The following is a 57,671-nucleotide window of genomic DNA, read 5'->3' on the forward strand; positions in this document are numbered from 1 at the left end:
TCGCCTTTTTTTGTTTCATGCACCTCTCACTGTGGCGAGGGAGCTTGCTCCCGCTCCAGTGCGCAGCGCTCCCATTTTTTTGGGGCCGCTACGCGCCCCAGTGGGAGCAAGCTCCCTCGCCACAACAGCCATGCGCCTCATGCTATGGTGCTCGCCCCTAATTGCACTGTTCATCCTCGAATGATCGCGATTCCCCGGCCTTTGCGTTTGACCTTCTACTCCCTGCTGATCATCGCCGGTGCGATGCTGGCTGCCGCCCTGGCCACCCGCCACGCCGAACGCCTGGCCCTGGTGGATGACGCCGCCCGCGCCAATCAGCAGCTCATGCTTTATGGCAACTCCCTGCACACCCTGATCGAACGCTACCGCGCCCTGCCCGCCGTGCTGGCCCTGGACTCGGAAATGATCAGCGCCCTGAAGGGCCCGCTGGACACCGCCACCCAGGATTTGCTCAACCGCAAGCTGGAGCGCATCAACGGCGCCGCCCAGTCCTCGACCCTGGAACTGATGGACCGCAACGGCCTCGCCGTGGCCGCCAGCAACTGGAACCTGCCCAGCAGTTATGTGGGGCACAACTACGCGTTTCGTCCCTACTTCAGCCAAACCTTGAGCCAGGGCACCGGGCGTTTTTATGCAGTGGGCGTGACCACCGGGATTCCGGGGTATTTCCTCTCCAGCGCGGTGGTCGGCGAGAACGAGCAGTTCCTCGGTGCCATGGTGGTCAAGCTGGAGTTCCCGGAACTGGAGCGCGAGTGGGCCCAGGGCAATGACTTGCTGCTGGTCAGCGATGCCCGGGGCATTGTGTTTATCGCCAATCAGCCGGGCTGGCGCTACCGCGCGCTGCGTCCGTTGTCGGACAGCGACCACGCCGAACTCAAGGCCACCCGCCAATACGACAAGAAACAATTGCTGCCGCTGGACACCGAAGCGTTGCAGCGCTTTGACGAAAACAGCCACCTGATGCGCGTCGACGGCCCCGATGGCAAGGCCAATTACATTTGGGAGTCCCTGCCGCTGAAGGCCGAAGGCTGGACCTTGCACCTGTTGCGCAAGCCACAGTTTGCCTTTGAAGACCAACGCAACGCCGGCCTCGCCGCCGCCGGTTCATGGCTGGCGCTGGTGTTCCTGGTGCTGTTCCTGACCCAGCGCTGGCGCCTCGCCCGCCTGCGCCAGCGCAGCCGCGAAGAACTTGAACAACTGGTGGAAGAACGCACCCGCGCCCTGCGCACCGCCCAGGATGGCCTGGTGCAATCCGCCAAACTGGCAGCGCTGGGGCAGATGTCTGCCGCCCTCGCTCACGAAATCAACCAGCCATTGACCGCCCAGCGCATGCAGTTGGCGACTCTGCGGTTGCTGCTGGACCATGGCCGGGTGGACGACGCCTACCAGGCCCTGACCCCGCTGGACGACATGCTCACACGCATGGCCGCGCTCACCGGCCACCTCAAGACCTTCGCCCGCAAGAGCCCCAGCGGCCTGCGCGAACGCCTCGACCTGGCGACGGTGGTGGACCAATCCCTGCACTTGCTCGATGCGCGCCTGCGGGACGAAGCCATCGGCACCGTACTGGACCTGACCCGCCCCGCCTGGGTACGCGGCGACGCGATCCGCCTCGAACAGGTGCTGATCAACCTGCTGCGCAACGCCCTCGACGCCATGGCCGACAAGCCACGCAAGCGCCTGGAGATCCGTCTGCACGCCGATCAGCAGCTATGGCACCTGACCGTCAGCGACAGCGGCGGCGGGATCGCCGAGGAAAACCTCAACAGCGTGTTCGACCCGTTCTTCACCACCAAGCCGGTAGGCGACGGGCTCGGCTTGGGACTCGCCGTGTCGTACGCTATCGTCCACGAACTTGGCGGGCGCCTGAGCGCCGGCAATCAAGGTGACGGGGCGATCTTTACCCTGACCTTGCCCATCGCACTGGAGACGCCAGACCTATGTTGAATGCGGTGATTGTGGTCGACGACGAAGCCAGCATTCGCACGGCCGTCGAGCAATGGCTGAGCCTGTCCGGCTTTGAGGTGCAGTTGTTCGGCCGCGCCGAAGAATGCCTGGCGCAATTGCCCAGGGACTTTCCCGGGGTGATCCTGAGCGACGTGCGCATGCCCGGCCTCAGCGGCCTGGAGTTGCTGGCCGAAGTGCAGCGGCGTGACGCCGACCTGCCGGTGATTCTGCTCACCGGCCACGGCGATGTGCCGATGGCCGTCGAAGCCATGCGCGACGGCGCCTACGACTTCCTCGAAAAACCCTTCAGCCCCGAAGCCCTGCTCAGCAGCCTGCGCCGGGCGCTGGACAAGCGCGGGCTGGTGCTGGAAAACCGCCGCTTGCATCAGCAGGCCGATCACCGTGCCCAACTGGAATCGAGCCTGCTGGGGGTGTCCCGGGGTTTGCAGAACCTGCGCCGGCAAGTCCTGGACCTGGCCGGCTTGCCGGTCAATGTGTTGATTCGCGGCGAAACCGGCAGCGGCAAGGAACTGGTCGCCCGTTGCCTGCATGATTTCGGCCCCCGGGCGAAGAAGCCGTTTGTGGCGCTGAACTGCGCGGCGATTCCCGAGCAGCTGTTTGAAGCCGAGCTGTTCGGCCATGAAAGTGGCGCGTTCACCGGCGCCCAGGGCAAGCGCATCGGCAAGCTGGAATACGCCAATGGCGGCACGCTGTTTCTCGATGAGATCGAAAGCATGCCGCTGGCCCAGCAGGTGAAATTGCTGCGGGTGTTGCAGGAGCAAAAACTCGAACGGCTCGGTTCCAATCAAAGCATCAAGGTGGACTTGCGGATCATCGCCGCCACCAAACCCGACCTGCTGGACGAAGCTCGCGCCGGGCGTTTTCGCGAGGACTTGGCCTATCGCCTGACCGTCGCACAACTGCGCCTGCCACCGCTGCGGGAACGCCGGGAAGACATTCCCCTGCTGTTCGAGCACTTTGCACAAAGCGCCGCCGAGCGCCTGGGCCGCAACTTCGCGCCGCTGAGCGGACCCGCGCTGGGGCGCCTGCTCAGCCATGACTGGCCGGGGAATGTGCGGGAGCTGGCCAATGCCGCCGAACGCCAGGTGCTGGGGCTGGGTGAACCGGAGCCGGAAGGCATCGAAGCCGGGCAATCGTTGGCGGCTCAGCAGGAAGCATTTGAAGCCCATTGCCTGAAAGCCGCGCTGACCCGGCACAAAGGCGATATCAAGGCGGTGCTGGCCGAGCTGCAACTGCCACGGCGCACCTTCAATGAGAAAATGCAGCGCCATGGCCTGGCGCGGGATACGTTCCTCTAACCCGATCGTTCCCACGCTCCGCGTGGGGATGCAGCTCTGGACGCTCCGCGTCCGCCCTTAAAATCGTGACGCGGAGCGTCATAGGATGCGCTCCCACGCAGAGCGTGGGAGCGATCTTCGTCGGCGGTTTTCCGCTCATCCCCCTTGATTCATCAGCAATTTTCCGCTCAAAAATTTCCGCAAACCCTTCTAGACCGGGCCTTCATCGGCTTGGCACAGCTCCTGCTATAGCCCAGCCAGGCTGCGCTACCGCGCGCTCCACAAAAACAATTAGATGAAGGATCCTTAAATGGATAACTCCAACTCCCTGCCTCTGGGGTCGGCGGCTGCGCCGGCAAAAGAACGCACCACCTCCAGCCGTATCAGGTCGATCTTCAGCGGATCGGTCGGCAACATGGTCGAGTGGTACGACTGGTACGTCTACGCGGCTTTCTCCCTGTATTTCGCCAAGACCTTTTTCCCGAAAGGCGACACCACCGCCCAACTCCTGAACACCGCCGCGATCTTCGCCGTGGGCTTCCTGATGCGCCCGATCGGTGGCTGGCTGATGGGCCTGTACGCCGACAAAGTCGGGCGTAAAAAGGCCTTGATGGCCTCGGTGTACCTGATGTGCTTCGGCTCTTTGCTGATTGCCCTGAGCCCGGGCTATGAAGCCATTGGTATCGGTGCGCCGATCCTGCTGGTATTCGCCCGTTTGCTGCAGGGCCTGTCGGTCGGCGGTGAATACGGCACCTCCGCCACCTACCTCAGCGAAATGGCGACCAAGGAACGTCGGGGCTTCTACTCCAGCTTCCAGTACGTGACCCTGATCTCCGGCCAGCTCATCGCCCTGGCGGTATTGATCGTGCTGCAACAATTGCTGACCACCGAACAACTGTACGACTGGGGCTGGCGTATCCCGTTCGCCATCGGCGCGCTGTGCGCGGTAGTGGCGCTGTACCTGCGTCGTGGCATGGAAGAAACCGAGTCGTTCACCAAGAAAGAAAAGGCCAAGGAAAGCGCAATGCGCACCTTGATGCGCCACCCCAAAGAACTGATGACCGTAGTCGGCCTGACCATGGGCGGCACCCTGGCGTTCTACACCTACACCACCTACATGCAGAAATACCTGGTGAACACCGTCGGCATGAGCATCTCCGACTCCACCACCATTTCGGCGGCCACGCTGTTCCTGTTCATGTGCCTGCAACCCATCATCGGCGGGCTGTCGGACAAGGTTGGCCGCCGGCCGATCCTGATCGCCTTCGGCGTCCTCGGCACCCTGTTCACCGTGCCGATCCTCACCACCCTGCACACCATCCAGACCTGGTGGGGCGCGTTCTTCCTGATCATGGCGGCGCTGATCATCGTCAGCGGCTACACCTCGATCAACGCCGTGGTGAAGGCCGAATTGTTCCCCACCGAAATCCGCGCCCTGGGCGTTGGCTTGCCCTATGCACTGACCGTGTCGATCTTCGGCGGCACCGCTGAATACATCGCGCTGTGGTTCAAGAGCATTGGTATGGAAACCGGTTACTACTGGTACGTCACCGCGTGTATTGCGGTGTCGCTGTTGGTGTATGTGACCATGAAGGACACCCGCAAGCATTCGCGGATTACTACGGACTAAGGGTTCGGCAGGCGTAAAAAAAGGGCCATGTCAGTCAATGACACGGCCCTTTTTCATTGCCCTCAAGACAGCTCGGCAGCCGCCTGGCGTCCATACCGACGCTGGGCATACGCCGCCCCGGCAATCATCACCACCAGCACCGCCGCCAACACGGCCGACGAGCCGATGGTGCCAAAGTCCAGCCCGCCCTTTTCATGGGGTTTGGTCAGGAAGTCACCCAGGGTTGCGCCGAACGGCCGGGTCAACACAAACGCCACCCAGAACAGCAGCACCGACGAAATCCGCGTGAAGTATTTAAGCAACACCACCACCGCGATACTCGCCCCGATCAGCAACGCGCCACCAGCGAACCCCAGCCCGGAATCATCCGCGAGGAAATCACCCAGCGCCGTGCCCAGGGTGTTGGAGAACAGAATCGCCATCCAGTAGAACAGCTCACCGCGAAAGGTCTGCACCTTGTTCACGTTCAGCGAGTCGCCGCTCATACGCCACAGGGCAAAGATCGCCACCAGGATCGACACCAGAATCATCGAGCCCGTGGCATAACCCAGCCCCAGCGTGCGGTCCATAAAGTCCGACATGGTGGTGCCGGCGGTGCTGGTGGACAGGATCACGATCCAGTACAGCACCGGGTTGTAGGTTTTCGACCAGAGTTGCGTCACCAGAGTGACCAGGAACACGCTGATCAGGATCATCGAGCTGATGGCGTAACCGACATTCAAGGTCATCGACAGCAAGTCCCCGGCGGTTTCGCCCAGGGTCGTGGCGCAGATTTTCATGACCCAGAACGCCAGGGTGATCTGAGGAAGTTTGTTCATTGTGCAGAAGGCTCCAAAGGCTCAGTCGTTCAATCGGTCGACTTACAGGGGGTGTCGACCTGGCGCGCAGACTGACCCGGGAGCTGTGAAAAATAGGTGGGGGCTGTATGAAAATTCCATATGGATGATAGAAATCCGCCGCGCCGGATTGCACTATGGTGCCCTCCCCAGAACCGCGCAGCAGGAACCCCGGCCATGTCCGACGATATTCATTTCTACGAACCCGCCAACGGCCACGGCCTGCCCCATGACCCGTTCAATGCGATTGTCGGCCCGCGCCCGATTGGCTGGATTTCGTCACACGACAGCCAGGGCCGCCTGAACCTGGCGCCCTACAGTTTCTTTAACGCGTTCAACTACATTCCGCCGATCATTGGGTTTTCCAGTGTCGGGCGCAAAGACAGCCTGAACAACATCGAACAGACCGGTGAGTTCGTGTGGAACCTGGCCACCCGCCCGCTGGCCGAGCAGATGAACCAGAGTTGCGCGCCGGTATCACCCGAGGTCAACGAGTTTGAATTGTCGGGCCTGACGCCGGTGGCTTCAAAGGTGATCGCCGTGCCTCGCGTGGGCGAAAGCCCGGTGTCGTTCGAGTGCAAGGTGACGCAGATCATTCAGCTGCAGCGCGCCGACAAGGAGCTGGTGCCAAGCTGGTTGGTGCTCGGCGAGGTGGTCGCGGTGCATATTGCCAAGTGGCTATTGAAAGACGGGGTGTACGACACAGCTGCCGCCCAGCCGATCCTGCGTGGAGGTGGCCCGGCGGATTATTTTCAGTTGGGGCCGGAAGCGCTGTTCAAAATGTACCGCCCAGGCGCCGCGAAACGCTGATTGGAACGAGATAAAAATGTGGGAGCGGGCTTGCTCGCGAAGGGGGCGTATCAGTCAATGCATATGCCAACTGATCCACCGCATTCGCGAGCAAGCCCGCTCCCACACAAGCCCGCTCCCAGATTTGGATCAGCGGTGTTTTTAGTTGGCGGAAGTTGCCCAAGAGAGCTGACCGTCTTCATCTACATCGACCAAGCGCTCCAGTTGCAGAGCTGCGGCATCGTCGGCGTCGGAGGCAGTCTTGAACGTCTGTCCATCGAGGATCTTGTGAAAGCGCGGTGCGCCCATGCCATCCAGCGCCTTGACGGCGATGGCGGCGCTATAGCCACCCTCTTCTTCACGCACCAAGGCGGAAACGGCTTCGTGGTGGGCAAACTCTTTACGTGCCATGTTGCAGGTCCTGGCCAATGGGAAAGGCGGCCATTCTAAAGCACTAGCCCGCCAGTTGCAGGTACTCGCCATAGGCATTGGCCGCCGAGGCGTCGGTAAAGGTCTGGAAGTCCATGCTGCGAACCACCATGTCATTCAACAACTCGGTGAAGACCATCAGCGCCGGCGAGCTGAAGTAGGCGCTCATCGCCTGCTCGCTGCTCCAGAAGCCCGACACCAACCACACATCCGGGTCGGCCAGGGAGTGCTGCAACGAGAATTGCAGGCAACCCTGAGCCTGGCGGCCCGGTTCGATCAAACTGCTCAAGCGTGCACCCAGTTCGGTGCTGTACCCGGTACGGGCACGGATAAAGGCCATATGGCTCGCGGGAATGGGGGTGGACATGTTCGACTCTCCCGTTGAGAAGTGATGCTCGGCAAGCACTGTGAGGGCGTGTTGCCACAGGATCAAAGATACGGGCGCGGGGGTGGATGCGGTTAGTCAATTCCTGCTGGCTTATTGCACAATCCTGCGAGATACGTAGATATAGCAATCGGCCTGCGAAGTTTATTCCCGGCATGACTGCCGTATTTCAGGGGCATGACAGGCCCCGGCTTGCCTGATTCACGATTTTTCGCAGGATCAGGCAAGGATTGTGCAGAATCGAAATACCGCTTTTTGCAAAGCCGCCCTTAAGCTGTGCCCATCGTCAAAGCACCAGAGGATGTCCCATGTCGTCGCCCGAACTTCGCTCCAAACCCCTCGACGCCGATATGGAAAAGCAGCGCGCAGAACTCGCCGGCATCGTTCGCCGGCATACCTGGGAGGATGGTTCCTACGGCACAGCGATCACGTCGCTGTATCTCAACCGCCATAACTCCCCGCGTGAATTCACGCCGGTGCTGGTTGAGCCCGCGCTGTGCATCCTCGCCCAGGGCAGCAAGGAAGTGCGCCTGGCGGATGAAGTCTTCGCCTACGACCCGCTCAATTACCTGGTGTTTTCGGTAGCGATGCCGGTGGCCGGGCGCATCCTTGATGCCACGCCGGAAGACCCCAACCTGTCGATTCGGGTGAATATCGACCCGGCACAGATCACCGCACTGATTGCCGAAGCCGGGCCGATGGGCGTGCCCCCGCGCCCGACCTCCCGAGGGATGTATGTCGACCGCCTGGACAGCCAGCTACTGGACGCCGTGCTGCGCCTGACCCGATTGCTCGACGCACCGAAAGACATCGCAATGCTCGCGCCGCTGATCAATCGGGAAATTCTCTATCGCCTGTTGCGCGGTCCACAGGGTTATCGGCTGTATGAAATTGCCGTCGCCAACAGTCAGAGCCATCGGGTGAGCCAGGCGATCACCTGGTTGAACGGCAACTACGAACAGCCCCTGCGCATTGATGACCTGGCCAAGGAAGTGAACCTCAGCGTCTCGACCTTGCACCACCGCTTCAAGGCGATGACCGCCATGAGCCCGTTGCAGTACCAGAAGCAACTGCGTTTGCAGGAGGCTCGGCGGTTGATGATCGCCGAGGGCCTGGAAGCCTCGGCGGCGGGGTATCGGGTGGGCTATGAGAGCCCATCGCAGTTCAGCCGCGAATACAGCCGGCTGTTTGGTGCGCCGCCGTTGCGGGATCTGGCCAGGTTGCGCCAGAGCGTCTAACCACGGTTATAACGCCGGATACTAATAATGTGGCGAGGGAGCTTGCTCCCGTTGGAGCGCGAAGCGGCCCCAAAAGAGGGGACTGCTGCGCAGTCCAACGGGAGCAAGCTCCCTCGCCACAAGTACTCAATCAGCTGCGGTATTGGTGGCGTTCAATCCAGGCCACGAGGCAGTTGCAAGGTCACCCGCAAACCGCCCTCCCGCAGATTCTGCAAACTCACTTCACCGCCATGGCTGTGGGCAATGTTGCGGGCGATACCCAGGCCCAGGCCGTAACCCTGTTGCTGCCCGGCCAGGCGGAAGTGCGGTTCGAAGACCTGCTCCAGGCGCTGTTCCGGCACGCCCGGGCCTTCGTCGTCGACGTGAAGGATGAATTCCGCGCCATCGTCTTCAATATGCAAATGGGCGTTCTGCCCGTACTTCAGGGCGTTGTCGATCAGGTTGCCGATACAGCGCTTGAGCGCCAGCGGCTTGCCCGGGTACGTCGTAAGTGCCCGACCATGTTGGGTCACGCGCCCATTGCCGTTGGGCGCCAGGTACGGCTCCACCAGGCAGTCGAGTACGTGGTTGAGGTCCACCGGTTCGATGTTTTCGTGAATGTCGGTGTCTTTCACACACTGCAGCGCGCCTTTGACCAGCAACTCAAGTTCATCCAGGTCGCGGCCGAACTTGGTTTGCAGGTTCTCGTCTTCCAGCAATTCCACCCGCAACCGCAGGCGTGTGATGGGTGTGCGCAGGTCGTGGGAAATGGCGCTGAACAGCTGGCTGCGTTCGGTCAGGTAACGGCTGATGCGTTCGCGCATGGCATTGAACGCGCGGCCTACTTCCACCACTTCGCTGCCGCCGCCTTCGGCCACCGGCTCCACGTCGGCGCCCAGGGACATGTCCCGCGCCGCCCTCGCCAGGCGCTTGAGTGGACGGCTTTGCCAGTGCACCAGCAGGCCGATAAACAGCAGCAGGAAGCCGCTGGTGAGCACGATAAACCACACCTGCTGGTATGGCAGGCCTTGTTCTTCGAGGCTGGTATAGGGTTCGGGCAGCAAGGAGGCAATGTAGAGCCATTCGCCCTGGGCCAGCTGGATCTGGGTGACCAACACCGGCGGATTCACCGGTTCCAGGGTCAACGCGTAATGCGCCCAGGAGCGCGGCAATTCATCGAGTTTCAAGCCGGCGTTGAAGATGCGCAGGTCTTCGGCGCTGACGAACTCCACCGAAACATGCACGTCGCTGCCCAGGGTCTGGCGCAACACTTCTTCGACAGCACCGAGCACTGCATGCTTGCGCGGGGTTTCCGGCAATACCGCCATGTCCAGGGGCTTGTCGTTGAGCGTCACCACAAACCGGGTACCGCCCATGCTGCGCAACTGGTCCAGTACCAACGGCCGGAAGGCCACCGGCAACGAGCGGAAATAACTGACGCTGGCGGTCATCGAATGCGCCAGGCTGCGGGCGGCGGTTACCAGGCCTTCAAGCTGGGTAGCGCGCAATTGCGAGACCCAGATCACGCTGGACAACGCCTGGGCAAACAGCACCGCCAACAGGGTCAGCAGTAACATCCGCCCCAGCAGCGAACGCGGTACCGGGATGCGCCGGCGCAGTTCACGCAGGCGCTCAGTGGGCATTGCCGGCAACCACGCTGGCTGCCAATTGATAGCCACTGCCGCGCACGGTGCGGATCAGCCGGGGTGGTTTTTCGGTGTCGCGCAGGCGTTGGCGCAGACGGCTGACGGCCATGTCGACAATCCGGTCCAGGGGCATCAGGTCGCGGCCACGGGTGGCGTTGCCGATGGTGTCGCGGTCGAGGATTTGCTGGGGGTGGTCGAGGAACAGTTTGAGCAGGGCAAAATCGGCGCCGGAAAGAATCACTTCCTCGCCGTCGACGTGGAACAGCCGGTGGCTGACCATGTCCAGGCGCCACTCGCCAAACACCAGCACCTCGCCGCCGCTGCGCTCCTGGCCAAACTGGCAGCGCCGCAACAAGGCCTTGATACGGGCCTGCAACTCACGGGGGCTGAAGGGTTTGCCGATGTAATCGTCGGCACCCAGCTCCAGGCCGATGACGCGGTCGGCTTCGTCGGAACTGGCGGTGAGCATGATGATCGGCACCTGGGCCTGGCGCGGGTGCTGGCGGATCCAGCGGCAGAGGCTGAAACCGTCTTCGTCCGGCAGCATCACATCAAGGATCACCAGGTCGCACGGCGCTTCGTTCATCGCCTGGCGGAACCCCGCGCCATCCGGCACGCCGCGCACCTGGAAACCGGCGCGGCTGAGGTAGGTTTGCAGCAACTCGCGGATTTCCTGGTCGTCGTCGACCAGGAGAATGGATTTACTGATTACGCTCACGGGGTCCTCCTTGTTGTCATGGCCAAGCTTAAGTCATTTGTTGCCCTTGAGGCCGCCTTCGCGAGCAAGCCCGCTCCCACATTCGACCTCATTCATCCAGTTGGAATGGGATTGAATGTGGGAGCGGGCTTGCTCGCGAAGAGGCCATCACTGCCTACGCAAATGCCTGCTCAAGCGCCACACCAGCACCTGTCAACCCTGAATACGGTGCCGTCACCAGCCACACCGGAATGCCTTTGAAGTAGTCGCTCATGCAGCCCTTGTCGCCAAAACTCCTGGCAAAACCACTCTTGATAAAGAAATCGGCAAAGCGCGGGATCACCCCACCCACGATGTACACGCCACCACGACCGCCGGTGGTCAGCACGTTGTTACCGGCAACGCGGCCCAGCCAGATACTGAACTGGTCCAGCACTTCCAAGGCAATCGGGTCGCCCGCCAGGCCAGCGGCAGTGATGGCCTCGGGAGTTTCCAGAACCGCCTCGTGACCGTCCACCGCGCAGATCGCCCGGTACAACCTGGGCAAACCGCCACCGCTCAAGGCAGTTTCAGCGCTGACATGGCCGATCTCATTGTAGATGTACTGCCACAGCTGGGCTTCACGCGGGCTGCTCACGGGCAGGTCGACATGGCCGCCCTCCCCCGGCAATGCCGCCCAACGGCCATGGCCGAGGTCGAGCAAGGTGCCGACGCCCAGGCCGGTGCCCGGGCCGATCACCACCGCAGGGCGCAACGGCTCCGGCGTGCCTTCGCACACCACGCGGAATTCGTCGGGCTTCAGGCGGGTCATGCCCAGGGCCATGGCCGAGAAATCATTCACCAGCAGCAGCTCGTCCACCTGCAAGGTCTTGCAGAACGCAGTCTTGCTCAGGCGCCAGTGATTGTTGGTGAATTTAAATTCATCTCCACTCACCGGCCCCGCGACCGACAGGCACACCGCGCCAATCGAGCCGATGGCCAGGCCTTCTTCCTTCAGATAGACCTGGATCGCCTCTTCCGGGCTGGCATGATCCGCCGTCGCATGGACGCGGATCGAATGCAGCTCCTGATCCCGCCACAACGCAAAACGGGCGTTGGTACCACCGATATCACCGACCAGCGCTAGCTTCACTTAAGTGTCTCCAAGGCAGAGGTAAAGGCGCTGGCGCCCTGCTCTGCGGAGCTTGCAGCCAAACGCATAAACGCAAACAACTCGCGACCGGCCCCCACGTTATTGCCCAGAAGGCCCGTGGCAGGCGCGCGCGCGGCAAATTCTTCGGCGTCCACCTTAAGCTCCAAGGTGCCTTTGACGCCATCCACGCGAATGATATCGCCATCGCGCACACGTGCCAGTGGCCCGCCGCTCTGGGCTTCGGGGTTGACGTGAATCGCGGCGGGAATCTTACCCGAGGCGCCGGACATGCGCCCGTCTGTTACCAACGCCACTTTGAAGCCACGATCCTGCAACACGCCGAGGAACGGGGTCATCTTGTGCAATTCCGGCATGCCGTTGGAGCGCGGGCCCTGGAAACGCATCACTGCAACAAAGTCTTTTTCCAACTCACCGGCCTTGAACGCGTCGGCCAGGTCTTGCTGGTCCTGGAACACCACGGCCGGGGCTTCGACGATTTGATGTTCGAGGGCCACGGCGGAGACCTTCATCACACCCCGGCCGAGGTTGCCTTCCATTACCCGCAGGCCGCCTTCCGGAGAAAACGCACGGGCCACGGGACGCAGGATGGTTTCGTCGAGGCTTTCGATCGGGCCTTCACGCCATACAAGCTCGCCGTCCACCAGGAACGGTTCCTGGGTGTAGCGGCTCAGGCCATGACCGGCCACGGTGTTGACGTCGTTGTGCAGCAGGCCGGCTTCCAGCAGTTCGCGGATCAGGAACGACATGCCTCCCGCCGCCTGGAAGTGGTTGATGTCGGCCTTGCCGTTTGGATACACGTGGGACAGGGTCGGCACCACCTCGGAGAGGTCGGCCATGTCATCCCAGGTCAGGATGATGCCCGCCGACATGGCGATGGCCGGCATGTGCAGGGTGTGGTTGGTGGACCCGCCAGTGGCGTTGAGGGCGATGATGGAGTTGACGATGGATTTCTCGTCGACGATCTCGCCGATCGGCGTGAAGCTGCCGTTGGCCTTGGTCAGGCGCGTGACCTGGTGCGCGGCTTCGCGGGTCAGGGCGTCACGCAGCGGCGTGTACGGGTTGACGAACGAGGCGCCCGGCAGGTGCAGGCCCATGACTTCCATCAGCAACTGGTTGGTGTTGGCGGTGCCGTAGAAGGTGCAGGTGCCCGGGCTGTGGTAGGACTTCATCTCCGATTCCAGCAGCTCTTCGCGGGTGGCCTTGCCTTCGGCGTAGCGCTGGCGCACGTCGGCTTTCTGTTTGTTGGAGATCCCCGACGGCATCGGCCCGCCCGGTACGAAGATCATCGGCAGGTGGCCGTAGCGCAGGGCGCCCATCATCAGGCCGGGGACGATCTTGTCGCAGATACCCAGCATCAGCGCGGCGTCGAACATGTTGTGGGACAGCGCTACCGCCGTGGACATGGCAATCACTTCGCGGCTCAGCAGGCTGAGCTCCATGCCTGGCTCGCCCTGGGTCACGCCGTCGCACATGGCGGGGGTACCGCCGGCGAACTGGCCAACAGAACCGACTTCACGCAGGGCCTTTTTGATTTGCTCGGGGAAATGTTCGTATGGCTGGTGGGCCGACAGCATGTCGTTATATGACGAAACAATTGCCACGTTGGCGGCGTTCATCATGCGCAGGCTGTTTTTGTCTTCGGTGCCACACCCGGCCACGCCGTGGGCAAAGTTGGCGCATTGCAGCTTGCCGCGCATCGGGCCGTCGCTGGCAGCGCCGCGAATGAGCGCAAGGTATGCCTCACGGGTTGCACGGCTGCGGGCGATAAGCCGTTCGGTGACCTCAAGTACGCGGGGATGCATGTATAGAACTCCAGGCTAACGGATGTGGCGACCTGAGTGTCTATGCTGGTCAAAAGCCCGCCGCGAAGAGGTTGGCAGGGTGTTGCTTGACCAATCGGACCAGTTGATTCAGGTCACTCGTTGTAGATTGAACAAAATATTGCCACTAAAAAGGCTTGTTTTCTATTTTTATGCGAATAATCTTGTAATTCTTACAACAAATCGACGACAGGCACCTTCCAATGACTCTACGTATCGCTATCAATGGTTTTGGCCGTATTGGCCGTAATGTCCTGCGCGCACTTTATACCCAAGGCTACCGTCAGGATTTGCAGATCGTCGCCATCAACGATCTCGGCGACAGCTCGATCAATGCCCACCTGCTTAAATACGACACCGTCCACGGTACTTTCGACGCAGAGGTCGCTCATGATCAGGAAAGCCTGACCGTGAACGGTGACCGGATTGCCGTGAGTGCCATTCGCAACCCGGCAGACCTGCCGTGGGCTGCGCACAAGGTGGACGTGGTGTTCGAATGCACCGGTCTGTTCACCGACCGTGACAAGGCCGCCGCCCATATTACCGCCGGCGCGCGCAAGGTGATCATCTCGGCCCCGGCCAAGGGCGCCGATGCCACCGTGGTGTACGGGGTAAACCATGACATTTTGCGTCAATCCCACCAGATCATCTCCAACGCTTCCTGCACCACCAACTGCCTGGCGCCCGTGGCCCAGGTGCTGCACCGCGAGCTGGGCATCGAAAGCGGCCTGATGACCACCATCCACGCCTACACCAACGACCAGAACCTGACCGACGTCTACCACACCGACCCGTACCGCGCGCGCTCGGCCACCCAGAACATGATCCCGAGCAAGACCGGCGCTGCCGAAGCCGTGGGCCTGGTGCTGCCGGAACTGGCAGGCAAGCTGACCGGCATGGCCGTGCGTGTACCGGTGATCAACGTGTCGCTGGTGGACCTCACCGTGCAACTGAAAAAAGAAGCCAGTGCCGAGCAGGTCAACGCGCTGCTGAAAGAAGCCAGCCAGCACTCGAAAATCCTCGGCTACAACACCCTGCCGCTGGTTTCCAGTGACTTCAACCATAACCCGCTGTCGTCGATCTTCGACGCCAATCACACCAAAGTCAGCGGCAAACTGCTGAAAGTGCTGGCCTGGTACGACAACGAGTGGGGCTTCTCGAACCGCATGCTGGATAACTGCCTGGCGCTGTGCAACGCCGAGTAATGCTCGGCCTGTAGGAGCGAGCTTGCTCGCGAAAAACGCAAAACCACCGCGTTTATTCAGGATGCCAGCGATATCGTTGACGCCCTTCGCGAGCAAGCTCGCTCCTACAGTAATCCAAAGTGCCACTTGCCATTTACGTTGATGATAAGCATTATCATTCGCTGCAAATCGGTCTGGTATCACTGTGAGCCAATCTCGTTTCAACCAAGTCTTCCTCACCCAGCGGGTGATTTTGCTGCGCACCTTGCAGCGGATGGTGAATAACCACAGCACCGCCGAGGACCTGTTGCAGGAAACCTACCTGCGCGTTACCCGGGCCCTGAGCGAACGGCCGATCGACCACCTCGAACCCTTTGTCTACCAGACGGCGCGCAACCTGGCGCTGGACCACCTGCGCGCCCGCAGGATTCAGGCCCGCACCCTGCAGGAAGATGTCCCGCTGGACGTCCTGCAAAGCGTCGCCTCCCCCGTCAGCACCCCCGAAGACGCGACACAGGCCGAGCAATTGCTCGAGCACCTGAGTGTCAGCCTCGGCCAGTTGACCGCCCGCCAGCAGCAGATATTCATCCTCAGCCGCCTGCACGGTTGCAGCTATCAGGAGATCGCCGACAAGCTCGACGTGTCCCTGAGCACCGTGCAGAAGGAACTGAAACTGATCATGGCCATCTGCATAGGTGTGGCCGAAAGACTGGATCGCCCTTAAGCTTTGTCGGCACAGTCTGTAGGACTATTGATTAAAACGTGGCGAAGACCCGAGGAACACCGTGACGGAACCGAATAAACGGCACCCCCATGAGCTGGCTCATGAGGTGTTGCAAGACGCGGCCATGGACCAAGCCCTCGACTGGCTGATCGCCTTGCAGTGCCCGCAACCCGGGCAGCAAGCGGAATTTGAAGCCTGGCTCGCCAACGACCCGTTAAACGCCGAAGCCTTCAACAAGGCCCAGACTGCCTGGAGCGGAGCGCCCGTTCACAGCGCTGCCGTCGCCCTGAATGCGCCACGCAAACCCAGCGCCTGGCGCCGTATCAAACCGCACTGGAAGCCCCTGGCCACTGCCGCCGTGTTGCTGCTGGGCCTGTTCAGCTTCAGCAACCTGCCTATGCGCCTGCAGGCCGACCATCTGACCGTGGTGGGCGAGCGCCAGCGCCTGCAACTGGACGATGGCTCGAAAGTGTTGCTCAACACCAATTCAGCCTTCTCCAGCAGCATCAAGGACCACCAGCGCATCGCCCGCCTGTATCAGGGCGAGGCGTTTTTCGAAGTGCTGCCCAGCCGTGGCCTGCCCCTGGAAATCGACGCCGGCCCGGTGCGCGCCAGCGTGAGGGACACCTCTTTCGCGGTGCGCTACTTGAACGGTGAAGCCCAGGTTCAGGTACAGCGCGGTGATGTCGACCTGAGCAACACGTTTGACGACGCGCGGGTGCGCCTGAGCGCCGGTGAAAGTATCCGCATCGGGCCCAAGGGCTTCGGCCAACCGGCCAAGCTCGACACCACCAAGGACCTGGCCTGGGTCGACGGCCGGTTGATCTTCGAAAACTGCCCGATGAGCGAAGTACTGGCCGAATTGCGTCGCTACTACCCCGGCTGGATCGTCAACAACAACGACAGGCTCGCCAGCGTGGCCGTCACCGGCAATTACCGGCTCGACCAGCCGCTCGACGTGGTGCGCTCCCTGGCCCACATCACCTCGGCCAAGCTCTCGGAATACCCGGCGCTGGTGATCCTGAACTAAATGAGAATTATTTTTACTCGATAGCCAGCGACGATACGTCTCGTTATAGCCAATGCAACTGATTCCTATTTGATTCAGTGCGCAACTATAAGATTCGTACCTTCCGGAGCGCTCTCGATGTCGTCTCGTTTCAACCGCCGGTCCTCTTCGCCCGTTCGCCGCCAGGGCTTGTCGCTGCTGACGGCCGCAATCCTGTTGGCCGGTGCGCCCGTCATGGCTGCCACCGCCGCCGAGCCTGCCAGCCGCAGCCAGGGCAATTACAGCTTCAGCATCGAGCAGCAATCCCTGGTCTCGGCGCTGAACGCCTTCACCGCGGTGACCGGCTGGCAAGTCGGCCTGCCGGCAGAACTGGGCCAGGGTGTGTCGTCCCCTGGCGTGCGCGGCTCATTGCCGGCGGATAAAGCCCTGGACCGGCTGTTGGTGGGGACCAACCTGGGCTATCGCAAACTGGGCAACAACAACATCGTGCTGGAAAAACGCGTCGCCGTCGGCGCCATCACCCTGCAACAGATGACCATCAGTGCCACCCGCCAGGAACAGGCCGTGGACAGCGTGCCCAGCACCGTGACCGTGCACGACCGCGAAGAACTGGACCGCCAGAACGTCAACACCATCCGTGAACTGGTGCGTTATGAGCCAGGTGTTTCGGTGGGCGGTGCCGGCACCCGCTCCGGCAATGCCGGCTACAACATTCGCGGGATCGACGGCGACCGCATCCTGACCCAGGTGGACGGCGTCGAAGTCCCCGACAACTTCTTCAACGGCCCCTACGCCAAGACCCGCCGCAACTACGTCGACCCGGAAATCGTCAAGCGCGTGGAAATCCTGCGCGGCCCGGCCTCGGCCTTGTACGGCAGCAGCGCCATCGGCGGCGCGGTGAGCTATTTCACCCTCGACCCCAACGACATCATCAAGCCCGGCCAGGACTACGGCGCGCGCCTGAAGACCGGCTACAGCTCCGCCGACGAGAGCTGGCTGACCTCCGGCACCGTCGCCGGTCGCGTGCAGGACTTCGACGGCTTGCTGCACCTGAGCCAGCGCAACGGTCACGAGATGGAATCCTACGACGGCAATAACGCCACCGGCCTGGCGCGCACCGGCGCCAACCCGGAAGATGCGCGCACCACCAACGTGCTGGCCAAACTGGGCTGGAACTACGGCGAAGAGAACCGCCTGGGCCTGACCTACGAAAAGTTCAAGGACGATCGCGACACCAACCTGAAAAACGCAGTGGGTGGCCCGTTTGTCGGTGGCCAGGGCTTCAACTTCTACCGCGGCCGCACGGGCAACGACACCATCACCCGAGAACGCTTCGGCATCGAAAACAAGTTCGCCCTCGACTCGCCGATTGCCGATCACATCAAGACCAGCCTCAACTACCAGATCGCCAAGACCGACCAGACCACCGCAGAAATCTACCAGCCATCGCGCAAGGTATTGCGCACCCGCGAAACCCTGTACGAAGAGAAACAGTGGGTATTCGACGCGCAGTTGGACAAGGCTTTCAGCATCGGCGAAACCGACCATGTCGTGACCTACGGCACCACCCTCAAACAGCAGAAAGTCACCGGTTCCCGTGAAGGCGCCGCGACCTGCCTGGCGGTCGGCGCAGGCTGCACCGCCATCGGTGCACCAAGCCCGTCGGCCGCCGACAGCGTGAAAAAAGCCAGCGACTTCCCCGACCCTACCATCAACTCCTACGCGCTGTTTGCCCAGGACCAGATTGCCTGGGACAAGTGGACCTTCCTGCCCAGCGTGCGGTACGACTACATCCAGCTCAAACCCAAGCTGACCCAGGAATTCCTCAATACCGTTGACCCGACACGCATCTACGACCATAGCGATTCGGAAAAGAACTGGCACCGTGTAACGCCAAAATTCGGCGTGACTTACGCCCTGACCGAGCAATACACCTGGTTCGGCCAATACGCCGAAGGCTATCGCACCCCGTCGGCCAAGGCCTTGTATGGCCGCTTTGAAAACCTGCAGCAGGGCTACACCGTCGAACCCAACCCGGACCTCAAGCCGGAAAGCAGCCGGGGTGTAGAAACCGGGATTCGCGGCAACTTCGACTCGGGCTCGTTTGATGTGGCGGTGTACTACAACAAGTACCGTGATTTCATCGACGAAGATGCCTCGGTTGCCGGTGGCACCGTCCAGCAGTTCGAAGCCAACAACATCAAGCACGCCACCATCAAGGGCGTGGAGGCCAAGGGCCGCTTGAGCCTCGACGCATTCGGCGCACCGCAGGGCCTGTATACCCAAGGCTCGATTGCCTACACCTACGGGCGCAATGACGACAACGGCGAACCGTTGAACAGCGTCAACCCGCTCAAGGGCGTGTTCGGCCTGGGCTATGACCAGCAGAACTACGGTGCCCTGGTCAGCTGGACCCTGGTCAAGAAACAGGACCGCGTCGACAGCACCACCTTCTTCGCCCCTGACGGCAACAGCGCCAACGGCCCGTTCAAGACCCCGGGTTTCGGCATCGTCGACCTGACCGGCTTCTACAAGGTCACCAACGACGTGACCATCAACGGCGGCCTGTACAACCTGACGGACAAGAAATACTGGAACTGGGATGACGTGCGCAGCTACGACAGCGTCGGCGAAGCCGGTGTGACCGGCCCGGCCAACCTCGACCGCCTGACCCAGCCGGGCCGCAACTTTGCGATCAATCTGATCTGGGACATCTGATCCATGGAGCCTCACCCCGGCGCGATTTAATCTGCGCCGGGGTGAGGATTTTTTACTGTGACGCGTCTTCTGGTTCGTCTAGTTCATAACAGCCTGGCAACCAGACGCTTTCTCTTCTCAAGGACTCCCCGATGACCGCCTCCCCTACCGCAGAACGTGCAGCCCTGCGCTCCCAGCGCCTGAACCAGATCACCAACGAACCGCACACCAAGCTCGATGCGTTGGTGAAGGCCCATGCACCGTTTGAAACCCAGGCCAACTTCGCCCGCTTCGTGGTCGCGCAGTACCTGTTCCAGTCGGAGCTGGTGGCGCTGTACAACGATGCAGAGTTGATCAAGATCGTCCCTGACCTCGCCGAACGCTGCCGTGCCGAAGCGGCCAAGCTGGACCTGGGCGACCTGGACACCGAAGTACCGGCACCGGTGGCCGGCGCGGTGAAAAACCCGAGCAAGGCCGAAGCCCTGGGCTGGCTGTTCGTGTCCGAAGGCTCCAAGCTGGGCGCCGCGTTCCTGATCAAGCGTGCCGTGGGCCTGGGTTTGAGCGAAACCTTCGGTGCCCGTCACCTGGGCGAGCCGGCGGGGGGTCGCGCTGAAGGCTGGAAGCGCTTCACCCGCACCCTCGACGCACTGGAATTCACCGCTGAAGAAGAAGCCGAAGTGGAGAAAGGCGCGATTGATGCGTTCGTGCGCTTCACCGTGTTGCTGGAACAGGCGTACGCTAGCGCCCCTGAGCTGGCCTGATTCCCTGATTGGAATGCAATCAAATGTGGGAGCGGGCTTGCTCGCGAATGCGGTGGATCAGTCAATATATCTGGTGACTGAACCACCGCATTCGCGAGCAAGCCCGCTCCCACATTTTGATCCGGTTTCACTTTGAATCCTTCGTAAATCCATCCATGCAAACCGCACCCATGACCGGCAAAACCCAATCCTCATCCAAAATCGCCCGCGTCCTGTTCGGCCTGCTGGCCTACGTCAGCCTGGGCATCGGCTTGATTGCGATTGTGGTACCGGGCTTGCCCACCACCGAGTTCATCCTGCTGGCCGCCTGGGCCGCCACCAAAAGCTCGCCGCGCCTGAGTGCCTGGCTGGAAAACCACCGGCTGTTCGGGCCGATCCTGTTCAATTGGCGCAATGGCAAGATCATCGCCCGCCGGGCCAAAGTCAGCGCCACCGTGAGCATGCTGCTGTGCGCCGGCCTGATGCTGGTGATGCTCGACCACGGCTGGCCGATCTACCTGGCCATCGCCGGAATGAGCATGGGCAACCTGTGGATCTGGTCGCGACCGGAACGTCTCCCGCAACCCACCTGACACCCTGACTACCGCTCATCGGCTCCCGCTCATGAACTGCCGGCCCAAGCCGATGTTCCGGGCATAGCGCCGAATGGACTCGCGTGAGCTTGCATACTAATAAGTCCATTCGCGGGTACTTCTATGTTCGACACCCTCTCCATTCGCTTGAAAATCGTGCTGTTGTCCGGTCTGTGCCTGCTGGGGGTGATTGCCCTTGTTGTGGGCATGAACCTTTACCAGACCAGCCAGAACGATCAACTGATCAGCGATTCAAGCTCGCGAATGCTCACCGACAGTGTGCAGAACCTGCTGCAGGCCAAGGCCGCCGAGCAAGCGGTGCAACTGCAAAAAACCTTCGGTGAAAGCCTGTTGGTGGTGACGGCCCTGGCCGACCAGATCAAGGACCTGCGCACTCTGGCCGGCAAGCGCTCGTTGGATGCCGGGGCCCTGCGTGAAGAACTCAACCACAGCCTGAAAACCGCCTTCGACCGCAACACCAAGGTGCTCGGCATCTGGCTGTCGTTCGAGCCCAACGCCCTCGATGGCAAAGACAGTGAATTCGTCAATGATGCCGCCCGTGTGTCCAACGAAAAAGGCCGCTTTTCCAGCTACTGGAGCCGCGCTGGCGGTGAAGGCCTGAACACCGTGATGGTCGAGGATGACCTGACCAAGACCACCCTCAACCTCAGCGGCACGCCCTACAACATCTGGTACACCTGCCCACGAGACACAAAAAACACCTGCCTGCTGGACCCGTATGAAGACACCGTAGCCGGCAAGCCGGTGTTGATGACCACCATTTCCCTGCCGCTGCTGGTCGACGGCAAAGTGATCGGCGTGGTCGGTGTGGACCTCGCCCTCAACGCCCTGCAAGCGGCGACCGATGCGGTGCAGAAAGAGCTGTTCGACGGCGCCGGGCACCTGGAGATCATCTCCAGCACCGGGCTGATCGCCGGCTACAGCGGTGAACCCGCCAAAGTCGGCAAAAACCTGATCGACACCCTTGGCGCCGAAGGCAAGGAAATCGTGCAGCTGTTGGCCAGCGATACCCGCAAGATCCGCGAGGAAGACGGCACGATTCGCGCCGTGTACCCGGTCAAACCGATTGCCGACGCCAAATCCTGGGGCGTGGTAATCAAACTGCCCAAACAAGTGCTGCTGGCAGACTCGCTCAAACTCCAGGCGGTGCTCGACAAGGCCCAGGCCAGTGGCACCGTCAAGGCGTTGCTGGTAGGCGCAGCCGCAGGGCTGCTGGGCCTGTTGCTGATCTGGCTGACCGCCACCGGCGTGACCCGGCCGATCAACAGCGTGGCCGCCATGCTCAAGGAAATCGCCAGCGGCGACGGCGACCTCACCCAGCGCCTGGCCTACGGTAAAAAAGATGAACTGGGGGAACTGGTGAACTGGTTCAACCGCTTCCTCGACAAGCTGCAGCCGACCATCGCGCAGATCAAGCAAAGCATCACCGAAGCCCGTGGCACCGCCGACCAGTCCTCGGCAATCGCGCGCCAGACCAGCGAAGGCATGCAGGTGCAGTTCCGTGAGATCGACCAGGTGGCCACCGCCTCGAATGAAATGAGCGCCACCGCCCACGACGTGGCCAACAGCGCCTCCAACGCCGCCAGCGCGGCCCGCGGCGCCGACCAGTCAGCCCGCGAAGGCATGCAGATCATTGAACGCAGCACCCGCGACATCACCACCCTGGCCGAAGAAGTCAGCAAGGCCGTGACCGAAGTCGAAGCCCTGGCGGTGAACAGCGAGCAGATCGGCTCGGTACTGGAAGTGATCCGCAGCATCGCCGAACAGACCAACCTGCTGGCCCTGAACGCTGCGATTGAAGCGGCGCGAGCCGGGGAAAGCGGGCGCGGTTTTGCGGTGGTGGCCGACGAGGTGCGCAACCTGGCCAAGCGCACCCAGGATTCAGTGGAGGAGATTCGCCTGGTGATCGAACGCATCCAGACTGGCACCCGTGGAGTGGTGGCGACCATGCATTCGAGCCAGACCCAGGCGCAGAACAACGCCGGGCAGATTCATCAGGCGGTGCAGGCCCTGGGCAAGATCAGCGATGCAGTGACGGTGATCAGCGACATGAACCTGCAAATCGCCAGCGCTGCCGAGCAGCAGAGTGCGGTGGCCGAAGAGGTCAACCGCAATGTCTCGGCAATCCGCACAGTGACCGAAACCCTGACCGGCCAGGCCACCGAATCGGCGGCCATCAGCAGCCAGCTCAATGCCCTGGCCAGCCAGCAGATGAAGCTGATGGATCAGTTTCGGGTTTGACCCGGGCTTGAAGCCAGTAAGCACCCAATGTGGGAGCGGGCTTGCTCGCGAATACGGTGGATCAGTCGGTACATGTATTGACTGACACACCGCATTCGCGAGCAAGCCCGCTCCCACACAAGCCCGTCCACATTTAGAGTCGCGGTGCCTTATTGACCCGTCCAGGCCGCCACAAACGGCGCGAGGTCTTCTTTCGGGGCCGTACGCGGCGGGTTTTGTGGGGTGCCCAGGTAGAGGAAGCCAATCACTTCCTCATCCGCCTTCAGCCCGAGGCCTTTGGCGACATGGGCCGAGTACGACAACTCACCGGTGCGCCACACCGCGCCGATCCCCTGGGCGTACGCCGCCAGCAGAATCCCGTGAGCCGCACAGGCCGCCGCCAGCAGCTGCTCGGATTTTGGCACTTTGAAATGTTCTTGCAGGCGGGCAATCACCACCACCACCAACGGCGCCCGCAGCGGGCCGTTCTGCGCCTTGTCGATCGCGGCCTGGGGCGCGTCGGCGTCCTGCAGGCGGGCGGCTTCGGCCAGCAGGGTGCCCATGCGCTCACGTGCCGCACCCTCCACCGTCAGGAAGCGCCAAGGGCGCAGTTGGCCGTGGTCGGGCGCGCGCATGGCAGCGGCGAACAGCAGGTCGCGCTGCTCCTGGGTCGGTGCCGGGTCCAGCAGTCGCGGCACGGAAACACGGTTGAGCAAAGCGTCGAGAGCCTGCATTGGCCACCTCCAGAGAAAAATGTGCGGTCATTCTAGCGGGAATGAATCGGATACCACCAAACGATAATTGCTCTTATTCAATCCGCCCTGCCCTGTTAGACTTTGCGGCCTTATTTTCAGCCTACGTTCAGGAAGACTGATGTCCCGTTCGCCCCTTCGCCTGTCTGCACTGTTGATGGCCTTGAGCCTGAGTGCCTGCGATGACGCCCCGCGATTCACCAAGGCCGAGCCTGGTGAAGCGCGTGCCGGTGGCGCGACCACGGTGAGGAAGACCGACCAGAACGCCTTCTCCCTGCCCTCGGCCAACCTGTCGCCCACCCGGCGCCTGGACTTCAGCGTCGGCAACAGTTTCTTTCGCAGCCCCTGGGTGATTGCCCCGTCCACCACCACTGCCCGCGACGGGCTGGGCCCGCTGTTCAATACCAATGCCTGCCAGAACTGCCATATCAAGGATGGCCGTGGGCATCCGCCATTGCCCGATGCGCCCAACGCGGTGTCGATGCTGGTACGCCTGTCGATTCCCGATGCACCGCCCTATGTGAAGGTCATCGAGCAACTGGGTGTAGTCCCCGAGCCGGTCTACGGTGGGCAATTGCAGGACATGGCCGTGCCCGGCGTCGCCCCGGAGGGCAAGGTGCGGGTCGACTACACGCCGGTCAACGTCCGCTTCAAGGACGGCACCGTGGTCGAATTGCGCAAGCCTGCCCTGCAAATCACCCAGCTCGGTTATGGGCCGATGCACCCCGACACGCGCTTCTCGGCGCGGGTTGCACCGCCGATGATCGGCCTGGGGCTGCTCGAAGCGATCCCCGACGCCGACATCCTGCGCAACACCGACCCGAAAACCGCCGACAAGGAAGCCATTGTCGGGCGGGCGAATTGGGTCTGGGACGACGCGCAACACAAGACCGTACTCGGTCGATTTGGCTGGAAAGCCGGGCAACCGAACCTCAATCAACAAAATGTTCACGCGTTCTCTGGTGATATGGGCCTGACCACCTCCCTGAGACCGTTCGATGACTGCACCGATGCACAAGTGGCCTGCAAACAGGCGCCCAACGGCAATGGCCCGGATGGCGAGCCTGAGGTCAGCGACAACATCCTGCGCCTGGTGCTGTTCTACACCCGCAACCTGGCCGTCCCCGCCCGCCGCGACGTCAACGCACCGCAAGTGCTGGCCGGGAAAAACCTGTTCTACCAGGCCGGTTGCCAGGGCTGCCACACCCCGCAATTCACCACGGCGCCCATCGCCGCCGAACCTGAATTGGCTAACCAGGTGATTCGCCCCTACAGCGACTTGCTGCTGCACGACATGGGCGACGGCCTCGCCGACAACCGCAGCGAATTCAAAGCCAGTGGCCGCGACTGGCGCACGCCGCCGTTGTGGGGCATTGGCCTGACGCAAGCCGTCAGTGGCCACACCCAGTTCTTGCATGACGGCCGCGCCCGCAACCTGATGGAGGCCGTGCTGTGGCACGGCGGTGAAGCCCAGGCGGCGCAGCAGCATGTGTTGTCGTTCAATGCCGAGCAGCGCGCCGCGTTGCTGGCATTTCTGAATTCTTTATAAGCTTTGTCCTAATTACAGAAGGGAGCTCGACATGTTCCGTCCCAAGTTGTTGTTCACCAGCCTGGCCGCCCTCGCCCTCGGTGCGTGCTCGCCCCAGGATCCGCAAGCGGTGACCTCGGCGGCCATCGCCAAGCAAGTGATCCTGCCGACCTACAGCCGCTGGGTTGAAGCCGACCGCCAACTGGCCGTCAGCGCCCTGGCCTACTGCCAGGGCAAGGAAAGCCTGGAGACCGCCCGCGCCGACTTCCTGCACGCGCAAAAGGCCTGGGCCGAGTTGCAACCGCTGCTGATCGGCCCGCTGGCCGAGGGCAACCGCTCGTGGCAGGTGCAGTTCTGGCCGGACAAGAAAAACCTGGTGGGTCGTCAAGTCGAGCAACTGGTGACCGCCCAACCACAGATCGACGCCGCCGCCCTGGCCAAATCCAGCGTCGTGGTGCAGGGCCTGTCGGCCTACGAATACATCCTCTACGACGCCAAGACCGATCTGGCGGACGAGACGCAAAAAGCCCGCTACTGCCCGTTGCTGGTAGCCATCGGCGAGCGCCAGAAACTGCTGGCCGAAGAAATCCTGTCGAGCTGGAACAGCACCGACGGCATGCTGGCGCAGATGACCAAGTTTCCTAACCAGCGCTACGCCGATTCCCACGAAGCCATCGCCGACCTGCTGCGGGTTCAAGTGACTGCGCTGGACACCCTGAAGAAAAAACTCGGCACCCCGATGGGCCGCCAGACCAAGGGCATCCCGCAACCGTTCCAGGCCGATGCGTGGCGCAGCCAGTCGTCCCTGCAAAGCCTGGAAGCCAGCCTGGCTGCCGCCCAGACCGTCTGGGTCGGCGTCGACAACAAAGGCTTGCGCGGCCTGCTGCCTGCCGATCAAAAGCCGTTGGCTGACAAGATCGACGCCGCGTATGCCGCGTCCCTGAAACTGTTCGCCAGCAATCAGCGCTCGCTGAACGAACTGCTGGGCGACGATGCCGGGCGCCAGCAACTCAACGACATCTACGACAGCCTCAACGTGGTCCACCGCCTGCACGAAGGCGAACTGGCCAAGGCGCTGGGCATCCAACTGGGCTTTAACGCCAACGACGGTGACTGATGATGCTCAGGCGACAGGCTTTGGCCCTCGGCAGCGTGCTGCTCAGCGCAATTACCCTGGGTGGCTGGACGCTGTTCAAGCAGAAGGGCAAAAGCCCGCTACTGCTCTCAGCGCGCGATGACGGTGATGGCAAGCACTACGCCGTCGGCTTCCACCTGGACGGCAAACAAGTGTTTGCGACCCAGGTTGGCCAACGTTGCCACGACATCATCAACCACCCGACATTGCCGATTGCACTGTTTGTCGCCCGCCGGCCGGGCACCGAGAGCTACCTGATCGACTTGCGTGACGGGGCGCTGCTGCAGACCATTACGTCCAACGCCAATCGCCACTTTTATGGGCATGCGGTGGTGCACAAGGATGGCGAGTGGTTGTATGCCACGGAGAACGACACGTCCGATCCGGGTCGCGGCTTGCTTGGGGTGTATCGGTTCGAAGGTGAGCGGTTGGTGCACACCGGGGAGATTTCTACCCATGGGATTGGGCCGCACCAGGTGTCGTGGATGCCTGATGGCGAGACGCTGGTGGTGGCTAACGGCGGGATTCGCACTGAGGCTGAGAGCCGGGTGGAGATGAACCTGAATGCCATGGAGCCGAGCCTGGTCCTGATGAAGCGCGACGGGACGCTGTTGAGCAAGGAGACCCTGGGCCAGCAGATGAACAGTGTGCGGCATATGGGGATTGCCAGCGACGGGACGATCCTCGCGGGGCAGCAGTTCATGGGGGCGTCTCATGAGCGGTCGGAGTTGCTGGCGATCAAGCGACCGGGGCAGGCGTTTGTGGCGTTTCCGGTGGCGGATGAGCAGCTGCAGGCCATGGGGCATTACACGGCCAGCGTTGCGGTGCACAGTGAGTTGCGGCTGGTGGCGTTGACGGCGCCACGGGGGAATCGATTCTTTATCTGGAACATGGACAGCGCGCAGTTGCTGCTGGACGGGCCGTTGCCGGATTGTGCCGGGGTGGGTGCGGTGGCTGATGGGTTTGTGGTGACTTCCGGGCAGGGCCGTTGCCGGTTTTATGATTGTCGGCAGGTGCCGTTGGTGGGCAAGCCGCTGGAGTTGCCGGCGGGGCTTTGGGATAACCATCTGCATCTGGTTTGATTGGGGGCTGATTGGGGGCATATCCGTTGCTGCGGTTATGGCTGCTATTGGTTCCGCTCTTACAGCGGCTCACTTTTGAAAAGCGCAAAAGTAAGCAAAACGCTCTTGCCCCACCACTCGGCTCCTCGCTTAGGCCCGGAGTGCCCTCACTCCGGCATTACTCCGCGGGCCGCCGCGACGGGGCGTCCCTGCCCCGTCGCGGCTAAACCGGCGTCCTGCCGGTTTACCCGCTCCGTAATACCTGCGTTCGGCCAGCGTGGTTTAACGGGGCGCCCAAGATCAAGATCAAAAGCAGATCAACAGCACAGCGGCCTACCGGCCGGCTTGAGTGTTGAAGAGCAAAATCAAAAGCTAAAGCGGGCACGGTGCACTGTAGGAGCTGGCTTGCCTGCGATGGCATCAACTGGGTGTACCTGATGCACCGAGGTGTCTGCATCGCAGGCAAGCCAGCTCCCACAGAAAAGCAGATCTGCATTCGCTCTGGCTTTTGATCTGGCTGTTAAACACTCAAGCCGGCCGGTAGGCCGCTGTGCTCTGCTTTTGATCTGCTTTTGATTTTGATCTGCGGGCCCCGTCAACCACGATGGCCGCAAGCAGGCACGGTGGAGCGGGTAAATCGGCAAGGATGCCGATTTAGCCGCGCCGGGCCATGGATGGCCCGTCGCGGCGGCCCGCGGAGCCGTGCCGGAGTGCGGGCATGCCGAGCCTAGGCGAGGCACCGAGTGGTGGGGCAAAGACCTTTTGGTTACTTTTGGGGCGTTTGCCAAAAGTGACCCGCTGTAAGAGCGGAACCATAAGCCGCCGTTACCGCAGCAACGGATATGTACTCGATCAACCAACCAACCAACCAACCCAAAACCCAAGCCCAAATAAAAGGCCTCGAACTAGCGAGGCCTTTTATTTGGGCTTCAATCTCTTCAACTCTGTGGCCTCATCCCTTGGGACATCCCAAACATGAACAACAACAACTCATGATCAGGCTTGGCCGCGACACCGACCTTGGCGATCCGCGGCATCGGGCATTGCTGCCCGACACCCTGCACCGCACTGAGAACTTGTGTCCGGGGCTGCTCCCAGGCAGCCAGGGCCAGGGCAGCTATGCCCAAAGCCCCCAACAGAAACAAACCTCGTGCAATTTCTAGCTTCATTACGTTAAACCCTTGATAGCGCTGCCAAACGCCGTCTCGTAAAAGTAGCTCAGTTTTTGCCAGTCCGTAGCATTCCACGACGAATGGCGACGCAACTGCAACATGTCATGCCGGGCCGCCCGCATAGCCGTCAAGCGCTGCCGGCACTTCTCGAAATCCAGCAACGCCACCTCAACCTTCGCCGCGTCACCCTCACCCGTCACCCGCACAAAGATATGCTTGATATACAGGCAACCATGCTGCCAACGCCCCTTGTGCATCCGCGCCAACGTACCAGCCAGTTCCTTGAGCAAACGCTCATGCACCAACTCGCCATACTGCTCACGACCACCGGCGGCGTACCAGTTTTCGATCTCGTCGAAACCGTCCAGCGACGCCGTGACCAACAACGCCTTCCATTGGTGCTCAGGATCGCGACGGGCCTCGCAGAACACCAACTCCGGCACGCGTACATCCAGTAAACGCAGGCCCTTCAGGGCATCACGCTCACGCAACACAGTGGGGCGCCCAAACGGATGGAGCCAACTGCGGTAGATATGGCCCGTCTGGCGCTTGCTATAGAGCAAACGCCCATGGGTGCCCGTCACCCGTTGCACACCACTTTCACCGCCGCGACGACGATTGGGCTCTTCGACCCACTCGCCCTGCTGGCGCCAGAAATAATCAAATCGCTCCTCGGGAGCTACTTCACTACCTGGTAAACACTCGACAGCCATCCTGTTACCTCTTGCGCAATACATACACTCGCCACATGGCGTAGAGCGGTATGAAGTCCAGGGATTCCTGAACACGGAAACCGGCTTGCTCAAACTCTGCCTCAACAGTAGCAGCCGGTAACACGAACCGATTTTGGTAACCTTCCTGCTCACCCTTGTTGCGACGCCGCACTTCGGCACGCTTGCGTTTCCACGCCTTGAAGTTGCCGTCCACCCACAGCGAGATAATCACGCTGTCTCGGGTAACACGCTGAAATTCGCGCAGTATTGCCAGCCTGTGCTCGGGGTCACCAATGTGGTGCATCAAGCGCATGCAGAAAATACTGTCGACCGCGTTATCTGGCAAATCGATATCAAAGGCAGACGTTTGCAAGGGGCGTACCCGTTTCACCACATCCGCCGGTTGGGCGACGGTGGCAATCTTCAACATCGACGCGGAGTTGTCGGCACCGATGATCACGCGGTTGGGCTTTTCGGCCAGCAACGGCCAGAAACGCCCGGCACCACATGGCAGGTCCAGCACCAGGCCAGGCTCACCGGCCATGGCCAGCGCACCACGGGCCAATTGCTCGTCGCGTTTGTGGGACAACCGGCGAGCCAGATTGTCCTGATGTTTGAGTAAATAATTCTGCGCGTGCTGATCGTCGTACTTTTCGGAAAATTCGAGCTTGATCGGGGTAGGCATCACCGGGTCTCCAGTTACTGATGCCTACAACCTTAAAAAGAATCCTGTGATCAACAGGTCAACACGTTGTGAAAAACTTGTCCTGTCGAATCGTATACATTACAAAACTTTGCAGACACAAGTCGTGGCATGGTGCCATCTTCGGCGAAAATCAAGAAGTCTGCCGCAGCTTAGCGGCAGGGCAGGCATCAGGCTTTGACCTGACTCAATTCGACGTGAAAGCGGCAGCCGTTGGGCTCCATGGTGCTGAGGCTGACGCTCCAACCCTGGTTCTCGCAGATGCGCTGAACCAAGGACAAACCCAGGCCAAGGCCTTCACCGCGCTTTTCACTGCCACGCACAAACGGTTCGAACATCGCTTCGCGCTTGTCCTCGGGAATGCCCACGCCAGTGTCTTCCACCACAAAACCGCTCGGTTCCAGGGTAAGGCGGATCAAGCCATGCTCGGTGTAGTGCAGGGCATTACGCAACAGGTTGCCCATGACCGCGTGCAGGAAGGTCGCGTTGTAGCGGGTATCCAGTGGATTGCCCGGTTGATAGATCAGCTCAAGGCCTTTGCGCTCGATCGGCTCACGCCAGATCCCCAGCAAGTCCTCGGCCACCTGGGCCAGGTTGGCCTGGGGCGACATGCCGGCCTCCTCGCGCTGGGCACGGGCCAGCATCAGGAAGGTCTGCACCAGTTCGCGCATTTCTTCACAGGCCCGCGCAATGCGCTCGACCTGCTTGCGGCCGCGCTGGTCAATCGCGGGGTTCTCCAGCAACAGTTCGCAGGAGCTGGCGAGCACCATCAGCGGGGTGCGCAATTCGTGGCTCACGTCACTGGTAAACAGCTGCTCCCGGGACAACGCCTGGCGCAAGCGGCCCAGGGTTGCATCGAAGGCCACGGCCAGTTCACCGACTTCATCGGCCGCATAATCCGGCGCCAGCGGGGGTGCCAGGCCAAGTAATTGGTCGCGATGCCGCACCTGGCGGGCCAGGCGTACGACCGGCGCCATTACCTTGCGCGCCAGTACCCAACCGAGAAATACCGCCAGCGCCAGGCTGAGTACAAACCCCACCAGCACGACAGCAAACAGCACGCGCTCGCGTTCTTCAAAATCGCTCTGGTCTTGCAGCAGGACATAACGGCGACCGTCAACGATTTCGACCATTGCGTGGTAGGAAAGCTGTTCGCGGAACACCTCGTGAAAACCGGCGTCGAGGTGGCGCAAGTCCTTGGGCAGTTCAAAATCGCCGGGGCCGCCGCTGAAGTAGAACAACTGGTCGGGCTCGGGGCGATGGCTCCAGTCCTCGACGCTGTCCATCAGCAGCAGCCGTTGCAAGTCACCGCCCAGGCCTGCCGATATGAGTTTTTCTTCCACCAGGTGCACCGTAGCGACGATGCCCATGGCGAAGGCCCCCGCCACCAGCGCGCTCATCAAGGCGAAGGCGATGATGATCCGTTGGGCAAGGCTTTGCTTAAACTCCATCACGACCCTCGGCCAGGCGATAACCCACACCGTGCACCGTTTGCAGCAACGGCTTGGCGAAGGGTTTATCAATCACCTGACGCAGTTGATGGACATGGCTGCGCAGGCTGTCGCTGTCCGGGCAGTCATCACCCCACAAGGCTTCTTCGAGAATCTCACGGCGCAATACATGCGGGCTTTTCTGCATCAGCACCGCCAGCAGCTTCAGGCCGACCGGGTTGAGCTTGAGCAGGCGCCCTTCGCGGGTGACTTCCAGGGTATCGAGGTCGTAGTTCAGGTCACCCACCTGCAAGGCACGGCGCCCGCCGCCCTGGGCACGACGCAGCACTGCTTCGATACGCGCGGCCAGCTCCGACAGCGCAAACGGCTTGAGCAGGTAGTCATCGGCGCCGGACTTGAAGCCCTGCAGCCGGTCATCCAGCTGGTCGCGGGCGGTGAGCATGATCACCGGCGTGTCCCGGCGCGCGTCTTCACGCAGGCGTTTGCACAGGGTGTAGCCATCAATGCCAGGCAGCATGATGTCGAGCACGATCAGGTCGTAATGTTCGGTGGCAGCCAGGTGCAGGCCCGACAAACCGTCCTGCGCACAGTCTACGGTGTAGCCCTTCAGCCCCAGGTAATCGGCCAGGTTGGCCAGAATATCGCGGTTGTCTTCAACCAATAAAATTCGCATGGGCAGTGTCTCCGTACGCGGTAACGGCCGTGTTGGCTCGCGCAGCTTAAGGCCAAGTATGGCTCACGGCTAGGCCTGAAGGCCGCGCCGATTACTGTTTTCAACCGATTGCGAGACTTAACGAGTTTTTCACTATAGGTTCACAACCTGACTACAGTGTCAGCGCGAAGATCGCGCCCATCGAAAATAAGGAACATTGACATGGGTTTTCCCAAAACAGCGCCAATGCGCTATTTGCTGTTGGTAACCGGTGCCTGGCTGGTGGTTTTTCTACTGACCCGCAGCGTGCTGCTGGTAACCCATCTGGATGAAGTGAGCGGTAACCTGCTGCCGGTATTCGGCGTGGGCCTGCTCTATGACCTCGGCTTCCTCGCCTATGCCGCCCTGCCCCTGGGCCTGTATTTGCTGCTGTGCCCGCCAGGCTTGTGGCGCCGTCGCGGCCATCGCTGGTTCCTGCAGGCGGTACTCACCGTCAGCCTGTTCGCCATGCTTTTCACCAGCGTGGCCGAATGGCTGTTCTGGGACGAGTTCGGCGTGCGCTTCAACTTTATTGCCGTGGATTACCTGGTCTACTCCAAGGAAGTGCTGAACAACCTGCTGGAGTCGTATCCGATCGGTAAGCTGCTGAGTCTGCTGGCCGTGATGGCGATCGTCTTGAGCGTGGCCTTGCGTAAACCGTTCAACGCGGCCATGGACGCGCCGTTGCCTGCGATGCGCAAGCGTCTGCTCAGTGCCCTTGGCCTGTTGCTGGTGGCCGGCCTGAGCCTGCAACTGATCAACCAGGACAGCCCGCGCAGCCAGGGCGGTAACGCCTACAACAACGAATTGGCCAGCAACGGCCCCTATCAGTTCTTCGCCGCTTTCCGTAACAACGAACTGGACTACACCCAGTTCTACAAGAGCCTGCCGGCGGATGTAGTCGCCAAGCAGTTGCGCGCCGAACTCAGCGAGCCCAACGCACGGTTTATCGGCACGGATCCGCTGGATATCCGTCGCGCCATTACCAACCCGGGCACGCTGCGCAAACCCAACATCGTGCTGGTGACCATCGAAAGCTTCAGTGCCAAGTACATGGGCAGCAACGGCGACCCGAATAACCTCACGCCCAACCTCGATGCGCTGCGCAAACAGAGCCTGTACTTCAATAACTTCTACGCCACCGGCACTCGCACCGACCGCGGCCTGGAAGCCATCACCCTGGCCATCCCGCCGACGCCCGGGCGCTCCATCGTCAAGCGTATCGGCCGGGAAAGCGGTTTCGGCAGCCTCGGCCAGCAGCTCAACGCCATCGGCTACGACAGCGTGTTTGTCTACGGCGGCCGGGGCTACTTCGACAACATGAACGCGTTTTTCAGCGGCAACGGTTACCGCGTGGTCGACCAGAGCAGCGTGCCCGAATCCGAAATCAGCTTTAAAAACGCCTGGGGCATGGCCGACGAAGACCTCTATAAACAGACGCTGAAACTGGCGGACGCCGACTACGCCAAGCAGCAACCATTCCTGCTGCAACTGATGACCACCTCCAACCACCGTCCGTATACCTACCCGGCTGGCCGCATTGATATCAAATCCGGTGACGGTCGCGACGGCGCGGTGAAGTACACCGACCATGCCATCGGCCAGTTCCTGGAGGCGGCGCGCCAGAAACCCTGGTTCGACAACACGATCTTTATTTTCGTCGCCGACCACACGGCGGGCAGCGCCGGCAAGGAAGACCTGCCGATGGTCAACTACCAGATCCCGCTGTTCATCTACGCACCCAAGCTGGTAGAAGCCGGCGAGAACGCGAAGCTGGCCAGCCAGATCGACCTCGCCCCGACCCTGCTGGGCTTGCTGAACCTGAGCTACGAGTCGACGTTCTTTGGCCGCAACCTGCTGCAAGACAACCCGCTGCCGCCACGGGTAGTGGTCGGCAATTACCAGTACCTGGGGTTGTTCGACGGCAAGGACCTGGCGATTCTCAGCCCGCGCCAAGGCTTGCGTCGGCATGACCAGGCCCTGGGCGACAGCCACGAAATCCGCGTTGGCAGCGATGACCCGTTGATCCAGCGGGCCATCACCTACTACCAGGGCGCCAGTTATGGCTACAAGCAACAGTTGCTGAGCTGGAGGGTGCCCAAGGACGAGGTTCCCCAAGTGAGTACACGCTAACCAAAATGCCCCGGCCAGGTCTGACCGGGGCTTTTTTTAGAGTCTGAGTTCGCCATGCACGCAATCGCTGTTCGTCCGTTATCCCAACCCCTCAACTTCTGGCTGTGCCTCGGTGTGCCTGCCGTTCTGGCGGTGGCCATGTTGCTGCTGGAGCTGACGTCGCTGGACATGGACATCGCCAGGCTGTTCTACGACGCGTCCGAAGGCGGCTTCGTGGGCCGGCACAGTTTTTTTCTGGAGGACATTCTTCACGATCGCGCCAAGCAGATGGTGATCGTGTTTTCGGTGCTGGCAATCGCCGGGTTTGCCGGGGCCTTTGTCTTTGAGCGACTCAAACCCTATCGCCGGGAACTGGGCTGCCTGGTGCTGTCGCTGGCACTGGCCACCTCGTTCGTTTCACCGTTGAAGACGGTGACCGGGGTGCAATGCCCGTGGAGCGTCAAGGAGTTTGGCGGCCAGGAGACGTACAGCGAACTGCTGAGCCCCAGGCCGCCGACCGACAAGCCTGGCCGTTGCTGGCCGGGCGGGCATGCGGCGACCGGGTTCGCGCTGTTTGCGTTGTTTTTTGCCCTGAGGGATCGCCGACCGCGGATGGCGCGCTCGGCGTTCCTGTTTGCGCTGGGCCTGGGCACGGTGCTTTCGGTGAGCCGCACGATGCAAGGGGCGCACTTTCTTTCCCACAACGTGTGGACGGCAATTTTCAGCTGGCTGATTTGTTTGGGCGCCTATTACTTCCTGCTGTACCGGCCGGTGAAAACACCGCAGCCCGCCTTCCGCAAGCAGCCCGTGATGCCGTGATGAACAGCCCTTGCCTAGCCGGGGGCAAGGGCGCAACACTCTGCGCACTTTTTGGCAACGATCCTGCTGAGCCATGTCCGATACCCTGTTGCTGATCGAAGACGACCTGCCCCTGGCGGCACTGACGGCCGAGTTCCTGCGCGCCGAAGGCTTTAGCGTTGCAGTGGAACACCGTGGCGACCGCGCCGCCCAGCGTATCCAGGATGAACAGCCGGCACTGTTGATCCTCGATGTGATGCTGCCGGGCATCGACGGTTTTACCCTGTGCCGACAGATTCGCGACCACTACCCCGGGCTGATCCTGATGATGACGGCCCTGGACGAGAACGCCGAACAATTGGTGGGGTTTGCCGCCGGGGCCGACGACTACGTGGTCAAGCCGATCGACCCGCAACTGTTGCTGGCAAGGATCCGCTCGCTGCTGCGCCGCCATCCCCAGGCCCCCCGCAGTTACTACCAGTGGGGCGCTTTTCGGCTGGACCTGAACAACCACTTCGCCTGGCTTGGCGAGGCGCCCTTGCAGTTTTCGGTGGCCGAATTCGAGTTGCTCGCCATCTTTGCCCGCCATTGCGGCGTATTGCTCACCCGGGAAAAACTGCTCCAGCGCCTGCGCGGCCTGGAGTACGACGGGCTGAACCGGTCGATTGATATGCGGGTGTCGCGCTTGCGCAAAAAACTGATGAGCCTTGAGTGCCCCGTGACCATCCAGACCATCACGGCGCAGGGATACCTGTTCGTCGAAATCCCGACGGGGAGCCAGCATGCTGTCTAAAGTTCGCCCGTGGATGGCCATCGCGGCCGGCACCAGCTGGGCCGCCCTCACTTTTTACCTGTTGTGGTTGTGCACGAACGCTGCGGTGTTTATCGGCGACTACAGTTTCCTGCGCCTGATGGCCGGGCCGGGTTATCTGGTTGCCGAGCAACTCAAGGCCTTGCCCGCCGAACAAAGGGAGGCGCGCATCGAGTCACTGCAAGCACGCTTTCAGTACCCGGTGAGCCTGGTGAAAAAGGATGATATCGAGCTGCCGCCTGAAGCTATTGTGATGCTCGACCACCATCAGCCGGCGCAGAACAGTGATGAGGACGTCACCTACTTCCCGCTGGACGATGACACGGTGATTCAATTCGGTCCCTTGTGGGGAACTGCCGAAGTGAAGGACCTGCTGCAATATCCGGTGTACTGGGTGACCGCCTGTGTCGCCGGCCTGCCGGTACTGCTGTTTCTCTGGATTGCCCTGCGTGCCCGGCGCAAATACACCCATGACCTCGATGCCCTTAATGCCTGCATTGCTACCCTCGCCCGCTCGCCCAACACGCTGCTGCCCGCGATGAGCCAGGAGTGGGCGCCGCTGCTGCTGACCTTGCAACGGCATGCGCTGGATATCAGCTCGATGGGCGAACGCCACCGGGAGGTTTCCCAGGCGGTGTCCCACGAACTGCGCACACCCCTGGCGCGGATGCGTTTTGCCCTGGCACTGCTGAGTAAAAGCGCCGACCTCGACACCCGCACCCGCCTGCAAGAGCGCCTGCACACCGATATCGAAGAGCTGGAGTCGCTGGTTCGCGCCAGCCTCGCCTTTGCCCGGCTGGCCGATGCACCCAGCGACCTGCAGCATGAGCCAATCAATCTCCATGCCTGGCTGCAGCAGGAGTTTGCCCTGCTGGACGGGCACCATCGCTTGCTGACCCTGGACACCGACCCGGCCGACCTGGAACTGATCGGCGACCGCGCCTTGCTGCATCTGATCGTGCGCAACCTGTTAAGCAACGCCATTAACTACGCCCGCGAACGGGTGAACGTCAGCGCTGCGTGCCAGGGCCAGCACCTGGTGCTGCATGTGGATGATGACGGCCCGGGCGTACTGCCGGAAAACCGCGAAAAGATCTTCGAACCCTTCGTGCGCCTGGCCATGGGCGGCGACGAGCCCAGCGGGTTTGGCCTGGGCCTGGCGCTGGCCAAGCGCGCCACCCATTGGCACCGTGGGGAACTGTCGATCACCCGCAGCCCGTTGGGCGGCGCACGCCTGACCCTGACCCTGGCGCTGCGCCCGGGTTAGGCTGTTACAGCCTGTGACAGTGGAACATCCACGCTGCCGCTAACCTCGCGACCTTGCCCTTTGGATCAGGTTGGAGAGTCAGCTCATGCGTCACCCTAGACGGCATCTGCCCACGCTGCTGTTATCACTGTGCATGGCCGCCGGTTCATGGTCAGGCGGCGTTGCGGCCCAGAATGTCCACGCGCCCTACTACCCCGGCACCATCCTGCCCAATCGCCAGCCCCAGGCGACCATGGATCAACAACTGGTCACGTTCTACAAGGACTGGAAGGCGGTTTACCTGTCGGGGGAATGCGGCAGCGGCCGGTATTTCATCAAGGTCAACGCCGACCACAAATCCGTGGGTGGTGGCGCCGCGCCCAACACCATCACGGTGTCCGAGGCCCATGGCTACGGCATGCTGCTTACTGTGATGATGGCCGACTACGATGACCAGGCCCAACGGACTTTCGACGGCATGGTGCGCTACTTCCAGGATCACCCGGCAGCGTCCGATCCCGGCTTGATGGCCTGGAACCAGACCGAGGGATGCGGCGACTCCACCGATCCTTTCCGTGGCGACGTCAGTGCCACCGATGGCGACCTGGACATCGCCTACGCCCTGCTGCTGGCCGATCAGAAATGGGGCAGCGAGGGCACCATTGACTATCGCAGCGAGGCCAACACGGTGATGGCGGCGATCATGAAACACGAGGTGCACCCCAGGACTCAGCACCTGATGCTCGGCGACTGGGCCGGTACCGACGGTGACGCAGAGCTTGAGTACACCACCCGCAGCTCGGACTTCATGCAGTCGCACCTCTACAGCTTTTTCACCATGACCGGGGACAAGCGCTGGCAGGCGGTGCGCGACAAGACCTATTCGATCATCAGTGACTTTACCCAACGGTACAGCGCCAACAGCGGGCTGGTGCCGGACTTCATCAGCCACCTGGACACCTCGATCACCCCGGCGCGGCCCGATCTGGTGGAAGGCCCATACGACGGCAGCTATTCGTGGAACGCGGCCCGCTACCCGTGGCGCATCGGCCTGGATTACCTGATGTACGGTGACCCGCGTGCGCTGTACACCTTGACCACCTTCAACCGCTGGGCACGCGCCACCACCCACGATGAGCCGGGCAACTTCAACAGTGGCTACCGAATCGACGGCAGTGCGATCGAGGAAGCGCAGAATGAGCCAGCCTTTGTGGCGGCGCTCGGGGTCAGCGCAATGATCAACCCCGACAATCAGCTGTGGCTCAATAACCTTTGGGACAACCTGCAACGCCGGTCCATCCGTGACCATGACTATTACGGCAATACCCTCAAACTGCTGGGCATGGTGGTCATGTCCGGCCATTGGGAGCGGCCCCAACCGGCGCCCCTCAAAAAAACCGCACACGTGCCTGTCCATCCGTCATCCGGCTCTGCGGCACCGGGACCCGTGGCATCTTTGCCGCCCGCCTCGCACCTGATGCTGGCTCGCGGCTTCATGTTCAAGAAACTGCTGGGGCGTCGCGGCGTCAGCTGAGGCGTGCGCGTAAAGAGAGACGCGGAGCGTCCCTGGCGGCATTCCCACGCAGAGCGTGGGAACGATCAGCATAAAAAAACCCCGCCTGCATCGCTGCAGGCGGGGTTTTTCAGTATCGGGGTAAGGCTGGCTTACATCATGCCGCCCATGCCGCCCATACCGCCCATGTCTGGCATACCGCCGCCAGCTGGAGCATCTTCTTTGATCTCGGCGATCATTGCTTCAGTGGTGATCATCAAGCTGGCAATCGACGAAGCCGCTTGCAGAGCCGAACGAGTCACTTTAGCCGGGTCCAGGATGCCCATTTCGATCATGTCGCCGTATTCGCCGGTAGCAGCGTTGTAACCGAAGTTACCCGAACCCTGCTTGACCTTGTCGACCACTACGCTTGGCTCGTCGCCGGAGTTGGCAACGATCTGGCGCAGAGGTGCTTCAACAGCACGACGCAGCAGAGCGATACCGACGTCTTGGTCAGCGTTGTCGCCTTTGAGCTCGGAGATAGCCTGCAGGGCACGAACCAGCGCCACGCCACCGCCAGGTACCACGCCTTCTTCAACGGCTGCACGGGTAGCGTGCAGGGCGTCTTCAACGCGGGCTTTCTTCTCTTTCATTTCAACTTCGGAACCCGCGCCAACCTTGATCACTGCAACGCCGCCGGACAGCTTGGCCAGACGCTCTTGCAGTTTTTCACGGTCGTAGTCGGAAGTGGTATCAGCCACTTGAGCGCGGATCTGGGTAACACGTGCCTGGATGTCAGCTTCAACACCAGCACCGTCGATCACGGTGGTGTTTTCCTTGGTCACGGTGACGCGCTTGGCATTACCCAGGTGTTCCAGGGTAGCGCTTTCCAGGCTCAGGCCGATCTCTTCGGAGATAACGGTACCGCCAGTCAAAACAGCGATGTCCTGCAGCATTGCCTTGCGACGATCGCCGAAACCAGGTGCCTTGACAGCAACCACTTTCACGATACCGCGCATGTTGTTCACAACCAGAGTCGCCAGGGCTTCGCCTTCAACGTCTTCGGAAACGATCAGCAGTGGGCGGCCGGCCTTGGCAACAGCTTCCAGAACTGGCAGCAGTTCACGGATGTTGGAGATCTTCTTGTCAACCAGCAGGATCAGCGGGCCGTCGAGCTCGGCGGTCATGGTGTCTGGCTTGTTGACGAAGTACGGGGACAGGTAGCCACGGTCGAACTGCATGCCTTCAACAACCGACAGTTCGTTTTCCAGGCCCGAGCCTTCTTCAACGGTGATCACGCCTTCTTTACCGACTTTTTCCATGGCTTCGGCAATGATGTCGCCGATGGAGCTGTCGGAGTTGGCCGAGATAGTGCCGACCTGAGCGATTGCCTTGGTGTCAGCGCATGGCTTGGACAGGGACTTCAGCTCTTTGACAATGGCGATGGTCGCCTTGTCGATGCCGCGTTTCAGGTCCATCGGGTTCATGCCGGCAGCGACGGCTTTCAGGCCTTCGTTGACGATCGACTGAGCCAGGACGGTCGCGGTGGTGGTGCCGTCGCCTGCGTCATCGTTGGCACGGGAGGCAACGTCTTTGACCAGCTGCGCGCCCATGTTTTCGAAGCGATCTTTCAGCTCGATTTCTTTGGCGACGGAAACGCCGTCCTTGGTGATGGTCGGAGCGCCGAAGCTCTTCTCGATGATCACGTTACGGCCTTTAGGGCCCAGGGTCGCTTTTACTGCGTCAGCCAGGACGTTCACACCGGCGAGCATTTTCTTACGGGCGGAATCGCCGAATTTAACTTCTTTAGCAGCCATGATCGATATTCCTTAAATACTTTGTAGTAACGGGAAGATGAGCGGGGAAATCAGCCTTCCAGAACAGCGAGAATCTCGTTCTCAGCCATTACCAGCAGGTCTTCGCCGTCGATTTTCACAGTGTTGCTGCCGGAGTAAGGGCCGAAAACAACCTTGTCACCCACTTTCACAGCCAGCGCACGTACTTCACCGTTTTCCAGGGTCTTGCCTGGGCCAGCAGCGAGAATCACACCGTGGTTGGCTTTCTCAGCAGCCGAACCTGGCAGCACGATACCGCCAGCGGTTTTCTTTTCTTCTTCACTGCGACGGATGACGACGCGGTCATGCAGAGGACGAAGCTTGCTCATTGTCGATCTCTCCTAATTGTGTTTTTCATCGGCCGGTGTCAATTCCGGCTAGTTAAATTCCGGCGGTGCCGGTCGCGGTTCGCGGCGCGAAACGCGGAAGTCTGTCTGGTGTCGCCACCAGAAACCTTGCGGTGACCGTTACATAAGGGCGCATAAGCTTATTACAAGGGTACCGAGATGAAAATTTTTGTGTCGGGGGGGCGTCTTCAAAAGCCGCACGGCACCCGCGGGTGCCGTGCCAGTGAGGAGATTACTTGGGGTCGCGGTGTTCGAACTCACCTTCGATCACGTCACCTTCGCGCCCCAGGGGCTGGCGCGGGGCCGGGCCACCACGGGGTTGCAGGTCATCGGCAAAGGCGCGCTGGCGAATGGCAGCCTCTTCGGCACGCTGGCGCATCTTGCCCGCCAGCACTTTGCGAGTGAATGGCAGCAACATCACCAGGCCAACCACATCGCTGATAAAGCCCGGCAGGATCAGCAGGCCACCGGCCAATGCCATCATCAGGCCTTCGAGCATGGTCTGGGCCGGCAGCTCGCCGCGATTCAGGCTTTCACGGGCACGCAGCGCCGTGGCCAGGCCGGCGACGCGCAGCACCAGTACGCCGAGCATCGAGCCGAGAATGATCAGCAGCAGCGCCGGGAAAAACCCGATTGCCCCGCTGACTTGTACGAATACGAACAGCTCAAGCACCGGAAACAACAAAAAGAGCAACAAAAAAGGGCGCATCAAATGGTTCCTCAACGCAAGAATGCCTTGCTACTCCACCTTAGATGACGTCGCCGTTTCGTGAATTCAAGCTTCAGCGGCTGCTTTTTTCGGCCAGACCTCGGCGTGAGCCAGGAAAACCAAGGCTTCGCGTACTTGTGTCGGCGTGTTGCAAGGCTCGGCAAAGGGCAGCCAGTAGAGGGCCTGGCCAATGCGCAAGTGCATGCCTTCGCTGTCGATACCGGCCAGTTGCGCAGGCTCGGAGGTCGGCAGGCCGGCCAGTTCGACATAGTGGGCAATCGCCTTGGTGTGGTCGCTGTTCATGTGCTCGACCATGCTCAGCTCGGCCTTGCCGGCAAACGGATTGGCCAGGGTCAGTTGGTCGACCCAGTGGATCGCGCCGAACCCGCCGATATAACGATGGCGCACCGGCTTGAGCACCCAGAAGTCAAAATCATGGGCCTTGTGGTAGTTCGCCGAGTCCGGGAAATAGCGGTAATAACGCTCGGCGGCGGCTTCAATCGCAGCGCCGTCTTCGAGCTTTTCGGCCTCGGCGAGGTAGGTCAGGCGCCCTACCGCTTGCACGTCGTCCGCCTCACGCTCACCGACCAGCAACGAGCACTTGGGGTCTTTCTGCAGGTTGTGGGTGTGCTGGGCGATACGGCTGATCAGGATCAGCGGCCAACCCTCGGCGTCCAGGCAATACGGCACCACCGAGCCAAAAGGGAAACCGGGCATGGCCTTGGACAAGGTGGCGAGTGCCCCACGGTATTCCTTGAGCAGTAGTTCTCGGGCATTCTTGGCAACGTGCGCGCTCAACTTATGACTCCTTCGATAAATTTCGTCAAAAAACAAACTTGGATAGCCGCTTAATTCTGCCCACAGGACTTGCGAATGCATCTCAACGACAAAGTAATCATTATCACCGGCGGTTGCCAGGGTTTGGGCCGCTCCATGGCCGAGTATTTTGCCGCCAAAGGTGCCAACCTGGCGCTGGTGGACCTCAATCAGGAAAAACTCGACCAGGCGGTGGCCGCCTGCCAGGCCCATGGAGTGAAGGCCCGCGCCTATCTGTGCAACGTGGCGAATGAAGAGCAGGTGACCCACACCGTGGCACGGATCGCCGAAGACTTCGGTGCCATCAACGGCTTGATCAACAACGCCGGAATCTTGCGTGATGGCTTGCTGCTCAAGGTCAAGGACGGCGAGATGACCAAGATGAGCCTGGCCCAGTGGCAGGCGGTGATCGATGTCAACCTTACCGGGGTGTTCCTGTGCACCCGTGAGGTGGCGGCAAAAATGGTGGAGCTGAAGAACCAGGGCACCATTATCAATATCTCGTCGATCTCGCGGGCCGGCAATGTCGGGCAGACCAACTACTCCGCCGCCAAGGCCGGTGTAGCGGCCGCCACTGTGACCTGGGCCAAGGAGTTGGCGCGCTACGGCATCCGCGTGGCGGGCATCGCACCGGGGTTTATCGAGACCGAGATGACCCTGGGCATGAAGCCCGAGGCCTTGGAGAAGATGACCGCCGGCATTCCCCTCAAGCGCATGGGGCGGCCTGAGGAGATTGCCCATTCAGCGGCGTATATCTTCGAGAACGACTACTACACCGGGCGGATTCTGGAAATGGACGGCGGGTTACGCCTTTAATTACCAGGCGACGCCGAACCCTGCGGTGTAGCGGGTCTTGCTCAACGCGCTTTCCGAGTCGCCACTAATAATGTCGCGCTCGGCCTTGAGGTTGAGGGAGGCCCACTCGGTGACTTTGTAGCGCAAGCCCATTTCCGCATCCAGGGAGTACTCGGACGGCCCGGCCAGCGGCTTGCCCACTTCGCCATTGGTGAAGAATTCAACGGTCTTGCCCACCAGGTAGCGGTTGTAGTTCCACTTCATGGCCAGCGAATAGAAATTGTCCTTGCCGCCGTCCTGGTATTCATAGTCGGTGCGGTTGACCAGCGAACCGAGGGAGAACGCGCCCAGTTCGTCATCCCAGAATTGGTAGCCCGGGCCGGTACCCACGGTGCGCTGGCGGGACAGGTCCTCGACCTTGTCGCGCTTGTAGGTCAAGCGGCCCTGCCAGAACCAGTGTTCGGTAATAAACCGGTCCAGGTCGTACTCCAGCGCCCAGTTGTCGGTGGTGGTCACGTCGTCCTGGAATTCGCGGTTGTATTCGCCCTCGGCGGTATGGCGCCACTGGCCATGGCGGGCAGTGGTCTTGAAGTCGATGTCGTAGTCGTTGGTGTCGTTTTCCGCGCGCTTGTAGTCCAGCGCCATATCGACATTGCCCTTCCACACCAGGTCCTCGATCACCGGCTTGGGCTTGATGATCTGCTGGATGCTCGCCAGCTCGACAGTCTTGGGCGCCTCGCCGTTGGCCAGGATGACCTTGCCATCGTCGGCCGGCTGCAGGGACTTGGCCTTCTCACCGCTGTAGGCATCCTGCTTGACCAGTAATTCCTGATCGCTCTCCAGGGTCTTGACCTGCTTCCAGTCCACCGGGATCGCGCCGGCATAATCGGTCTGGATCAGCAGTTTGCCACCGTCGAAAACCTTGATCTTGCCGGTCAGGCGGTCACCGTTCTTCAACCAGACGGTGTCGGCGAGCAACGGGGTGGAGGCGCTGAAGACAGCGAGGCACAGCAGGGTTCTGGACAACATAAGCGGATATGGGGCTCGAGTTTGACGAAAAAACGGGCATTATCGGGGTGGATAACTTCTTAGCAAGGACTGACTCGGGTATTCGTATCGAGTTCCGCTCTCAGCCCCCCATTTTTCAGAAATTTCTTACAAATAGACGGATATTTTCATCGGATATGCCACCGTGAACGAACTGACCGACGCTCCGCAAAGCCCCGCTGAAATGCGCCGCACTGTGCTGTACCTGACCCTCGCCCAAGTGCCCGAAGGCTGCGTGATCAGCTACGGGGAGCTGGCACACCTCGCCGGTTTGGGTCGCGCCGCACGTTGGGTGGGTCGCACCCTGAGCCAACTGCCCGAGGACACCAAACTGCCCTGGCATCGCGTGCTGGGTGCCGGTGGTCGGATAAGTCTGCCGGTGGGCAGTGCCTCGGGTGACGAGCAACGTGCGCGTTTGCGCGGCGAAGGCGTCAGCATCCTGAACAATCGTGTTGATATTCAGCGTCATGGCTGGCGCCCGGTAGAGCACAGCGGTTAGAGTGCGCGCTTTATTTGCGTAATTCTGAGGCAGACTCCAGCCCATGCCCCGTAAAACCTGGCGCGCCGCGCTCGCCGCCTATGCCAGCCCCTCGACGTTAGTGCTGTTGCTGCTCGGCTTTGCTGCCGGCTTGCCTTACATGTTGGTGTTCTCGACGCTCTCGGTATGGTTGCGCGAGGCCGGCGTGGCCCGCGAAACCATCGGTTATGCGAGCCTGATCGGCCTGGCCTATGCCTTCAAGTGGGTCTGGTCGCCCCTGCTCGACCAATGGCGCCTGCCACTGCTCGGCAAGCTCGGACGTCGTCGCTCCTGGCTGGTACTGTCCCAGACGCTGGTGATCCTCGGATTGATCGGCATGGGTTTCTGTGATCCGCAAAAGCATCTGTCCTGGCTGATCGCCATCGCCGTGATCGTGGCCTTCGCTTCCGCCACACAAGACATCGCCGTAGACGCCTACCGCCTGGAAATCGCCAGCGACAGCCAGCAGGCCGCGCTTGCCGCCAGCTATATGTCCGGTTATCGCGTGGCCGCGCTGCTTGCCACCGCAGGTGCGCTGTTTTTTGCCGAAGGCTTCGGTTCCACCGGGTTCAACTACAAGCACTCGGCATGGGCCGGTACGTACGTGCTGTTTGGTGCACTGATGGTGCCTGCGCTGCTCACCACGCTGTTCATGCGCGAACCCAATGTGCCGCTGCGTACCCAATTGCAGGCCGGGCGCTACAGCTTTGCTCACCAGCTGGTCTCGGTGTTCGTGTTGATCGTGCTGCTGGTGTCGGTACCGGCGATGTTCACCCAGCTGTACAACACTGACTTCGCCAGCGTGCTGTTCCATGGGGTCAGCCTGCTGGACCTGCTGCTGGAAGATCGCGCGTTCCTGCGGGCCATCCTCTACATCATCCTGACCACGCTGTGCCTGTCGACCATGGGCCGCCGGGGCCTGGCGCCGGTGCTCACGCCGGTCAACGACTTTATCCTGCGCTACCGCTGGCAGGCCTTCCTGCTGTTGGGGCTGATTGCCACCTACCGCATGTCGGACACGGTAATGGGCGTAATGGCCAACGTGTTCTATATCGACCAGGGCTTTACCAAGGACCAGATCGCCGGTGTCAGCAAAGTCTTCGGCCTGATCATGACCCTGCTGGGCGCCGGCATGGGTGGCCTGTTGATCGTGCGCTTCGGGATTCTGCCGATCCTGTTCATTGGCGGCATTGCATCGGCCGGCACCAACCTGCTGTTCGTGATGCTCGCCGACATGGGCCCGGACCTGCAGATGCTGATTTTCACCATCTCCCTGGACAACTTCAGTTCCGGCATGGCGACCTCGGCGTTTGTCGCGTACCTGTCGAGCCTGACCAACCTGAAGTTCTCCGCCACCCAATACGCCCTGCTCAGCTCGATCATGCTGCTGCTGCCGCGCTTGATCGGCGGGTATTCGGGGGTGATGGTCGAGAAGTTCGGTTACCACAACTTCTTCATGATCACCTGCCTGCTGGGTGTGCCGACGCTGGTCCTGATCGCCTTGCACTGGTTTCAGGAAAGCCGGCGGATTCGCTTGAATCCTCCCGAGGAAAACGAATCACTGTAGGAGCTGGCTTGCCTGCGATTGCATCACCGCGGTGTAACTGACACACCGTGTTGCCTGCATCGCAGGCATGCCAGCTCCCACAGAAGCCCTGCTCCAGCAACCAGACGCCTGTACGTCGGCAGCAAGCGCCCGTACAATCCAACGTCATTTCAAGTCCAAGCAACCGACAACGGCCTACCATGCGCACCAGTCAATATTTGCTCGCCACACAGAAAGAAACGCCCTCCGACGCGGTCGTGATCAGCCATCAGCTGATGCTGCGCGCCGGCATGATCCGCAAACTGGCCTCGGGCCTGTACACCTGGCTGCCCATGGGCTTGAAGGTGATGCGCAAGGTCGAAGCCATCGTTCGTGAAGAAATGAACGCTGCCGGCTCTCTGGAAGTGTTGATGCCGAGCACCCAACCGGCTGAGCTGTGGCAGGAATCCGGGCGCTGGGAAGAGTACGGCCCTGAATTGCTGCGCTTCAAGGATCGTCATGGCCGGGACTTCTGCGCCGGCCCGACCCACGAAGAAGTGATCACCGACCTGATGCGCAACGAGTTGAGCAGCTACAAGCAACTGCCCCTCAACCTGTATCAGATCCAGACCAAGTTCCGTGACGAAATCCGCCCACGCTTCGGTTTGATGCGCGGCCGCGAATTCATCATGAAGGACGCCTATTCGTTCCACGCTGACCAGGCGTCCCTGCAGGTCACCTACGACCGCATGCACACCGCCTACTGCAATGTGTTCACGCGCCTGGGCCTGAAATTCCGCCCGGTTGAAGCGGACAACGGCTCCATCGGCGGTGCCGGCTCCCACGAGTTCCACGTGCTGGCCGAGTCCGGTGAAGACGACATCGTGTTCAGCAACGGTTCCGACTACGCGGCGAACATCGAGAAAGCCGAAGCCGTGCCACGGGAAACTTCCCGCCCTGCGCCAAGCGAAGAGCTGCGCCTGGTGGACACACCCGAGACGAAGACCATCGCGGCCCTGGTGGAGAAATTCAATCTGCCGATTGAAAAGACCATCAAGACCCTGATCGTGCGCGCCGAGGAAGAAGGCAAGCTGATCGCCCTGGTAATCCGTGGCGACCACGAGCTCAACGAAATCAAGGCCGCCCAGCAGCCAGGCGTTGCCAGCCCGCTGGTCATGGCCACCGACGCCGAACTGCGTGACGCCATTGGCGCCGGTGCCGGTTCCCTGGGCCCGCTGAACCTGCCACTGCCGATCATCATCGACCGTTCGGTCGAGCTGATGAGCGACTTCGGCATCGGTGCCAACATCGATGACAAGCACTACTTTGGCGTGAACTGGGAACGTGACCTGCCGGTTCCGACCGTGGCCGACCTGCGCAACGTGGTGGCCGGCGACCCAAGCCCGGACGGCAAGGGCACCCTGGAAATCAAGCGCGGCATCGAAGTCGGGCACATCTTCCAGCTGGGCAACAAGTACAGCAAGGCGATGAAGTGCGAAGTGCTGGGCGAGAACGGCAAGCCGATCACCCTGGAAATGGGCTGCTACGGCATTGGCGTATCCCGCGTGGTTGCGGCTGCCATCGAGCAGAACAACGACGAGAAAGGCATCATCTGGAGCGACGCCCTGGCGCCATTCCAGGTTGCCCTGGTACCGCTGCGCTACGAAACCGAGCAAGTACGCGAAGCCACCGACAAACTGTATGCCGAACTCACGGCTGCCGGTTTTGAAGTGCTGCTGGATGATCGGGACAAGAAAACCAGCCCGGGCATCAAGTTCGCCGACATGGAACTGATTGGCATCCCGCACCGGATCGTGGTCAGTGACCGCGGCCTGGCCGATGGCAATCTGGAATACAAGAGCCGGACCGAAGCCGAGGCCCAACCGTTGCCGGTGGCTGACGTGCTGTCTTTCCTTCAGGCGCGTATTCGTCGCTGAAAACCAGATCAAGAGTCGTCATGTTCAAGCGAAACACCATAGCCCTGGGGGGCGCCACGTTATGTGGCGCCCTGCTGGTCAGCGGCTGCGCCAACCAAATGTCGCAACGCAGCGAGCACGAGGAACGCATCGAGCGCAAATTGCTCGATCACAGCCTGCAGATCGACGTGGGCGAGCCGAAGGTGCTGGAGCTGCCGCAACGCCGGGTGCGCATTCACGAGCAAAAGACCTTTGAGGTCACCGAGTTCGAAGTTACCCGTCGCTACGACCGCTACACGCCGTACCAGCCCTGGCGCAAACTCTATGAGATGCCCCTGGGCGCGGTCGCGGTCGTGGCGGGCGTCGGCGCCAACGTGGCGAATGTGTTTGCCCTGGGCAACCTGCCTGCCAGCATGACCCGGGATTGGCTCAGCTATGGCGTGGACGGGCTCAACCCGTTCATGAACGTGCAATCCAACGGCCGTGCGCAACAGAACCTGGCGGGTATCGATGAAGTCCAGCACGACAAGCGCGTGGAGTATTCGAGCCTGCCCTGGAGCGAGCGCCCGGTACAGGTGACTGCCGGCAAGCAAACCCATGAGCTGACCACCGACCGCGATGGCGTGCTGCGCCTGAACCTGTTGGACAGCCCGTTTGCCGAGCAGGACCTGAACCGCATCAGCACCCTGAAGATCAGTGTTGAAGATGCCCAGGATGACGTGCACTCGGACTCATCCCTGGCCATCAGCGGCACCCTGCGGGGCAAATTGCTCGAAGCTCACGGTTTGATCTATGACGACCTGGAAGACGACGAGGTCAACGAGTGGGTGCACCGGGTCAAGCGCCTGTCGGAGCTGGGCCTGGAAGAAGAAGCCAGCGAGCTGGAACAGAGCCTGATCGAACTGACCCGCAATGATCCGGAGTTGCAGCAGGAATTCCTGCAGGCCTTGACCAAGGATGCCGGACGCCTGGTGGCGGATCCCGGGGCACGCTGAAGCCTTTAAATGTGGGAGCGGGCTTGCTCGCGAATGCGGCGTGTCAGCCAGCACATGCGTCAACTGACACACCGCATTCGCGAGCAAGCCCGCTCCCACATTTGGTTTTCGGTTTCTACCAGGGGAATTGGAGCTGCTCGTTGCCGTTGCTCAAATCCAGCAAACGCACGCCTATTCCCAGCAATCGCACCGGCTTGTCGCCGCGATTGAACGCCTGGGTCAGCAACTGCCGGTAGCTCTCCAGGTCCCGCCCCGCCCCCGCCTGCTCCAGGGTCGTCTGGGTAAAGTCGTGAAACTTCACTTTGACGAACGGCTTGCCCGCCCGATAACTGCTGTCGATGCGCGCCATGCGCCCGGCCAGGGTGTCCATCAGCTCCGGCAGCTTTTCCAGGCAACTGGGCAAGTCCGGCAGGTCGACATCGTAGGTATTTTCCACGCTGATGGATTGCCGGCGGCTGTCGTTCTGCACCACACGGTCATCAATCCCACGCGCCAGGCTCCAAAGCCGCTCGCCAAAACTGCCGAACTCTCGCACCAGCGCCAACTTGTTCCACTCCCGCAGTTGCAGGCAGTCCTCGATCCCCAGCCGCGCCAGCTTGTCGGCCGTCACCTTGCCCACGCCGTGGAGCTTTTTCACCGGCAGCGCCGAGACAAAGTCTTCCACCTGGTCGGGGGTGATCACAAACAGTCCGTTGGGCTTTTTCCAGTCGCTGGCGATCTTGGCGAGAAACTTGTTCGGCGCCACGCCCGCGGAAACGGTGATGTGCAACTGGTTGGAGACCCGCCGGCGAATGTCCTGGGCAATGCGCGTGGCACTGCCGCCAAAATGCGGGCTGTCGGAGACGTCCAGGTAGGCTTCGTCCAGGGACAACGGTTCGATCAGGTCGGTGTAGTCGCGAAAGATCGCCTGGATTTCCTTTGATGCTTCTTTATAAGCATCCATGCGCGGCTTGACGATGGTCAGGTCCGGGCACAGCTTCAGGGCATGGCGGGACGACATGGCCGAACGCACACCATAAGCCCGTGCTTCATAGTTGCAGGTGGCGATCACCCCGCGACGGTCTGCCGAACCGCCGACCGCCAGGGGCTTTTGCGCCAGGGTCGGGTCGTCGCGCATCTCGATGGCGGCGTAGAAGCAATCACAGTCGACGTGGATGATTTTGCGCTGCGTCATATATAAGGCAGTGGTTCTGGGCAGAAAACGGACAGGCCGGCAGTATCTCACTCACACCTGTATATAGCACCAGTAGTTTGAATCTTCCGCTTAAGCGGTAGGAAAATTCACAGGTGAATTCATTTTCTCAATCGAAACACACCCCCCAATAGAGCTGAAAGCCTCGGCCAGACTGGCCCCGCGGCCTATCAAGGGGCCACCTTGGAGAGCTAACCGATTGAACCACAAGCGCTTTTCTTTGAATCAGCGGTTGACACACTCGCGTTCCTCTGTAGAATGCCGACACACAGACGCGGGATGGAGCAGTCTGGTAGCTCGTCGGGCTCATAACCCGAAGGTCGTCGGTTCAAATCCGGCTCCCGCAACCAAACATCAAAAAAGGCTACTCGAAAGAGTGGCCTTTTTTGTGCCTGTCTGTTTTAGCCCTCGCGTCGATTGTCTGACAAAAAACCTTTCCCAATCGCGCACTTACCGCACCCGCGTGACAATCCGACGCTAAATTGCACTTATTTGACCCATCGTTCGATTAACGGTTGACACCCCGCCGTTGCTCTGTAGAATGCCGCCACACAGACGCGGGATGGAGCAGTCTGGTAGCTCGTCGGGCTCATAACCCGAAGGTCGTCGGTTCAAATCCGGCTCCCGCAACCAAACATCAAAAAAGGCTGCTCGAAAGAGTGGCCTTTTTTGTATCTGACGAAAAAGTCCTTTTGAAACAATGGCATGGCATCTTTCATGAAACCGTACACGGTTTGTAGAGTCCATCTCATTGCAAGCTATGCTAAGTCTTCAAGCACTGTCCTTCTACGACCAATGGGCGCTGTCGCCGCACTTCGCGATACGCGTTAATATTTGTAATTATTTTGTCCATAGGGATTGGTAACTTGGCTGGATACCTCCATCCTGTCGCGCACAATCCACGAGGTGATTGATGCGCGCCAACTCGTCTGAACCACAAGACTCTGTCACAGCGACACAACCGATCACTCCCACCCGTTTGCGCTGGCTGGATCTGTTGAGCAAATACCGCCAACCCATCGGGCTGGCCGTCACCTTGTTGCTGTTCGCAATCGCCCTTATCGCCTGTCGCCACCTGCTGCTTGAACTGGATCTGTACGCGCTCCACGATTCGATCCTTGAAGTACCCAAGCCCGCACTGCTGGGTGCGTTCGGTGCCGCGGTCGCCGGCTTTATCATTTTGTTGGGCTATGAATTTTCCGGTGCCCGTTATGCCGGCGTGAAGCTGCCTGCCAAGACCCTGGCCTACGGCGGCTTTACCGCATTCGCCATCGGTAACGCGATTGGTCTGTCGATGCTCTCGGGCGGCTCGGTACGCTACCGTTTATATGCACGGTATGGCATCGGCGCTTCGGAAGTGGCGCGCATGACCGTGTTTGCCAGCCTGGCCCTGGGTTGCGCCCTGCCGCCGCTCGCTGCGCTGGCCACCCTGAGCAACCTGCCTGCCGCGTCCAATGCCCTGCATCTACCCGCAAGCCTGCTCGGCGGTATCGCCGGCGCTGTGTTGCTGTTAACAGCCGCACTGTGCATCGGCATCTACCGCCGCCGCCTGCCGGAACAACCGTATCCGGACAACCTGCTGGTCAAGGCTGGGCGTCGCACCTTGCGCCTGCCGGGCCGTCGCCTGACCTTCCTGCAACTGATCATCACTGCCCTCGACGTGGCTGCGGCCGCTACCGTGCTGTATATGCTGCTGCCGGAAGCGCCGCCCTTTGGCCCGTTCCTGCTGGTGTACCTGCTGGCCCTGGCCGCCGGTGTGCTCAGCCATGTACCCGGTGGCGTCGGGGTGTTCGAAGCAATTCTGCTGGCTGCCTTCGCCGACAAGCTCGGTGCCGCGCCACTGGCGGCCGCACTGCTGCTGTACCGGATGATCTATGTGGTGCTGCCGCTGTTGATCGCTTGTGTGTTCCTGCTGGTCAATGAAGCCCAGCGCCTGTTCCATACGCAACAAAGCCTGCGCGCGGCCTCCGGCCTCGCTGCGCCGATCCTGGCCGTACTGGTTTTTTTGTCAGGCGTGGTCCTGCTGTTTTCCGGCGCAACCCCGGAAATCGACTCACGCCTGGAAAACATCGGCTTCCTGATTCCTCATCGCCTGATTGACGCTTCGCACTTTGGTGCCAGCCTGATCGGCGTGCTCTGCCTTCTGTTGGCCCAGGGCCTGCGTCGACGGTTGTCCGCGGCGTGGATGCTGACCATGGTGCTGCTGCTGACCGGCGCCCTGCTCTCCCTGCTCAAGGGTTTCGACTGGGAAGAAGCCAGCCTGATGACCATGACGGCGGTGCTGCTGGCGATCTTCCGGCGCTCGTTCTATCGCGCCAGCCGCCTGACCGAACTGCCGTTCTCGCCGCTGTACCTGGTGGCCAGCGTGTGCGTACTCGGTGCGTCAATCTGGCTGCTGTTGTTCGCCTACCAGGACGTGCCCTATAGCCATCAGTTGTGGTGGCAGTTCACCCTCGACGCCAACGCCCCGCGGGGCCTGCGTTCGCTGCTGGGCGCGGCCGTGGTGCTGGTGGTGGTGTCGCTGACCTGGCTGCTGCGTACCGCGCGCCCGATCATCCACTTGCCGACACCGGATGAACTGGAGCGCGCCACCAAGATCCTGATGAACTCTGCACAACCCGACGGCGGCCTGGCGCTGACCGGCGACAAGGCCCTGCTGTTTCATCCCAACGACGAAGCGTTCCTGATGTACGCTCGTCGCGGTCGCAGCCTGGTGGCCTTGTACGATCCGATTGGCCCGACCCTGCAACGGGCCGAGATGATCTGGCAGTTCCGCGACCTGTGCGACATTCACCACGCCCGCCCGGTGTTCTACCAGGTGCGCGCGGAGAACCTGCCGTACTACATGGACATCGGCCTCACCGCGATCAAACTGGGTGAAGAAGCCCGGGTCGACCTCAAACGCTTTGACCTGGAAGCCAAGGGCAAAGAGATGAAGGACCTGCGCTACACCTGGAACCGCGGGACCCGTGATGGCTTGTCCCTGGAGATCCACGAACCCGGCCAGGCCCCGATGGAGGAGTTGAAAGTCATCTCCGACGCATGGCTGACCGGCAAGAACGTGCGGGAAAAAGGCTTTTCCCTTGGACGATTCAGCGACGACTACCTCAAGCACTTTCGTATTGCGATCATTCGCTTCGAAGGGCGCCCGGTAGCGTTTGCGAACCTGCTTGAGACCTACAGCCACGACCTGGCCAGTCTCGACCTGATGCGTGCGCACCCGGACGCGCCGAAACTGACCATGGAATTCATGATGGTCGGCCTGATTCAACATTATAAGAACCATGGCTACGCCCGCTTCAGCCTCGGCATGGTGCCGTTGTCGGGCCTGCAACCACGACGTGGCGCCCCGCTGACCCAACGCCTGGGCTCGATGGTGTTCCGCCGTGGCGAGCAACTGTATAACTTCCAAGGCTTGCGCCGCTTCAAAGACAAGTTCCAGCCTGACTGGGAACCCCGTTATATGGCCGTGCCCGCAGGACTTGATCCGCTGGTGGCACTGGCCGACACCGCCGCCCTGATTGCGGGCGGCTTGACTGGATTGGTGAAACGCTGATGATTCGACGCTCCTGGCGGTATGTATTGGCATTTTTGGTGGTACTGGCACTGATCCTCGGTGGCGGCTACTGGTACTGGAACCGCCCTGCACCGCAACCGACCCTGGAACAACTGCCCCAGGCCGATGGCACGGTCCTGACCCGCGTCACCCCGGGTACCACGCCCAAGGCCCGCGTGGCCGTGGCCGTGCTGGCCGACGAAACCCTGACCGACAGCCAACTGATCGCCCTGAGCCAGGGCGGCGCAGCGCAGATCGTCCAGGTGATCCTGCCCAAGGACGACTGCAAGCTGCAGGAACAAGCCCTGCAAACCGCCCTCGGCCAGCTCGCCGGCCCGGCGACACTGGTCAGCGGCATCGGCCCTGGCGCATCCCTCGCCTGGCGCTGGCTGGCCGCACAGAACGACGACAAGGCCAATGCCATCTCCGTCGGCTTCGCGCTGGCGCAGCCAGGCTGCAACGACCCGTTGCCGAAGACTTCGGCCCACGGTAGCTGGCTGGTGGCCTGGAACGATAACCCTGACGATGATGCTGCCAGTTTCGTACGCGACACGCCGCGTGCTACCACCAGCATCAGCGACTACGACGTTCACTACCCGCAAGTGCTGAACAACGAGCTGCGCAAGCAACTGGTGGGCTCGGACAACGGCGGCCTGGCGATCCCGGTGGTCGAAGTGCCGGCTGGCCAGGCCAAGGACACCGTCACCCTGTTCCTCTCCGGTGACGGCGGCTGGCGTGACCTGGACCGCGACGTGGCCGGTGAAATGGCCAAGATCGGCTACCCGGTGGTCGGCATCGACACCCTGCGCTACTACTGGCAGCACAAGACCCCGGAACAAAGCGCCAAGGACCTCGCCGAGCTGATGCAGCACTACCGGCAGAAATGGGGTACCAAGCGCTTCGTGCTGACCGGCTACTCGTTCGGCGCCGACGTGCTGCCGGCCATCTACAACCGCCTGCCGGAAAACGAGCAGCAGCGTGTAGACGCGATCATCCTGCTGGCCTTCGCCCGCACCGGCAGCTTCGAGATCGAAGTGGAAGGCTGGCTGGGCAACGCCGGCAAGGAAGCTGCGACCGGCCCGGAAATGGCCAAGCTGCCGGCCGACAAGGTGGTGTGCATCTACGGTGCCGAAGAAGTCGACGAGAGTGGCTGCACCGACAAGACCGCTGTCGGCGAAGCCGTGAAGCTGCCTGGCGGCCATCACTTCGACGAGAACTACCCGGCGCTGGCCAAGCGTCTGGTAGACATCATCGAGAAGCGCCAGGGCAAGACCCCGGCCGAATAAGCGCCCAACAAAAAGCCCCCGCTGCCGCAAGGCACCGGGGGCTTTTTGTTGGGCTTACATTTCTACTTGAGTGCCGAGCTCGATCACCCGGTTAACCGGCAACTTGAAGAAGCGCAGGTTGCCGTTGGCGTTCTTCAGCATGAACGCGAACAACCCTTCGCGCCAACGCGCCATGCCCTTGATGCGGGACGCGATCACGGTTTCGCGGCTGAGGAAGTAGGTGGTGCGCATCGGGCTGAAGTCCAGGTCATCCAGATGGCACAGCTTCAGCGCTTCGGGCACGTCCGGTTCATCGACGAAACCAAAGTGCAGGATCACCCGGAAGAAGCCCTCGCCATAGGAATCGACCTCGAAACGACGCTGGGCCGGTACACGCGGGATGTCTTCGTAGACCACCGTCAACAGCACCACCTGCTCATGCAGCACCTGGTTATGCAGCAAGTTATGCAGCAAGGCGTGGGGCACGGCATCCGGGCGTGCGGTCAGGAACACCGCCGTGCCTTGCACGCGATGCGGCGGCTGCACACGGATACTGCTGATAAAGATCGGCAGCGGCAGCCCACCTTCGTCCAGCCGGTCCACCAGCAGCTCCTTGCCGCGCTTCCAGGTGGTCATGAGGATAAACAACACAATCCCCGCCAATACCGGAAACGCCCCCCCCTGCACGATCTTCGGCACGTTGGCGGCAAAGAACAGCCCATCCACCAATAGGAAACCGATCAACACCGGGATAGCCAGTACCGGCGGCCATTTCCACAGCAACAGCATCACCGCCGACACCAGAATGCTGGTGATCAACATGGTGCCCGTCACCGCCACACCGTAGGCCGAAGCCAGGGCGTTGGAGGACTCGAAGCCCAGCACCAGCAGGATCACGCCCACCATCAGTGACCAGTTCACCGCGCCGATGTAGATCTGGCCTTGCTCGGCGCTGGAAGTGTGCTGGATATGCATGCGCGGGATGTAACCGAGCTGGATCGCCTGACGGGTCAGGGAGAACGCCCCGGAGATCACCGCCTGGGAAGCAATCACGGTGGCTAAAGTGGACAACGCCACCAGCGGGACCAGAGCCCACTCCGGTGCCAGCAGGTAGAACGGGTTGCGGGCTGCCTCTGGATTTTCCAGCAGCAGCGCGCCCTGGCCAAAGTAGTTGAGCACCAACGCCGGCAGCACCAGGGCGAACCAGGCACGGGCAATCGGCTTGCGTCCGAAGTGGCCCATGTCGGCGTACAGCGCCTCGGCGCCGGTCAATGCCAGTACCACCGCACCGAGAATCGCCACGCCCATGCCAGGGTGAACGATGAAGAAGCGCACGCCCCACACAGGGTTGAGGGCATTGAGCACCTCAGGGTGCTGGATGATTCCATGGATGCCCAGGCCGGCCAACACCAGAAACCACAGCACCATCACCGGGCCGAACAGCTTGCCGATGCGGTCCGTGCCATGTTTCTGGATCAGGAACAGCCCCACCAGCACCACCAGCGAAAGCGGCACCACCCAGCGCTCAAGGCCATCAAACGCCAGTTCCAGGCCTTCGACCGCCGACAATACCGAGATCGCCGGGGTGATCATGCTGTCGCCGTAAAACAGCGCCGCACCGATCAGGCCGAGAATCACCAGCACCGAACGCAACTTGGGGTAAGGTGCCGCCGCCCGCCGGGCCAAAGCCGTCAGGGCCATGATGCCGCCCTCGCCCTGGTTATCCGCGCGCAGGATAAACAGCACGTACTTGATCGAAACGACCCAGACCAGCGACCAGAAAATCAGCGCCAGGATCCCGAAGACCCCGTCGTGATTGACCTGAACCCCATAACCGCCAGCAAACACCTCTTTAAGGGTGTAGAGCGGGCTGGTGCCGATATCGCCGTAAACCACCCCCACTGCCGCCACCAGCATGCCGATCGGCTTTGCGTTGGACTGCTCGGCACCTGCTGCCTGACTACTTGCCTGACCCATCAACCACTCCTGCCCTTTGACCTGCGGTCTTTTATAAACAGCGCGCCTGCTGCGGGCGCCTATGCTGTCCACAGCATGCGCTGTTTTACTTCTCGTTACAGACGATTTATTGACCGAGGAAATTCACTCAGGTGCAACGGCGCGAAGCATAGCGCAGCACTCGTCGTATTTCCCTGCATAAAGCTGGTCAAGAGCGATTCCCGTCGCTAGAATTGCGCACTTTTTGATCAGAGGCACACCAAGTGCCCATCCGCCACCTTTCGTGCACGACGGGCGGCGTCATTCAATACCGAGGTTAGACATGTCCACCACCATCGCAAAAGCCAACCCCAAGGTCGGCTTTGTATCCCTGGGTTGCCCAAAGGCTCTGGTCGACTCCGAACGCATCCTTACGCAACTGCGCATGGAAGGCTATGACGTCGTGTCCACCTACCAGGACGCGGACGTGGTGGTGGTCAACACTTGCGGCTTCATCGACT

Annotated in this window: 48 protein-coding genes and 2 tRNA genes (1 of these 50 only partly in view); 30 read left to right on the forward strand and 20 right to left on the reverse strand. The window is 61.3% G+C overall.

Translation table 11 applies throughout. From position 1 onward, the window contains the following. Window positions 1–180: 180 nt before the first annotated feature. The 3 genes from V6607_RS26385 (at window position 181) to V6607_RS26395 (ending at window position 4,875) form a co-directional block, all read left to right on the forward strand. On the forward strand, window positions 181–1,947 hold the full coding sequence (locus V6607_RS26385) for an ATP-binding protein (protein ID WP_003214141.1): 1,767 nt from the start codon (window positions 181–183) through the stop codon (window positions 1,945–1,947). After that, window positions 1,941–3,266: a sigma-54 dependent transcriptional regulator gene (locus V6607_RS26390; RefSeq protein WP_008435499.1), complete on the forward strand. Its 1,326-nt coding sequence runs from the start codon at window positions 1,941–1,943 to the stop codon at window positions 3,264–3,266. Before V6607_RS26385 ends, V6607_RS26390 begins: the two co-directional genes overlap by 7 nt. 289 nt (window positions 3,267–3,555) lie before the next feature. Then, the gene (locus tag V6607_RS26395; RefSeq protein WP_010169987.1) at window positions 3,556–4,875 is read left to right on the forward strand and encodes an MFS transporter; all 1,320 of its coding nucleotides are present in this window, start codon (window positions 3,556–3,558) and stop codon (window positions 4,873–4,875) included. Between the two features lie 62 nt (window positions 4,876–4,937). Here V6607_RS26395 and V6607_RS26400 read toward each other — a convergent pair whose 3' ends face one another. Then, the gene (locus V6607_RS26400; RefSeq protein WP_134327240.1) at window positions 4,938–5,693 is read right to left on the reverse strand and encodes a hypothetical protein; all 756 of its coding nucleotides are present in this window, start codon (window positions 5,691–5,693) and stop codon (window positions 4,938–4,940) included. A gap of 195 nt (window positions 5,694–5,888) precedes the next feature. Here V6607_RS26400 and V6607_RS26405 point away from each other — a divergent pair, with 195 nt between their 5' ends. Continuing rightward, window positions 5,889–6,521, forward strand: coding sequence for a flavin reductase family protein (locus V6607_RS26405; RefSeq protein ID WP_102605692.1), 633 nt, complete (start codon window positions 5,889–5,891; stop codon window positions 6,519–6,521). Between the two features lie 141 nt (window positions 6,522–6,662). On the opposite strand, the gene V6607_RS26410 is transcribed toward V6607_RS26405, so the two are convergent. Beyond that, window positions 6,663–6,911 carry a hypothetical protein gene (locus V6607_RS26410; protein WP_003214132.1) on the reverse strand — a complete coding sequence of 83 codons (249 nt, stop codon included), beginning with the start codon at window positions 6,909–6,911 and terminating at the stop codon, window positions 6,663–6,665. A gap of 43 nt (window positions 6,912–6,954) precedes the next feature. After that, window positions 6,955–7,296, reverse strand: coding sequence for an antibiotic biosynthesis monooxygenase family protein (locus V6607_RS26415; RefSeq protein ID WP_003214130.1), 342 nt, complete (start codon window positions 7,294–7,296; stop codon window positions 6,955–6,957). Between the two features lie 326 nt (window positions 7,297–7,622). Here V6607_RS26415 and V6607_RS26420 point away from each other — a divergent pair, with 326 nt between their 5' ends. Continuing rightward, window positions 7,623–8,552 carry an AraC family transcriptional regulator gene (locus V6607_RS26420; RefSeq protein WP_003214128.1) on the forward strand — a complete coding sequence of 310 codons (930 nt, stop codon included), beginning with the start codon at window positions 7,623–7,625 and terminating at the stop codon, window positions 8,550–8,552. A gap of 152 nt (window positions 8,553–8,704) precedes the next feature. Here the strand turns inward: V6607_RS26420 and V6607_RS26425 are convergent, their stop codons facing one another. The 4 genes from V6607_RS26425 to edd form a co-directional block, all read right to left on the reverse strand. Beyond that, a complete protein-coding gene (locus V6607_RS26425) occupies window positions 8,705–10,174 on the reverse strand; it encodes an ATP-binding protein (protein ID WP_087694634.1) in 1,470 nt (489 codons plus the stop codon). Further along, the gene (locus tag V6607_RS26430; RefSeq protein ID WP_003214124.1) at window positions 10,164–10,895 is read right to left on the reverse strand and encodes a response regulator transcription factor; all 732 of its coding nucleotides are present in this window, start codon (window positions 10,893–10,895) and stop codon (window positions 10,164–10,166) included. The genes V6607_RS26425 and V6607_RS26430 overlap by 11 nt, the downstream gene beginning before the upstream one ends. Window positions 10,896–11,049: 154 nt before the next feature. Further along, complete coding sequence (locus V6607_RS26435) at window positions 11,050–12,006, reverse strand: glucokinase (RefSeq protein ID WP_134327241.1); 957 nt, start codon at window positions 12,004–12,006, stop codon at window positions 11,050–11,052. Next, complete coding sequence (edd, locus tag V6607_RS26440; protein ID WP_003214119.1) at window positions 12,003–13,829, reverse strand: phosphogluconate dehydratase; 1,827 nt, start codon at window positions 13,827–13,829, stop codon at window positions 12,003–12,005. The genes V6607_RS26435 and edd overlap by 4 nt, the downstream gene beginning before the upstream one ends. A 221-nt stretch (window positions 13,830–14,050) precedes the next feature. On the opposite strand from edd, the gene gap reads away from it, so the two are divergent. The 7 genes from gap (at window position 14,051) to V6607_RS26475 (ending at window position 23,056) form a co-directional block, all read left to right on the forward strand. After that, window positions 14,051–15,052 (forward strand): type I glyceraldehyde-3-phosphate dehydrogenase, encoded by a 1,002-nt coding sequence (gap, locus tag V6607_RS26445; RefSeq protein WP_003214117.1) that lies wholly within the window; start codon window positions 14,051–14,053, stop codon window positions 15,050–15,052. A gap of 184 nt (window positions 15,053–15,236) precedes the next feature. Further along, window positions 15,237–15,755, forward strand: a complete 519-nt coding sequence (locus V6607_RS26450) for a sigma-70 family RNA polymerase sigma factor (RefSeq protein WP_134327242.1) — start codon at window positions 15,237–15,239, stop codon at window positions 15,753–15,755. Between the two features lie 61 nt (window positions 15,756–15,816). Then, window positions 15,817–16,785, forward strand: a complete 969-nt coding sequence (locus tag V6607_RS26455; protein ID WP_134327243.1) for a FecR domain-containing protein — start codon at window positions 15,817–15,819, stop codon at window positions 16,783–16,785. Between the two features lie 117 nt (window positions 16,786–16,902). After that, entirely contained in the window at window positions 16,903–19,482 is a 2,580-nt protein-coding gene (locus tag V6607_RS26460) for a TonB-dependent receptor (protein ID WP_134327244.1), read from the forward strand. Between the two features lie 131 nt (window positions 19,483–19,613). Continuing rightward, entirely contained in the window at window positions 19,614–20,222 is a 609-nt protein-coding gene (locus V6607_RS26465) for a biliverdin-producing heme oxygenase (RefSeq protein WP_003214109.1), read from the forward strand. Between the two features lie 170 nt (window positions 20,223–20,392). Next, entirely contained in the window at window positions 20,393–20,794 is a 402-nt protein-coding gene (locus tag V6607_RS26470) for a YbaN family protein (RefSeq protein ID WP_008435511.1), read from the forward strand. A gap of 123 nt (window positions 20,795–20,917) precedes the next feature. Next, entirely contained in the window at window positions 20,918–23,056 is a 2,139-nt protein-coding gene (locus V6607_RS26475) for a methyl-accepting chemotaxis protein (RefSeq protein WP_134327245.1), read from the forward strand. Window positions 23,057–23,205: 149 nt separating this feature from the next. On the opposite strand, the gene V6607_RS26480 is transcribed toward V6607_RS26475, so the two are convergent. Next, window positions 23,206–23,769 (reverse strand): NAD(P)H nitroreductase, encoded by a 564-nt coding sequence (locus tag V6607_RS26480; protein WP_003214103.1) that lies wholly within the window; start codon window positions 23,767–23,769, stop codon window positions 23,206–23,208. Window positions 23,770–23,908: 139 nt separating this feature from the next. Between V6607_RS26480 and V6607_RS26485 the strand changes: the two genes are divergently transcribed. Genes V6607_RS26485 through V6607_RS26495 form a run of 3 tightly spaced genes read left to right on the forward strand, consistent with a single transcriptional unit; the run spans window position 23,909 to window position 27,532 of the window. Further along, a complete protein-coding gene (locus V6607_RS26485) occupies window positions 23,909–25,336 on the forward strand; it encodes a di-heme oxidoredictase family protein (RefSeq protein ID WP_134327246.1) in 1,428 nt (475 codons plus the stop codon). A 31-nt stretch (window positions 25,337–25,367) separates the two neighbouring features. Continuing rightward, window positions 25,368–26,432, forward strand: coding sequence for an imelysin family protein (locus V6607_RS26490; protein ID WP_076017468.1), 1,065 nt, complete (start codon window positions 25,368–25,370; stop codon window positions 26,430–26,432). Window positions 26,433–26,434: 2 nt separating this feature from the next. After that, complete coding sequence (locus V6607_RS26495) at window positions 26,435–27,532, forward strand: DUF1513 domain-containing protein (RefSeq protein WP_134327698.1); 1,098 nt, start codon at window positions 26,435–26,437, stop codon at window positions 27,530–27,532. A 917-nt stretch (window positions 27,533–28,449) separates the two neighbouring features. On the opposite strand, the gene V6607_RS26500 is transcribed toward V6607_RS26495, so the two are convergent. The 5 genes from V6607_RS26500 to colR all read right to left on the reverse strand — a co-directional run bounded on the left by V6607_RS26500 (window position 28,450) and on the right by colR (window position 32,223). Continuing rightward, window positions 28,450–28,680: a hypothetical protein gene (locus V6607_RS26500; RefSeq protein WP_008433604.1), complete on the reverse strand. Its 231-nt coding sequence runs from the start codon at window positions 28,678–28,680 to the stop codon at window positions 28,450–28,452. Then, on the reverse strand, window positions 28,680–29,396 hold the full coding sequence (locus V6607_RS26505) for a lipopolysaccharide kinase InaA family protein (protein ID WP_134327248.1): 717 nt from the start codon (window positions 29,394–29,396) through the stop codon (window positions 28,680–28,682). Before V6607_RS26505 ends, V6607_RS26500 begins: the two co-directional genes overlap by 1 nt. A 4-nt stretch (window positions 29,397–29,400) precedes the next feature. Further along, a complete protein-coding gene (locus tag V6607_RS26510) occupies window positions 29,401–30,081 on the reverse strand; it encodes a class I SAM-dependent methyltransferase (protein ID WP_008433602.1) in 681 nt (226 codons plus the stop codon). Window positions 30,082–30,269: 188 nt separating this feature from the next. After that, the gene (locus V6607_RS26515) at window positions 30,270–31,550 is read right to left on the reverse strand and encodes a HAMP domain-containing sensor histidine kinase (protein WP_008433601.1); all 1,281 of its coding nucleotides are present in this window, start codon (window positions 31,548–31,550) and stop codon (window positions 30,270–30,272) included. Continuing rightward, complete coding sequence (gene colR, locus V6607_RS26520; RefSeq protein ID WP_003208587.1) at window positions 31,540–32,223, reverse strand: two-component system response regulator ColR; 684 nt, start codon at window positions 32,221–32,223, stop codon at window positions 31,540–31,542. The genes V6607_RS26515 and colR overlap by 11 nt, the downstream gene beginning before the upstream one ends. 201 nt (window positions 32,224–32,424) lie before the next feature. Here colR and V6607_RS26525 point away from each other — a divergent pair, with 201 nt between their 5' ends. The 5 genes from V6607_RS26525 (at window position 32,425) to V6607_RS26545 (ending at window position 38,742) form a co-directional block, all read left to right on the forward strand. Further along, on the forward strand, window positions 32,425–34,374 hold the full coding sequence (locus V6607_RS26525; RefSeq protein ID WP_134327249.1) for an LTA synthase family protein: 1,950 nt from the start codon (window positions 32,425–32,427) through the stop codon (window positions 34,372–34,374). Between the two features lie 54 nt (window positions 34,375–34,428). Next, window positions 34,429–35,172, forward strand: a complete 744-nt coding sequence (locus V6607_RS26530) for a phosphatase PAP2 family protein (RefSeq protein ID WP_134327250.1) — start codon at window positions 34,429–34,431, stop codon at window positions 35,170–35,172. Between the two features lie 73 nt (window positions 35,173–35,245). Then, window positions 35,246–35,944, forward strand: a complete 699-nt coding sequence (locus V6607_RS26535; RefSeq protein WP_003208592.1) for a response regulator transcription factor — start codon at window positions 35,246–35,248, stop codon at window positions 35,942–35,944. Next, window positions 35,934–37,229 carry an ATP-binding protein gene (locus V6607_RS26540; RefSeq protein WP_134327251.1) on the forward strand — a complete coding sequence of 432 codons (1,296 nt, stop codon included), beginning with the start codon at window positions 35,934–35,936 and terminating at the stop codon, window positions 37,227–37,229. Before V6607_RS26535 ends, V6607_RS26540 begins: the two co-directional genes overlap by 11 nt. A gap of 85 nt (window positions 37,230–37,314) precedes the next feature. Further along, window positions 37,315–38,742, forward strand: a complete 1,428-nt coding sequence (locus tag V6607_RS26545) for a glycosyl hydrolase family 8 (RefSeq protein WP_134327252.1) — start codon at window positions 37,315–37,317, stop codon at window positions 38,740–38,742. Window positions 38,743–38,873: 131 nt separating this feature from the next. Here the strand turns inward: V6607_RS26545 and groL are convergent, their stop codons facing one another. The 4 genes from groL to V6607_RS26565 all read right to left on the reverse strand — a co-directional run bounded on the left by groL (window position 38,874) and on the right by V6607_RS26565 (window position 42,389). Beyond that, on the reverse strand, window positions 38,874–40,517 hold the full coding sequence (gene groL, locus V6607_RS26550; protein WP_003208597.1) for a chaperonin GroEL: 1,644 nt from the start codon (window positions 40,515–40,517) through the stop codon (window positions 38,874–38,876). A 50-nt stretch (window positions 40,518–40,567) separates the two neighbouring features. Further along, window positions 40,568–40,864, reverse strand: coding sequence for a co-chaperone GroES (locus V6607_RS26555; protein WP_003208599.1), 297 nt, complete (start codon window positions 40,862–40,864; stop codon window positions 40,568–40,570). Window positions 40,865–41,114: 250 nt separating this feature from the next. Continuing rightward, window positions 41,115–41,591 (reverse strand): FxsA family protein, encoded by a 477-nt coding sequence (locus V6607_RS26560; RefSeq protein ID WP_003208601.1) that lies wholly within the window; start codon window positions 41,589–41,591, stop codon window positions 41,115–41,117. A 66-nt stretch (window positions 41,592–41,657) separates the two neighbouring features. After that, complete coding sequence (locus tag V6607_RS26565) at window positions 41,658–42,389, reverse strand: HugZ family protein (RefSeq protein ID WP_134327253.1); 732 nt, start codon at window positions 42,387–42,389, stop codon at window positions 41,658–41,660. 75 nt (window positions 42,390–42,464) lie between these two features. Here V6607_RS26565 and V6607_RS26570 point away from each other — a divergent pair, with 75 nt between their 5' ends. Then, window positions 42,465–43,223 carry an SDR family oxidoreductase gene (locus tag V6607_RS26570; RefSeq protein ID WP_102369815.1) on the forward strand — a complete coding sequence of 253 codons (759 nt, stop codon included), beginning with the start codon at window positions 42,465–42,467 and terminating at the stop codon, window positions 43,221–43,223. On the opposite strand, the gene V6607_RS26575 is transcribed toward V6607_RS26570, so the two are convergent. Continuing rightward, window positions 43,224–44,231, reverse strand: a complete 1,008-nt coding sequence (locus V6607_RS26575) for a DUF481 domain-containing protein (protein WP_134327254.1) — start codon at window positions 44,229–44,231, stop codon at window positions 43,224–43,226. Between the two features lie 202 nt (window positions 44,232–44,433). On the opposite strand from V6607_RS26575, the gene V6607_RS26580 reads away from it, so the two are divergent. The 4 genes from V6607_RS26580 (at window position 44,434) to V6607_RS26595 (ending at window position 49,202) form a co-directional block, all read left to right on the forward strand. After that, the gene (locus V6607_RS26580; RefSeq protein WP_218166212.1) at window positions 44,434–44,748 is read left to right on the forward strand and encodes an MGMT family protein; all 315 of its coding nucleotides are present in this window, start codon (window positions 44,434–44,436) and stop codon (window positions 44,746–44,748) included. Window positions 44,749–44,791: 43 nt separating this feature from the next. Continuing rightward, entirely contained in the window at window positions 44,792–46,333 is a 1,542-nt protein-coding gene (locus V6607_RS26585) for an AmpG family muropeptide MFS transporter (RefSeq protein ID WP_008433581.1), read from the forward strand. Window positions 46,334–46,512: 179 nt separating this feature from the next. Beyond that, window positions 46,513–48,228 (forward strand): proline--tRNA ligase, encoded by a 1,716-nt coding sequence (locus tag V6607_RS26590; RefSeq protein ID WP_008433579.1) that lies wholly within the window; start codon window positions 46,513–46,515, stop codon window positions 48,226–48,228. 20 nt (window positions 48,229–48,248) lie between these two features. Further along, on the forward strand, window positions 48,249–49,202 hold the full coding sequence (locus V6607_RS26595; protein WP_134327256.1) for a hypothetical protein: 954 nt from the start codon (window positions 48,249–48,251) through the stop codon (window positions 49,200–49,202). Between the two features lie 115 nt (window positions 49,203–49,317). On the opposite strand, the gene dinB is transcribed toward V6607_RS26595, so the two are convergent. After that, window positions 49,318–50,376, reverse strand: a complete 1,059-nt coding sequence (gene dinB, locus V6607_RS26600) for a DNA polymerase IV (protein ID WP_134327257.1) — start codon at window positions 50,374–50,376, stop codon at window positions 49,318–49,320. A gap of 291 nt (window positions 50,377–50,667) precedes the next feature. Here dinB and V6607_RS26605 point away from each other — a divergent pair. The 4 genes from V6607_RS26605 to V6607_RS26620 all read left to right on the forward strand — a co-directional run bounded on the left by V6607_RS26605 (window position 50,668) and on the right by V6607_RS26620 (window position 55,236). Further along, window positions 50,668–50,744, forward strand: a tRNA-Met gene (locus V6607_RS26605). A gap of 206 nt (window positions 50,745–50,950) precedes the next feature. Next, window positions 50,951–51,027 (forward strand) — tRNA-Met (locus V6607_RS26610). Window positions 51,028–51,307: 280 nt separating this feature from the next. Next, on the forward strand, window positions 51,308–53,950 hold the full coding sequence (gene mprF, locus V6607_RS26615; RefSeq protein ID WP_003208619.1) for a bifunctional lysylphosphatidylglycerol flippase/synthetase MprF: 2,643 nt from the start codon (window positions 51,308–51,310) through the stop codon (window positions 53,948–53,950). Then, complete coding sequence (locus tag V6607_RS26620; protein WP_134327258.1) at window positions 53,950–55,236, forward strand: AcvB/VirJ family lysyl-phosphatidylglycerol hydrolase; 1,287 nt, start codon at window positions 53,950–53,952, stop codon at window positions 55,234–55,236. The genes mprF and V6607_RS26620 overlap by 1 nt, the downstream gene beginning before the upstream one ends. Window positions 55,237–55,290: 54 nt before the next feature. On the opposite strand, the gene V6607_RS26625 is transcribed toward V6607_RS26620, so the two are convergent. Then, the gene (locus V6607_RS26625; protein ID WP_003208622.1) at window positions 55,291–57,192 is read right to left on the reverse strand and encodes a potassium transporter Kup; all 1,902 of its coding nucleotides are present in this window, start codon (window positions 57,190–57,192) and stop codon (window positions 55,291–55,293) included. Between the two features lie 313 nt (window positions 57,193–57,505). Between V6607_RS26625 and rimO the strand changes: the two genes are divergently transcribed. Beyond that, on the forward strand, window positions 57,506–57,671 hold the start of the coding sequence (gene rimO, locus V6607_RS26630) for a 30S ribosomal protein S12 methylthiotransferase RimO (protein ID WP_172834603.1). It continues 1,163 nt past the right edge of the window; only the first 166 of its 1,329 coding nucleotides appear in the window; it begins with the start codon at window positions 57,506–57,508; its stop codon lies off the right edge, out of view.

Origin of the sequence: Pseudomonas sp. KK18, assembly GCF_037094675.1 — a bacterium.
Classification (GTDB): Bacteria; Pseudomonadota; Gammaproteobacteria; order Pseudomonadales; family Pseudomonadaceae; genus Aquipseudomonas.

Excerpts from the sequence above, each read along its gene's own strand:
- V6607_RS26590 (WP_008433579.1), top strand. The coding sequence starts at position 46,513 with ATGCGCACCAGTCAATATTTGCTCGCCACACAGAAAGAAACGCCCTCC.
- V6607_RS26515 (WP_008433601.1), bottom strand. The coding sequence starts at position 31,550 with ATGGAGTTTAAGCAAAGCCTTGCCCAACGGATCATCATCGCCTTCGCC.
- V6607_RS26545 (WP_134327252.1), top strand. The coding sequence starts at position 37,315 with ATGCGTCACCCTAGACGGCATCTGCCCACGCTGCTGTTATCACTGTGC.
- V6607_RS26505 (WP_134327248.1), bottom strand. The coding sequence starts at position 29,396 with ATGGCTGTCGAGTGTTTACCAGGTAGTGAAGTAGCTCCCGAGGAGCGA.
- V6607_RS26540 (WP_134327251.1), top strand. The coding sequence starts at position 35,934 with ATGCTGTCTAAAGTTCGCCCGTGGATGGCCATCGCGGCCGGCACCAGC.
- V6607_RS26575 (WP_134327254.1), bottom strand. The coding sequence starts at position 44,231 with ATGTTGTCCAGAACCCTGCTGTGCCTCGCTGTCTTCAGCGCCTCCACC.
- V6607_RS26530 (WP_134327250.1), top strand. The coding sequence starts at position 34,429 with ATGCACGCAATCGCTGTTCGTCCGTTATCCCAACCCCTCAACTTCTGG.
- V6607_RS26620 (WP_134327258.1), top strand. The coding sequence starts at position 53,950 with ATGATTCGACGCTCCTGGCGGTATGTATTGGCATTTTTGGTGGTACTG.
- V6607_RS26460 (WP_134327244.1), top strand. The coding sequence starts at position 16,903 with ATGTCGTCTCGTTTCAACCGCCGGTCCTCTTCGCCCGTTCGCCGCCAG.
- V6607_RS26395 (WP_010169987.1), top strand. The coding sequence starts at position 3,556 with ATGGATAACTCCAACTCCCTGCCTCTGGGGTCGGCGGCTGCGCCGGCA.
- V6607_RS26560 (WP_003208601.1), bottom strand. The coding sequence starts at position 41,591 with ATGCGCCCTTTTTTGTTGCTCTTTTTGTTGTTTCCGGTGCTTGAGCTG.
- V6607_RS26585 (WP_008433581.1), top strand. The coding sequence starts at position 44,792 with ATGCCCCGTAAAACCTGGCGCGCCGCGCTCGCCGCCTATGCCAGCCCC.
- V6607_RS26510 (WP_008433602.1), bottom strand. The coding sequence starts at position 30,081 with ATGCCTACCCCGATCAAGCTCGAATTTTCCGAAAAGTACGACGATCAG.
- V6607_RS26580 (WP_218166212.1), top strand. The coding sequence starts at position 44,434 with ATGCGCCGCACTGTGCTGTACCTGACCCTCGCCCAAGTGCCCGAAGGC.
- edd (WP_003214119.1), bottom strand. The coding sequence starts at position 13,829 with ATGCATCCCCGCGTACTTGAGGTCACCGAACGGCTTATCGCCCGCAGC.
- V6607_RS26415 (WP_003214130.1), bottom strand. The coding sequence starts at position 7,296 with ATGTCCACCCCCATTCCCGCGAGCCATATGGCCTTTATCCGTGCCCGT.
- dinB (WP_134327257.1), bottom strand. The coding sequence starts at position 50,376 with ATGACGCAGCGCAAAATCATCCACGTCGACTGTGATTGCTTCTACGCC.
- colR (WP_003208587.1), bottom strand. The coding sequence starts at position 32,223 with ATGCGAATTTTATTGGTTGAAGACAACCGCGATATTCTGGCCAACCTG.
- V6607_RS26400 (WP_134327240.1), bottom strand. The coding sequence starts at position 5,693 with ATGAACAAACTTCCTCAGATCACCCTGGCGTTCTGGGTCATGAAAATC.
- V6607_RS26470 (WP_008435511.1), top strand. The coding sequence starts at position 20,393 with ATGACCGGCAAAACCCAATCCTCATCCAAAATCGCCCGCGTCCTGTTC.
- V6607_RS26405 (WP_102605692.1), top strand. The coding sequence starts at position 5,889 with ATGTCCGACGATATTCATTTCTACGAACCCGCCAACGGCCACGGCCTG.
- V6607_RS26480 (WP_003214103.1), bottom strand. The coding sequence starts at position 23,769 with ATGCAGGCTCTCGACGCTTTGCTCAACCGTGTTTCCGTGCCGCGACTG.
- V6607_RS26475 (WP_134327245.1), top strand. The coding sequence starts at position 20,918 with ATGTTCGACACCCTCTCCATTCGCTTGAAAATCGTGCTGTTGTCCGGT.
- V6607_RS26525 (WP_134327249.1), top strand. The coding sequence starts at position 32,425 with ATGGGTTTTCCCAAAACAGCGCCAATGCGCTATTTGCTGTTGGTAACC.
- V6607_RS26570 (WP_102369815.1), top strand. The coding sequence starts at position 42,465 with ATGCATCTCAACGACAAAGTAATCATTATCACCGGCGGTTGCCAGGGT.
- V6607_RS26495 (WP_134327698.1), top strand. The coding sequence starts at position 26,435 with ATGCTCAGGCGACAGGCTTTGGCCCTCGGCAGCGTGCTGCTCAGCGCA.
- V6607_RS26490 (WP_076017468.1), top strand. The coding sequence starts at position 25,368 with ATGTTCCGTCCCAAGTTGTTGTTCACCAGCCTGGCCGCCCTCGCCCTC.
- V6607_RS26425 (WP_087694634.1), bottom strand. The coding sequence starts at position 10,174 with ATGCCCACTGAGCGCCTGCGTGAACTGCGCCGGCGCATCCCGGTACCG.
- gap (WP_003214117.1), top strand. The coding sequence starts at position 14,051 with ATGACTCTACGTATCGCTATCAATGGTTTTGGCCGTATTGGCCGTAAT.
- V6607_RS26500 (WP_008433604.1), bottom strand. The coding sequence starts at position 28,680 with ATGAAGCTAGAAATTGCACGAGGTTTGTTTCTGTTGGGGGCTTTGGGC.
- V6607_RS26465 (WP_003214109.1), top strand. The coding sequence starts at position 19,614 with ATGACCGCCTCCCCTACCGCAGAACGTGCAGCCCTGCGCTCCCAGCGC.
- V6607_RS26390 (WP_008435499.1), top strand. The coding sequence starts at position 1,941 with ATGTTGAATGCGGTGATTGTGGTCGACGACGAAGCCAGCATTCGCACG.
- V6607_RS26625 (WP_003208622.1), bottom strand. The coding sequence starts at position 57,192 with ATGGGTCAGGCAAGTAGTCAGGCAGCAGGTGCCGAGCAGTCCAACGCA.
- V6607_RS26485 (WP_134327246.1), top strand. The coding sequence starts at position 23,909 with ATGTCCCGTTCGCCCCTTCGCCTGTCTGCACTGTTGATGGCCTTGAGC.
- groL (WP_003208597.1), bottom strand. The coding sequence starts at position 40,517 with ATGGCTGCTAAAGAAGTTAAATTCGGCGATTCCGCCCGTAAGAAAATG.
- V6607_RS26595 (WP_134327256.1), top strand. The coding sequence starts at position 48,249 with ATGTTCAAGCGAAACACCATAGCCCTGGGGGGCGCCACGTTATGTGGC.
- V6607_RS26535 (WP_003208592.1), top strand. The coding sequence starts at position 35,246 with ATGTCCGATACCCTGTTGCTGATCGAAGACGACCTGCCCCTGGCGGCA.
- V6607_RS26420 (WP_003214128.1), top strand. The coding sequence starts at position 7,623 with ATGTCGTCGCCCGAACTTCGCTCCAAACCCCTCGACGCCGATATGGAA.
- V6607_RS26385 (WP_003214141.1), top strand. The coding sequence starts at position 181 with ATGATCGCGATTCCCCGGCCTTTGCGTTTGACCTTCTACTCCCTGCTG.
- V6607_RS26555 (WP_003208599.1), bottom strand. The coding sequence starts at position 40,864 with ATGAGCAAGCTTCGTCCTCTGCATGACCGCGTCGTCATCCGTCGCAGT.
- V6607_RS26410 (WP_003214132.1), bottom strand. The coding sequence starts at position 6,911 with ATGGCACGTAAAGAGTTTGCCCACCACGAAGCCGTTTCCGCCTTGGTG.
- mprF (WP_003208619.1), top strand. The coding sequence starts at position 51,308 with ATGCGCGCCAACTCGTCTGAACCACAAGACTCTGTCACAGCGACACAA.